Source organism: Streptomonospora sediminis, assembly GCF_054778995.1.
In genome coordinates this window covers 1-51,438 of sequence record NZ_BAAGYZ010000006.1, presented here as the reverse complement: position 1 = coordinate 51,438, position 51,438 = coordinate 1, and the positions used below count along the sequence as shown (strand labels likewise).

At 72.3% G+C, this 51,438-nt stretch carries 46 protein-coding genes and 1 pseudogene; 24 read left to right on the top strand and 23 right to left on the bottom strand.

Translation table 11 applies throughout. From position 1 onward, the window contains the following. From ACYVD5_RS02945 to ACYVD5_RS02935, 3 genes and pseudogenes are all read left to right on the top strand, one after another. A pseudogene (locus ACYVD5_RS02945) lies at positions 1-98 on the top strand (succinate--CoA ligase subunit alpha); the annotation flags it as partial. A 146-nt stretch (positions 99-244) separates the two neighbouring features. Next, the gene (locus ACYVD5_RS02940; RefSeq protein ID WP_460999306.1) at positions 245-1,792 is read left to right on the top strand and encodes an aldehyde dehydrogenase family protein; all 1,548 of its coding nucleotides are present in this window, start codon (positions 245-247) and stop codon (positions 1,790-1,792) included. A gap of 86 nt (positions 1,793-1,878) precedes the next feature. Beyond that, a complete protein-coding gene (locus tag ACYVD5_RS02935) occupies positions 1,879-2,460 on the top strand; it encodes an HhH-GPD-type base excision DNA repair protein (protein ID WP_460999305.1) in 582 nt (193 codons plus the stop codon). Positions 2,461-2,680: 220 nt separating this feature from the next. On the opposite strand, the gene fdhD is transcribed toward ACYVD5_RS02935, so the two are convergent. The 5 genes from fdhD to ACYVD5_RS02910 all read right to left on the bottom strand — a co-directional run bounded on the left by fdhD (position 2,681) and on the right by ACYVD5_RS02910 (position 10,133). Then, positions 2,681-3,541, bottom strand: coding sequence for a formate dehydrogenase accessory sulfurtransferase FdhD (gene fdhD, locus ACYVD5_RS02930; RefSeq protein ID WP_460999304.1), 861 nt, complete (start codon positions 3,539-3,541; stop codon positions 2,681-2,683). A gap of 153 nt (positions 3,542-3,694) precedes the next feature. Further along, positions 3,695-4,636, bottom strand: a complete 942-nt coding sequence (locus tag ACYVD5_RS02925; RefSeq protein ID WP_460999303.1) for a 2Fe-2S iron-sulfur cluster-binding protein — start codon at positions 4,634-4,636, stop codon at positions 3,695-3,697. After that, entirely contained in the window at positions 4,633-6,648 is a 2,016-nt protein-coding gene (locus ACYVD5_RS02920; RefSeq protein WP_460999307.1) for an NAD(P)H-dependent oxidoreductase subunit E, read from the bottom strand. The genes ACYVD5_RS02925 and ACYVD5_RS02920 overlap by 4 nt, the downstream gene beginning before the upstream one ends. Positions 6,649-6,933: 285 nt before the next feature. Continuing rightward, positions 6,934-8,907: a molybdopterin oxidoreductase family protein gene (locus tag ACYVD5_RS02915; RefSeq protein ID WP_460999302.1), complete on the bottom strand. Its 1,974-nt coding sequence runs from the start codon at positions 8,905-8,907 to the stop codon at positions 6,934-6,936. 197 nt (positions 8,908-9,104) lie between these two features. Next, entirely contained in the window at positions 9,105-10,133 is a 1,029-nt protein-coding gene (locus ACYVD5_RS02910) for a 2-dehydropantoate 2-reductase (protein ID WP_460999301.1), read from the bottom strand. Positions 10,134-10,461: 328 nt separating this feature from the next. On the opposite strand from ACYVD5_RS02910, the gene ACYVD5_RS02905 reads away from it, so the two are divergent. After that, a complete protein-coding gene (locus ACYVD5_RS02905) occupies positions 10,462-11,145 on the top strand; it encodes a GntR family transcriptional regulator (RefSeq protein WP_460999300.1) in 684 nt (227 codons plus the stop codon). A gap of 87 nt (positions 11,146-11,232) precedes the next feature. Here the strand turns inward: ACYVD5_RS02905 and ACYVD5_RS02900 are convergent, their stop codons facing one another. Both ACYVD5_RS02900 and ACYVD5_RS02895 read right to left on the bottom strand, forming a co-directional pair. Next, entirely contained in the window at positions 11,233-13,257 is a 2,025-nt protein-coding gene (locus ACYVD5_RS02900) for a CocE/NonD family hydrolase (protein WP_460999299.1), read from the bottom strand. A 15-nt stretch (positions 13,258-13,272) separates the two neighbouring features. Further along, positions 13,273-14,559, bottom strand: a complete 1,287-nt coding sequence (locus ACYVD5_RS02895) for an ATP-grasp domain-containing protein (protein WP_460999298.1) — start codon at positions 14,557-14,559, stop codon at positions 13,273-13,275. Between the two features lie 178 nt (positions 14,560-14,737). On the opposite strand from ACYVD5_RS02895, the gene ACYVD5_RS02890 reads away from it, so the two are divergent. Both ACYVD5_RS02890 and ACYVD5_RS02885 read left to right on the top strand, forming a co-directional pair. Further along, entirely contained in the window at positions 14,738-15,160 is a 423-nt protein-coding gene (locus ACYVD5_RS02890; protein ID WP_460999297.1) for a hypothetical protein, read from the top strand. Positions 15,161-15,663: 503 nt separating this feature from the next. Continuing rightward, positions 15,664-16,110 (top strand): hypothetical protein, encoded by a 447-nt coding sequence (locus ACYVD5_RS02885; RefSeq protein WP_460999296.1) that lies wholly within the window; start codon positions 15,664-15,666, stop codon positions 16,108-16,110. Between the two features lie 171 nt (positions 16,111-16,281). Here ACYVD5_RS02885 and ACYVD5_RS02880 read toward each other — a convergent pair whose 3' ends face one another. Beyond that, entirely contained in the window at positions 16,282-17,409 is a 1,128-nt protein-coding gene (locus tag ACYVD5_RS02880; protein ID WP_460999295.1) for a pyroglutamyl peptidase, read from the bottom strand. Between the two features lie 345 nt (positions 17,410-17,754). On the opposite strand from ACYVD5_RS02880, the gene amaB reads away from it, so the two are divergent. Continuing rightward, on the top strand, positions 17,755-19,296 hold the full coding sequence (amaB, locus tag ACYVD5_RS02875; RefSeq protein WP_460999294.1) for an L-piperidine-6-carboxylate dehydrogenase: 1,542 nt from the start codon (positions 17,755-17,757) through the stop codon (positions 19,294-19,296). Between the two features lie 294 nt (positions 19,297-19,590). Here the strand turns inward: amaB and ACYVD5_RS02870 are convergent, their stop codons facing one another. Then, on the bottom strand, positions 19,591-20,502 hold the full coding sequence (locus ACYVD5_RS02870; protein WP_460999293.1) for a hypothetical protein: 912 nt from the start codon (positions 20,500-20,502) through the stop codon (positions 19,591-19,593). 91 nt (positions 20,503-20,593) lie between these two features. On the opposite strand from ACYVD5_RS02870, the gene ACYVD5_RS02865 reads away from it, so the two are divergent. From ACYVD5_RS02865 to ACYVD5_RS02845, 5 genes are all read left to right on the top strand, one after another. Beyond that, complete coding sequence (locus ACYVD5_RS02865; RefSeq protein ID WP_460999292.1) at positions 20,594-23,044, top strand: lysylphosphatidylglycerol synthase domain-containing protein; 2,451 nt, start codon at positions 20,594-20,596, stop codon at positions 23,042-23,044. Positions 23,045-23,276: 232 nt separating this feature from the next. Continuing rightward, positions 23,277-23,723 carry a MarR family winged helix-turn-helix transcriptional regulator gene (locus ACYVD5_RS02860; protein WP_460999291.1) on the top strand — a complete coding sequence of 149 codons (447 nt, stop codon included), beginning with the start codon at positions 23,277-23,279 and terminating at the stop codon, positions 23,721-23,723. Positions 23,724-23,804: 81 nt separating this feature from the next. After that, positions 23,805-24,275, top strand: a complete 471-nt coding sequence (locus tag ACYVD5_RS02855; protein ID WP_460999290.1) for a MarR family winged helix-turn-helix transcriptional regulator — start codon at positions 23,805-23,807, stop codon at positions 24,273-24,275. A gap of 93 nt (positions 24,276-24,368) precedes the next feature. Beyond that, positions 24,369-24,791, top strand: a complete 423-nt coding sequence (locus ACYVD5_RS02850) for an organic hydroperoxide resistance protein (RefSeq protein ID WP_460999289.1) — start codon at positions 24,369-24,371, stop codon at positions 24,789-24,791. Between the two features lie 124 nt (positions 24,792-24,915). Beyond that, a complete protein-coding gene (locus tag ACYVD5_RS02845) occupies positions 24,916-25,458 on the top strand; it encodes a hypothetical protein (protein ID WP_460999288.1) in 543 nt (180 codons plus the stop codon). A 111-nt stretch (positions 25,459-25,569) separates the two neighbouring features. On the opposite strand, the gene ACYVD5_RS02840 is transcribed toward ACYVD5_RS02845, so the two are convergent. The 5 genes from ACYVD5_RS02840 to ACYVD5_RS02820 all read right to left on the bottom strand — a co-directional run bounded on the left by ACYVD5_RS02840 (position 25,570) and on the right by ACYVD5_RS02820 (position 30,998). Further along, entirely contained in the window at positions 25,570-26,511 is a 942-nt protein-coding gene (locus ACYVD5_RS02840; protein WP_460999287.1) for a DMT family transporter, read from the bottom strand. A gap of 342 nt (positions 26,512-26,853) precedes the next feature. After that, positions 26,854-27,867 (bottom strand): hemolysin family protein, encoded by a 1,014-nt coding sequence (locus tag ACYVD5_RS02835; RefSeq protein WP_460999286.1) that lies wholly within the window; start codon positions 27,865-27,867, stop codon positions 26,854-26,856. Then, complete coding sequence (locus ACYVD5_RS02830) at positions 27,864-29,252, bottom strand: hemolysin family protein (RefSeq protein WP_460999285.1); 1,389 nt, start codon at positions 29,250-29,252, stop codon at positions 27,864-27,866. Before ACYVD5_RS02830 ends, ACYVD5_RS02835 begins: the two co-directional genes overlap by 4 nt. Before the next feature lie 315 nt (positions 29,253-29,567). Further along, positions 29,568-30,152: a TrmH family RNA methyltransferase gene (locus ACYVD5_RS02825; RefSeq protein ID WP_460999284.1), complete on the bottom strand. Its 585-nt coding sequence runs from the start codon at positions 30,150-30,152 to the stop codon at positions 29,568-29,570. Positions 30,153-30,293: 141 nt separating this feature from the next. After that, positions 30,294-30,998: a class I SAM-dependent methyltransferase gene (locus ACYVD5_RS02820; protein ID WP_460999283.1), complete on the bottom strand. Its 705-nt coding sequence runs from the start codon at positions 30,996-30,998 to the stop codon at positions 30,294-30,296. 264 nt (positions 30,999-31,262) lie between these two features. On the opposite strand from ACYVD5_RS02820, the gene ACYVD5_RS02815 reads away from it, so the two are divergent. The 8 genes from ACYVD5_RS02815 (at position 31,263) to ACYVD5_RS02780 (ending at position 38,447) form a co-directional block, all read left to right on the top strand. Continuing rightward, positions 31,263-32,018 carry an SDR family oxidoreductase gene (locus ACYVD5_RS02815; protein ID WP_460999282.1) on the top strand — a complete coding sequence of 252 codons (756 nt, stop codon included), beginning with the start codon at positions 31,263-31,265 and terminating at the stop codon, positions 32,016-32,018. A gap of 208 nt (positions 32,019-32,226) precedes the next feature. Then, complete coding sequence (locus ACYVD5_RS02810) at positions 32,227-32,430, top strand: DUF1918 domain-containing protein (protein ID WP_460999281.1); 204 nt, start codon at positions 32,227-32,229, stop codon at positions 32,428-32,430. 34 nt (positions 32,431-32,464) lie between these two features. After that, positions 32,465-32,740: a DUF1876 domain-containing protein gene (locus tag ACYVD5_RS02805; protein WP_460999280.1), complete on the top strand. Its 276-nt coding sequence runs from the start codon at positions 32,465-32,467 to the stop codon at positions 32,738-32,740. A 529-nt stretch (positions 32,741-33,269) separates the two neighbouring features. After that, positions 33,270-33,614, top strand: a complete 345-nt coding sequence (locus ACYVD5_RS02800; protein WP_460999279.1) for a VOC family protein — start codon at positions 33,270-33,272, stop codon at positions 33,612-33,614. 376 nt (positions 33,615-33,990) lie between these two features. Next, the gene (locus ACYVD5_RS02795; RefSeq protein WP_460999278.1) at positions 33,991-35,253 is read left to right on the top strand and encodes an APC family permease; all 1,263 of its coding nucleotides are present in this window, start codon (positions 33,991-33,993) and stop codon (positions 35,251-35,253) included. Positions 35,254-35,621: 368 nt separating this feature from the next. Then, positions 35,622-36,221 (top strand): hypothetical protein, encoded by a 600-nt coding sequence (locus tag ACYVD5_RS02790; RefSeq protein ID WP_460999277.1) that lies wholly within the window; start codon positions 35,622-35,624, stop codon positions 36,219-36,221. Between the two features lie 148 nt (positions 36,222-36,369). Beyond that, entirely contained in the window at positions 36,370-37,356 is a 987-nt protein-coding gene (locus tag ACYVD5_RS02785) for a PrsW family glutamic-type intramembrane protease (protein ID WP_460999276.1), read from the top strand. 188 nt (positions 37,357-37,544) lie between these two features. Then, positions 37,545-38,447, top strand: coding sequence for a MerR family transcriptional regulator (locus tag ACYVD5_RS02780; protein ID WP_460999275.1), 903 nt, complete (start codon positions 37,545-37,547; stop codon positions 38,445-38,447). Between the two features lie 390 nt (positions 38,448-38,837). Here the strand turns inward: ACYVD5_RS02780 and ACYVD5_RS02775 are convergent, their stop codons facing one another. From ACYVD5_RS02775 to ACYVD5_RS02755, 5 genes are all read right to left on the bottom strand, one after another. Next, positions 38,838-39,746: an NUDIX hydrolase gene (locus ACYVD5_RS02775; RefSeq protein ID WP_460999274.1), complete on the bottom strand. Its 909-nt coding sequence runs from the start codon at positions 39,744-39,746 to the stop codon at positions 38,838-38,840. Continuing rightward, entirely contained in the window at positions 39,743-40,507 is a 765-nt protein-coding gene (locus ACYVD5_RS02770) for an HAD family hydrolase (RefSeq protein ID WP_460999273.1), read from the bottom strand. The genes ACYVD5_RS02775 and ACYVD5_RS02770 overlap by 4 nt, the downstream gene beginning before the upstream one ends. A 403-nt stretch (positions 40,508-40,910) precedes the next feature. Continuing rightward, positions 40,911-41,858 carry a VWA domain-containing protein gene (locus tag ACYVD5_RS02765; RefSeq protein ID WP_460999272.1) on the bottom strand — a complete coding sequence of 316 codons (948 nt, stop codon included), beginning with the start codon at positions 41,856-41,858 and terminating at the stop codon, positions 40,911-40,913. Between the two features lie 103 nt (positions 41,859-41,961). Continuing rightward, positions 41,962-42,945, bottom strand: coding sequence for a DUF58 domain-containing protein (locus ACYVD5_RS02760; RefSeq protein WP_460999271.1), 984 nt, complete (start codon positions 42,943-42,945; stop codon positions 41,962-41,964). Positions 42,946-42,954: 9 nt separating this feature from the next. Then, positions 42,955-44,031 carry an AAA family ATPase gene (locus tag ACYVD5_RS02755; RefSeq protein ID WP_460999270.1) on the bottom strand — a complete coding sequence of 359 codons (1,077 nt, stop codon included), beginning with the start codon at positions 44,029-44,031 and terminating at the stop codon, positions 42,955-42,957. 167 nt (positions 44,032-44,198) lie between these two features. Here ACYVD5_RS02755 and ACYVD5_RS02750 point away from each other — a divergent pair, with 167 nt between their 5' ends. Together ACYVD5_RS02750 and ACYVD5_RS02745 are read left to right on the top strand one after the other, a co-directional pair. Beyond that, on the top strand, positions 44,199-45,017 hold the full coding sequence (locus tag ACYVD5_RS02750) for a hypothetical protein (protein WP_460999269.1): 819 nt from the start codon (positions 44,199-44,201) through the stop codon (positions 45,015-45,017). A gap of 170 nt (positions 45,018-45,187) precedes the next feature. Further along, positions 45,188-45,493 carry a 4a-hydroxytetrahydrobiopterin dehydratase gene (locus tag ACYVD5_RS02745; RefSeq protein ID WP_460999268.1) on the top strand — a complete coding sequence of 102 codons (306 nt, stop codon included), beginning with the start codon at positions 45,188-45,190 and terminating at the stop codon, positions 45,491-45,493. Between the two features lie 38 nt (positions 45,494-45,531). On the opposite strand, the gene ACYVD5_RS02740 is transcribed toward ACYVD5_RS02745, so the two are convergent. Then, positions 45,532-47,157, bottom strand: a complete 1,626-nt coding sequence (locus ACYVD5_RS02740; RefSeq protein WP_460999267.1) for an AMP-binding protein — start codon at positions 47,155-47,157, stop codon at positions 45,532-45,534. 149 nt (positions 47,158-47,306) lie between these two features. Between ACYVD5_RS02740 and ACYVD5_RS02735 the strand changes: the two genes are divergently transcribed. Beyond that, complete coding sequence (locus ACYVD5_RS02735) at positions 47,307-48,332, top strand: acyltransferase domain-containing protein (protein WP_460999266.1); 1,026 nt, start codon at positions 47,307-47,309, stop codon at positions 48,330-48,332. A gap of 68 nt (positions 48,333-48,400) precedes the next feature. Here the strand turns inward: ACYVD5_RS02735 and ACYVD5_RS02730 are convergent, their stop codons facing one another. The 3 genes from ACYVD5_RS02730 to ACYVD5_RS02720 all read right to left on the bottom strand — a co-directional run bounded on the left by ACYVD5_RS02730 (position 48,401) and on the right by ACYVD5_RS02720 (position 50,631). Continuing rightward, positions 48,401-48,601 (bottom strand): hypothetical protein, encoded by a 201-nt coding sequence (locus tag ACYVD5_RS02730; RefSeq protein ID WP_460999265.1) that lies wholly within the window; start codon positions 48,599-48,601, stop codon positions 48,401-48,403. A gap of 316 nt (positions 48,602-48,917) precedes the next feature. Further along, complete coding sequence (locus ACYVD5_RS02725; protein ID WP_460999264.1) at positions 48,918-49,742, bottom strand: arginase family protein; 825 nt, start codon at positions 49,740-49,742, stop codon at positions 48,918-48,920. 133 nt (positions 49,743-49,875) lie between these two features. Then, positions 49,876-50,631, bottom strand: a complete 756-nt coding sequence (locus ACYVD5_RS02720) for a class I SAM-dependent methyltransferase (RefSeq protein ID WP_460999263.1) — start codon at positions 50,629-50,631, stop codon at positions 49,876-49,878. A 541-nt stretch (positions 50,632-51,172) separates the two neighbouring features. Here ACYVD5_RS02720 and ACYVD5_RS02715 point away from each other — a divergent pair. Continuing rightward, positions 51,173-51,438: acyltransferase family protein (locus tag ACYVD5_RS02715; RefSeq protein ID WP_460999262.1), on the top strand; the 266-nt coding region annotated here is incomplete at its 3' end.

Genomic DNA, 51,438 nt, shown 5'->3' with positions numbered 1-51,438 from the left:
GTACGGCCGCGGCGAAGAAGGAGGCGTTGGAGGCCGCCGGCGTCAAGGTCGGCAAAACCCCCTCGGAAACGGCCGGAATCGCCCGCTCGCTGTTCTAGCCGGATCACTGCTGATCATGCAGAATTACCCGGATTCAAAAACTGAGACGGGAATTTCTCCATGATCATCGCCGACTCACCTGAATGCACCAACGAGCAGTACCACTGAGCAGTACCCCAGCACCGCATTCGACCAGGGGAACGCTATGACCCTCATGCTCAAGCCCGGGACCGAATGGAACGCCCTCTACCAGCGCTGCCGTGCGATCGCCCCCGAGGCGTTCGCAGCCGACCGGGTGCACAACCACTGGGGCGGCCGGTGGCGCGCCGACGGCGAGCCGCGCCTGGCCGTCTCGCCCGTCGACGGCACCGAGATCGCCGGCCCGCCCATGGTCGGTGCCGACACCGCCGAGGCCGCCGTGCGCGCTGCGGCCGACCAGCACCGCACCTGGCGGGTCACCCCGCTGGCCGAACGCCGCGCCCGTGTGCGCGCCGCAGTCGAGGCTTGGCGCGAACACCGCGACACCCTCGCCCTGGCCCTGGTCTGGGAGATCGGCAAGTCCTGGCGGTTGGCCTGCCAGGACGTCGACCGCGCGATCTCCGGATCCGAGTGGTACCTGGAGCAGATCGAGGACATGATGGAGGGCCGGGCCCCGCTGGAGGGCCCGGTCAGCAACATCGCCAGCTGGAACTATCCGATGAGCGTGCTGGCCCACGCCATGTGCGTGCAGGCCCTGGCCGGCAACGCCGCCATCGCCAAGACCCCCACCGACGGCGGCCTGGTGTGCCTGACCCTGGCTGTGGCCCTGGCCGCCCGCGAAGGGCTGCCCTTCACCCTGGTCAGCGGCGGCGGGCGGAACCTGTCGCCGGTGCTGGTGCGCTCGCCGGAGATCGGCTGCGTGTCGTTTGTCGGCGGCCGCGACACCGGCGGCCAGGTCGCCACCGACCTCGCCGACCTCGGCAAACCGCACATCCTGGAGCAGGAAGGGCTCAACTGCTGGGGCGTGTGGGAGTACAGCGACTGGCAGACCTTCGCCGGCCAGGTCCGCAAGACCTTCGACTACGCCAAACAGCGCTGCACCGCCTACCCCCGCTTCGTCGTGCAGCGTTCCCTGTTCGACCGGTTCCTCGGCGCTTACTTGCCGGCCGTGGACGCGGTGCGGTTCGGTCATCCGCTGGCGGTGGCCGCACCCAAGGACCCGCTGCCCGACCTCGACTTCGGCCCGCTCATCAACGCCGCCAAGGCCAAGGACCTCACCGGCCAGGTGGCCGATGCCATCGCCGGCGGGGCGGTGCCGCTCTACCGCGGCTCGGTGGAGAACGCCCACCTGCTGCCGGGCCAGAACACCGACGCCTACGTGGCACCGGTGTCGCTGCTGGAGCCGCCGCGCTCCTCGCCGCTGTTCCACGCCGAACCCTTCGGCCCGGCCGACTCCATCGTGCTCGTCGACACCGAGGCCGAGCTGCTGGCGGCCATGAACGCCAGCAACGGCGCGCTCGTCTCCACGATCTCCACCGACGACCCCGACCTGGGTGCGCGGCTGGCCGGGGAGGTGCGCGCGTTCAAGGTCGGCATCAACCGGCCCCGCTCGCGCGGCGACCGCGACGAGATGTTCGGCGGTTGGGGAGCGTCCTGGCGCGGCGCCTTCGTGGGCGGCAGACTGCTGGTCCACGCGGTCACCCGCGGCCCGGCCGACGAGCGCGTGCCCGGCAACTTCCCCGACTACACGCTGGTACCCAAGGAACACGGCTGAGCGGTGCGCCGCCGCGGCGGCCGGGACACCGGCGTCCGGCGGCGCGGCGAGTGCCGCCGGGCACCGGGCCTGGGACAATGGCGGCCATGACGTCGTTGCACCTCGTCCAAGAACCCGAAGCCGACGCGCTGCTGGAATCGGAGCCGCTGGCGCTGCTGGTCGGCATGTTGCTGGATCAGCAAGTGGCGATGGAAGTTGCCTTCGCCGGGCCGAAGAAGATCGCCGACCGGATGGGAGGCCTCGACGCGCGCGCCATCGCCGGCGCCGACCCCGGGGAGTTCGCCGACCTGTGTGCCCAGCAGCCCGCCGTGCACCGGTTCCCCGGTTCGATGGCCGGGCGCATCCAGGCGCTGTGCGGCCACCTCGTCGAGCACTACGGCGGCGACGCGCGGTCGCTGTGGACCGCGGGCGGCCCCGACGGCCGCGAGGTGCTCAAGCGGCTCAAGGCCCTGCCCGGCTACGGCGACCAGAAGGCGCGCATCTTCCTGGCGCTGCTGGGCAAGCAATTCGGCCTGCAGGCCGCGGGCTGGCGCGAGGCCGCCGGGGCCTACGGCGAACCGGACGCGCGCCGCTCCATCGCCGATGTGGTCGACGAGCGGACACTGTCGGAGGTCCGCGCGTTCAAGAAGAGCGAAAAGGCGGCGAAAAAGGCCGGGAAACAGCAGTAGCCGGTCTGGCGTACGCCCGGGCCCGGCCGCAGGCCCTCAGCCATGCGCGGCGCAGGTTCGCCGCTTGGCACCGCCCGCTCGGCCGCCGGGCCGCCGCGGCCGGGAGACCGGGCGCCGGTTCGGCCGCCGGGGCCGGTGCGGGGAGAGTGTCGGGACCGGCCGGCGTCAGGGGGCTGATGCACGCCGGCCGGTCTCGCGCCTACCGGCCCGGTCGGCGGATTCACCCTGGGGCCGCCATCGGCGTCATCAACGCCGTCTCCAGGGTGATCCGGTGCCGGCCGGCGTAGACGTTCATCGAGGTGCCGCGCAGGAACCCGACCAGGCTCAGCCCCGACTCGGCCGCAAGTTCCACGGCCAGGGACGAGGGCGCGGAGACCGCCGCGAGCATGGGGATTCCCGCCATCAGCGCCTTCTGCGCGAGTTCGAACGAGGCCCGGCCCGAGACCATCAGCGCGCTGCCGCGCAGCGGCAGCCGGTCTTCGCGCAGGGCCCAGCCCACGAGCTTGTCCACCGCGTTGTGGCGGCCGACGTCCTCGCGCACCGCGAGCAGCTCCCCCTCAGGAGTGAACAGGCCGGCGGCGTGCAGCCCACCGGTGCGGTCGAAGACCCGTTGGGCCTCGCGCAGCCGGTCGGGCATTGCCGAGAGCACGGGCACGCCGAAGCGCACACCGTCCTCGGCGACCGACCAGTGGGCGACGGTGCGTACCGCCTCCAGGCTGGCCTTGCCGCACACCCCGCAGGAGGAGGTGGTGTAAAAGTTGCGTTCCAGCGACGCCTCGGGCGCCGGGACGTCCGGGGCCAGTGCGACGTCGAGCACGTTGTAGGTGTTGGAACCGTCGTCGGTGGCCCCGGCGCAGTAGCGGATGGTCGCGAGCTGGTCGGCCGCGGTGATGACACCCTCGCTCACCAGGAACCCCGCCGCCAGGTCGAAGTCGTGGCCCGGCGTGCGCATCGTGACGGTGAGCGGTCGGCCGTTCACCCGGATCTCCAGCGGTTCCTCGGCGACCAGGGTGTCGGCGCGCTCGCCGGCGGCGCCGTCCCGGATCCGCAGGATCCGCTCGCGGACCGTGACCCGTCCCATCAGCCTGCCCCTTTCGGAAAAAGCCCTCCGGTTGCCGTGTGCCCGGCGCGGTAGGCGGGCGGGAACCGGACGGGGAAACCCTTCCCAATCCGGCCCCGTTTCAGTCGTGGCGGCGGTCCCGAAAGGCCGCTCCCGCTGCGCCGGCCGCTCCGGTCAGTCGCGCCGCCGCTGCTGCACGTGCTGGAAGCCGAACCGCCCCTTGATGCACAGGTTGCCGTGCGTCACGGGGTTGTCGTGCGGCGAGGTGACCTTGACGATCTCGTTGTCCTGGACGTGCAGGGTGACGTTGCAGCCCACCCCGCAGTAGGTGCAGATGGTGGTGGTCTGGTCCTGGCGGTCCTCATCCCAGGTGCCCTCGTTGCGCATGTCGTACTCGGTGCGGAACGACAGCGCGCCGGTCGGGCACACCTCGATGCAGTTCCCGCAGTAGACGCAGGCGGAGTCGGGCAGCGCGAAATCGTGTTCGGTGGAGACCCGGGCGTCGAAGCCGCGCCCGGCGATCCCGATCGCGAACGTGTTCTGCCACTGCTCGCCGCAGGCGTCCACGCACTTGTAGCACATGATGCATTTGCCGTAGTCGCGCACGTAGAGGTCGTTGTCGACCTTGGTGGGCTGCTCGACGGTCTCGGCGACCGCGCCGTCGCCGACCTCGTGCTCGCCGGCGCGGCGGGAGTCGCGCTCGCCCAGCGGAGCGGGCTCCGACCGTGGACCGAACCGTTCCGGGCGGGCGTCGTAGCGCTCGTTCCACTCCGGAATATCGGGCGTGGTGGACAGGTCCACCGACGATCCCAGCAGCTCCAGCACCATCTTGCGGCTGTGGCGGACCCGTTCGGAGTCGGTGGCGACCGACATCGACTCCTCCACCTTGCGCGAGCAGGCCGGGACGAGCGTGCGCGATCCCTCGACCTCGACCACGCACACCCGGCAGGCGTTGCGGGGGGTAAGGGTGTCGCCGTAGCACAGGGTCGGCACGTCGGTGCCGACGGTTTCGCAGGCGTCCAGGATGGTCGCGCCCTCGGGCACGCGTACCTCTTGATCGTCGACGGTGATCCCGACCAGCCGGCGGGGCGCGTCAATGGCAACCGGTGTGCTCACCGGACCTCCTTCACGGTTGTCTCCTCCTGCGGGCCGAACACTCCCAGTCGGTCGATCGCCGACTCCACCGCGTTCCATGCGGTCTGGCCCAGACCGCAGATCGAGGCGTCGCGCATCGCCTCGCCCACCTCGCGCAGCAGCCCGAGGTCGGTGCGGCGGGGGCCCGTGCCCTGCGAGAGCCGCACCAGCGCCTCCTCCTGGCGGACGGTGCCCACCCGGCAGGGCACGCACTGGCCGCAGGACTCGTCGCGGAAGAAGGCCGCGATACGCACTAGGATCGCGGCCAGGTCGACGGTGTCGTCGAGCGCCAGCACGACGCCCGAACCCAGCGTGGCGCCGGCCTCGCGGGCACCCTCGAAGGTGAGGGGGATGTCGAGTTCGTCGCCGCGCACGAACCCGCCGGCGGCCCCGCCCAGCAGGACGGCGCGCAGTTGCCGCGCGGTGCCGTCGGGAGCGGTGCCGGTTCCGCCGCACATCGCGATCAGGTCGCGCAGGCTGGCGCCGAAGGGGACCTCGTAGACGCCGGGGCGCGCGACCGACCCCGAGACGCAGAACAGTTTGGGACCGGTGGAGCGGCCGGTGCCGATGGCCGCGTATCCGGGGCCGCCCATCAGCATGATCGGTAGCACGTTGACCAGGGTCTCGACGTTGTTGATGGCGGTGGGCTTGCCGAAGACCCCGCGTTCGACCGGGAAGGGCGGCTTGCTGCGCGGCTCGCCGCGCAGCCCCTCGATCGAGTTGAAGATCGCGGTCTCCTCGCCGCAGATGTAGGCGCCGGCGCCGCGCCGGATCTCGATGTCGAAGTCGAACCCTGAGCCGAGGATGTCGGTACCCAGCAGGTTGCGGCCGTGCGCCAGCTCGATGGCGTTCTCCAGCAGCGCCAGCGCCCGCGGGTACTCGCCGCGGATGTAGATGTAGCCCTTGGCGGCGTTGTTGGCGTAGCCGGCGATGGTCATCGCCTCGATCACCGCGAACGGGTCGCCCTCCATGAGCACCCGGTCCTTGAACGTGCCGGGTTCGCTTTCGTCCGCGTTGCAGATGACATAGCGCGGGGTCTCGGGGCGTTTGGCGGTGCCGTCCCATTTGCGCCCGGTGGGAAAGGCTGCGCCGCCGCGTCCGACCAGGCCGGAGTCGGTGACCTCGCGGATGACCCCGCTGGGGCCCAGGCGCAGGGCCTCGCGCAGTGCCGCGTAGCCGCCGTAGGCGCGGTAGTCGTCGAGGCTGGCGGGGTCGACCACGCCGATGCGGCGCAGCAGGACCAGGTCGGGGTCGCCGGCCTGGGGAACGGCCGCCGCGGCCGCCGGTTCGGGTGCGGGGCCGGGCAGGGTCTCGGTGGAGAAGGTGGCGCGGCGCCGGGGGCGTTTTCCGTTGGCCGAAGGGCCGTGGCCGTTGGCCGCGGCGGCTTGGGGGAGGGGGGCCGCGGCGCCGTCCGCGGCAGGCTCGGCGGTGGTCGCGGCCGGGTCGGGAGCGAGGTCGGCCGCGTCGGCCGGGGCGGCGACGCTGTAGCGGGGCGGGTCGCCGGCCTCCAGTGACAGGGCGGCCGGGGCTCGTTCGCACAGGCCCAGGCACGGGCTTTCGTGCCAGGTGAGCCGTTCGCCCTCGCTGCCCGGCGGGCCGGCGCGTTCGGTCAGTGCCGCGCAGACCTGTGCCGAGCCCTTGGCGGCGCAGGCGATGTCGGTGCAGACGTGCACCACCCGGCGCGGACGCTCCTTGAGCGAGAACATGGCGTAGAAGGACGCGACGCCGTAGGCCTCGGCCGGTGGAATGGTGAGTCGGCGGCAGATGTAGTCGAGCGCGGCGGGGCTGATCCAGCCCACGCGGTCGTTGACGGCGTGCAGGGCCGGCAGGAGCAGGTCGCGCCTACCGCGGGCGGTGTGGCCGCCTGCGGCGAAGCGCAGGTCGCCGGCCTGGCGCGTGCCGCCGTCCCACCCCGACTCCGGCGGGCCCAGGACGGCGTCCACGGCCGCGCGCTCGGTGTCTTCCGGCACAGCATCCAGGAAGTGCAGGTCCACGTCCCCGGTCACCTCGAATCATGTAAGCCAGGTCACAGACTTTGTATACGGGCTACAGTATGCCTGTGGTGCTGGCGGGGGCAACCCCCGCCGCGCCCGGGTTCGCCCCGGCGGCGCGGCGGTCGCAGAACAGATACGCAACGTAATCGGCGCAGCCGTGCGCAGCGGCGGCCGCCCCGTCGTGCGGGCGGCCGCCGGCGCCCCGGGTACCGGGTGGCGAACAGGGCACCCGGGAGGCGGCCGGGACGCGGCGGCCCCGGCCGCGGACCGCGGCGGTCACGGAGTTCAGGGCGCTGCCGGCTGCGGCGTGCGGCCGGCCGCCCCATCGGCACCCACGGCGCTTTCGGCGATCCGCTCGACGCGCACGGCCGCCGCCTTGTACTCGGCGGTTCCCGCGACGGGGTCGGTGGCGTCGATGGTCAGCAGCTGGGTGTCGGTCTGGTCGGGGAAGTGGAACGTCATGAACACCAGCCCCGCGCGCATCTGCGGTGCGACCGAGGCCGGTACCAGCACCGATCCCCGGCGCGAGGTGACCCGCACGGTCTCGCCGTCGGCGATGCCCAGCCGCCGGGCGTCCTCGGGCGAGATGTCCAGCAGCTCACCGCGGCGCATGGGCGAGGAGAACCCGCTGGTCTGCACACCGGTGTTGTAGTCGTCCAGTCGGCGGCCCGTGGTCAGGCGCAGCGGGTAGTCGTCGTCGAGCAGGTCGACCGGCGGCGAGTGCCCCACGATGCCGAAGGGGGCCGGTTCGCCGCGTTCGGCGGGGTCGGCCGACCACAGCCGGGAGTGCAGGAACGTCGGCTCCAGTGTGTCCTCGGAAAAACAGGGCCACTGGATGCCCTGCAGCTCCTCCAGCCGCTGGTAGCTCATGCCGCGGTGGATGGGCGAGAGGCTGCGCAGCTCGTCCCAGATCTCCTCGGCGCTGGGCCGCTGCCAGGCGTGGCCCAGGCGCTCGGCGAGATCACACATGATGGCGATGTCGTCGCGCGCCCCCGGAGGCGGGTCCAGCGCCTTGCGCACCAGTTGGACGCGGCGCTCGCTGTTGGTGAAGGTGCCGTCGGACTCGCACCACGAGGCGCTGGCCGGAAGTACGACGTCGGCCAGTTCGGCGGTTTTGGTCAGGAAGATGTCCTGCACCACCAGGTGGTCCAGCCGCTGGAGCCGGCGGGTGGTGGTGAAGGTCTCGGGCTCGGACTGCACCGGGTTCTCGCCGATGATGTAGAGCGAGTTGAGCTCGCCCTCGTCCATCGCCTCGAACATCTGGGTCAGGGTCCGGCCCTTGCGGGGCTGGATGGGGGAGTTCCACACCGCTTCGAAGCGCGAGCGGACCTCGGCGTCGAGGATGTCCTGGAACCCGGCCAGCCGGTCGGGGATGGCGCCCATGTCGCCGCCGCCCTGCACGTTGTTCTGCCCGCGCAGCGGCTGCAGTCCGGAGCCGTAGCGGCCCACGTGCCCGGTGAGCAGCGAGAGGTTGATCAGCGCCTTGACGTTGTCGGTGGCGTTGTGGTGTTCGGTGATGCCCAGGGTCCAGCAGAGCTGGGCGCGCTCAGCGGTGGCGTAGGTGTGGGCCAGCTCGCGGATGGCCTCGGCGGGCACGCCGGTTTCGGCCTCGGCCGCGGCCAGGGTCCAGGGCTCGACCAGTGCGCGGTACTCCTCGAAGCCGCTGGTGCCGCGCCGGATGAAGGTCTCGTTGGCCAGGCCGGCGTGGATGATCTCGCGCCCGATCGCGTGGGCCAGCGGGATGTCGGTGCCGACGTTGAGCCCCAGCCAGCGGTCGGCCCACTGCGCCGAGGATGTGCGGCGGGGGTCGACGACGAACAGCCGCGCCCCTTTGCGCACGCCCTTGAGCACGTGCTGGAAGAAGATCGGGTGGGCCGCGCGCGGATTGCCGCCCCACACGATGATCAGATCGGTGTCTTCGGCCTCGACGTAGGAGGAGGTTCCCCCGCCCGACCCGAAGGCGGCGGAGAGCCCGGCTACGCTGGGTGCATGGCAGGTGCGGTTGCAGGAGTCGACGTTGTTGGTGCCCATCACGACGCGGGTGAACTTCTGGGCCATGAAGTTCATCTCGTTGGTGGCGCGGGCGCAGGAGAGCATTCCGAAGGAGTCGGGGCCGTGCCGGTCGACACTGGCGCGGAATCCGGCGGCGGCGCGGTCGAGGGCCTCGTCCCAGGAGGCGGGGCGCAGTTCGCCGTCCTCGCGCACGAGCGGGCGGGTAAGGCGTTCGTAGCTGATGGGCTGGCGGTCGTCCGATCGCATCTTCTCAGGCCTCGCTTGGGTCTCGTGGCCGCTGCGCTTGCGCGCAGAGAAAAGGTAATGGAAACGCGGATAGCGGCGATATTGTCTACAGTATGCTCCGGTCGACTGCGGCGGGCAAGGGGCGGCGCGCCGGAGTGGCGGGTGCGCTGGAGTGCGGTGGCACGCCCCGGCGGTCCGGGCCGGGATGGTCCGGGTCCTCAGGCCGCGGGGGCCGGTGCGGCCGCCATCGCCCAAGCGGCGTTGCGCGCCGCGCTGCCGTCGGCCAGCCGGGCGTTGAGCAGCTTGGCCACCGAGTCGACGGTGCGCAGGGTGGGCACCGGCGCGCCGACCAGGCCGGCCAGCTCCACTACGGCGGTGAGGATGACGTCCAGCTCCATGGGCCTGCCGCGCTCGACGTCGTGCAGGGTGGAGGTGCGGTGGTCGCCCGCCCGTTCGGCGCCGGCCAGGCGGCGCTCGACCGAGATCTGCGGGTGCACGCCCAGGCGCTGGGCCACCTCCAGGGTCTCGCTCATCATCGCCCGCGCCAGTTCGCGCGAGGAGCGGTCGCGGCAGATCTGGGCCATGGTCGAGCGGGTCAGTGCGCTGAGGGGGTTGAACGTGATGTTGCCCATCAGCTTGATCCAGATGTCCTCGCGCAGCTCCGGCTCGACCGGGCACTTCAGCCCGCCCGCGACCATGGCGTCGCTGAAGTCGCGGCAGCGCTGGGACAGGCTGCCGTCGGGCTCGCCGATGGAGAACCGGGTGCCCTCCAGGTGGCGGATGACGCCCGGCCCTTCGATCTCGGTGGCCGCATAGACCACGCAGCCGATGGCGCGTTCGACCGGGATCGCCCGGCTGACCGCGCCCTGGGGGTCGACCGTGTGCACCCGGTGGCCGGCCAGCGGTCCCGTGACCCCGTGGAAGTACCACCAGGGGATGCCGTTCTGCGCGGCGACCACCGCGGTGTTCGGCCCCATCAGCGGGCGCAGGATCGGCCCGCAGGCGGCGTAGTGCTGGGCTTTGAGTCCCAGAAAGACGATGTCGACCGGTCCGATCTCGCGGGGGTCGCTGGTGGCGTGCGGCCGCGCGGTGAAGTCGCCCCGGTCGCTGAGGACGCGGACGCCGTTGGACCGCAGTGCCTCCAGGTGGGGCCCGCGGGCGATCAGGTGGACGTCGGCTCCCGCGCGGTGCAGGGCCGCTCCCGCGTAGGCGCCGATCGCGCCGGCGCCGAGGATGGCGATTCTCATACTGTGCTCCGTTCTCTCGCCCGAACGAATTTGTATACAGTATTCTGAGCGCGTGCCAGAGGCGTAGGGGTCTCGGCGGAAAAGGAACGGGCGAATGCGGGTGAACAGCAAGTTCCCGCGTTCTTCTCTGTACCGGATTCCGCCCGCAGAGGGGGCAGGGGCCTCTGCGGCCACCGCATCGCCAGGTGCGCTCCGCGCGATCGCGGGTCTGCGAGCCGCCCGCAGGCCCGCGGCCGCCGCCCTGAGCGCAGGCTTGCGGGATTTCGTAGACTGTCTACATCATGCAGTCCAGTAAGCCTGAAATTGTGCGACGGGCGGGAGCGGCGCAATGACCACACAGCCGTTGAAGGCCGCGCTGAGCGGGCGGGTGCAGCGGCCCGTCCCCCTGCGCGAGGCGGTCTATGAGACCCTCCTCAACCTCATCATCACCCGGGAGTTCCCACCCGGCCGGCACCTCGTCGAGAGCGAGCTCGCCGAACAGCTCGGCGTCTCGCGCCAGCCGGTGCGCGAAGCGCTGCAGCGGCTGAGCAACGAGGCCTGGGTCGACCTGCGGCCCGGCTACGGAGCCTTCGTACACACCCCCACCGAGAGCGAGGCCGACCAACTGCTCGCAGTGCGGGCCGTGCTCGAAACCGAGGCCGCCAAGCTGGCCGCCGCCACCGCCTCCGCGGCACAGGTCGGCGAACTGCGCGAGCTGTGGCGCGCCGGGGTCGCCGCGGTCGAGGACGCCGACGTCGACTCCGTCGTCACCGCCAACGCCGACTTCCACCGCGGCGTCATCGAGGCCTCCGGCAACCGGGTCCTGGCCGAGCTGGCCGCACAGGTCGACCGCAGAGTGCGCTGGTACTACGCACCCATCGCGCGCTCACGCGGCATGGCCTCCTGGGACGAGCACGCCGGCATCATCGACGCTATCGCCGCGGGCGAACCCGATCAGGCCGCCCGCCTGATGAACGACCACACCGAACGCACCCGGCTCACCTACCACGACAAGATCGACTCCGGCGGCTGAGACCCGGCCGCTCGCGCGCGCCGGGCGGCCGCGGCCCGGCGCGCGCGAGCGTGCGCGCAGGGCCGCAGCCCGACCGGGCCGGGCATGCTAAACGTGGTCGCGCGGGATCACCGTGTTCCACGTGCGCGCGGTTACCCGGTCGCCGCCCTCGTAGGCGTCCAGCATGGCGTTGATGTGGAAGGCCTCGGGCGTGGCGGTCAGCTCGGTCCTGGTGACCGTCTCCACGTCCCACCCGCCGCGCTTGAACCGCATATGCCACTCGGTGGTGCCCTTCGGCGAGGTGAAATCGTCGCCGCGCACGGTGTAGACCTCGTCGGCTCGCCGGGTGACCTCCAGGTCGATGTCGTCGAAGCGGACCGTGCCCAGATCCTTGACAACCCGCAGCGACGACTCGTAGGTGACCAGGTCTCGTTCCACCGTCCACTGCTGGTCGCCCAGCGCCACGTGCGTGCTCTGCAGCGGGGGTGTCCCTTCGGCCTCGTCGAAGGGCTGCAGTGCGACCTCGTCGGCGCTGTCGCTGGGGCGGACCGGCAACACCAGCGTGCTGTTGCCCTCCAGCACCACCGTGAGCAGTACCGGCTCCGGCGGCGGCCAGGCCAGCGGCCAATAGGAGGTCGACACCGATATCCGCAGCCGGTGCCCCGGCGGGAACGCCTGGGCCACACCGTTCAGCGCCACGGCGGCCCGGTAGCGCCGCCCCGGCTCCAGCTCCCGGGCCTCGGCGTGGTCGGCGGAATGGGTCAGGTTGAGCAGCCCGTAGGTCACCCGGGTGGCCCGCCCGTCGGGGGCCACATCGGACAGGCGCACACACACCATCGCCACCGGCCGGTTGACGGTGAACTCCAGGTTGGCCACCGGTGAGCCGAGGATCTCCAGCCGCTCGGTGAGCACGTCGCTGTCGAAAACCAGCGACCCGCCGTCGTCCTCGCGCTGGTCGTAGGGCAGGTCCGGCGGCGCGTTGTAGGAACACCACTTGCCGGCGTACTGGCCCACGGTCAGCGGCGACTCCACTGAGGCGGTGTCGTATCCGGCCTCGTCTCCGGGCTCGGCGATGCGGTCGGGCAGCAGCGCGTGGGTCTGGCGGCGGATCCGCGGCGAAGGCCAGCGGGGCTCGCCCACCCACCGGCCGGGGCGCTCCTCGTAGGCGGTCGAGGGCGGCACGCTCTCCTGCATCCAGGTGCGCACCATCGGCTCGTCCATCACATTGTTGTCGGCGCCCTTGAGCCAGCGGTCCCACCAGCGCACGCACTGCTGCAGGAAACCGATGGCCGGACCCGGCACACCCAAGTGGGGGTACTTGTGCGACCACGGGCCGATCAGCCCCAGCCGCGGCACCTCCAACCCTTCCATCAGCCGGAACACCGCGTTGGAGTAGCCGTCGGCCCATCCGCTGACGGCCATCACCGGCACGCGGATCGCGGAGATGTCCTCGCACACCGAACCGTGCCGCCAGTAGTCGTCGCGCAGCTGGTGGCGCAGCCAGGTATCCAGCCACAGCCCGCTGCCGTCCAGCCGCTCCTGCCACATCGTGCGCCAGCGCTCGCCGACCACGGCCGGATCGGGCGGGCACGACGTGTAGGCGAACATCGTGGAGGCCCACGAGAGGTTGTCGCCCAGCAGGCACCCGCCCATGTAGTGCACGTCGTCGGCGTAGCGGTCGTCGGTCGAGCACACGGTCACGATCGCGCCCAGGCTCTCCGGCCGGCGCGCGGCGACCTGGAGCGCGTTGAACCCGCCCCAGGAGATGCCCATCATCCCCGTTGTGCCCGAGCACCAGGGCCGGGCCGCCAGCCAGGCCAGCACCTCCTCGGCGTCGCGCAGCTCCTGCTCCAGGTACTCGTCCTGCAGCACGCCCTCGGAGTCGCCGCTGCCGCGCAGGTCCACCCGCGCGCAGGCATAGCCGTGCCCGGCCAGGTAGGGGTGGATGGTGGAGTCGCGCAGCGCGGTGAGGTCGCGCTTGCGGTAGGGGATGAACTCCAGGATCGCCGGTACCGGCTCCTCGGCGGTTTCGGGCCGCCAGATCCGGGCGGCCAGCCGCGTGCCGTCGGACATGGGGATCTCGACCGCCCGGTCCTCGGCGACCTTGTGGGGCAGTGCCGTGACGTGGTGCATGCGGCTTCTCCCTTCTCACTGGGCCCCTGCGGCCTCGGGCTCCTCGACTTCGAACGGCAGCCGGGCCAGACACAGTTCGTAGGCGCGTTGGAGGCCCTCGGTCTCCTGGGCGCCCGTGTAGACCACGGCCAGCACGTAGCTGTAGCTGTCCTGGCCCTCCAGGTCCGATAGCCGGTCTCCCTGGTTGGCGAGGATCTCCGCCGTAGTGCCGGGGATATCGCGCGCCATGGCGGCGACGTCGTCCTCGTCAGGGGCAATGCGTACGATGCCGTCGGTGAAGCGGCGCAGGAACCACTTGGCCGCCACGGGGTGTTCGCCGCCGCCGTGCTCCATCGCGGGCTCGCGGCCGAGTGCCAGTTCGATGGCGTAGGCGTGGTTGGGGCGGCCGTCGACGTAGGCCATCAGTTCGGCGTGGGACTGGGAATGGCGGGGATTGACCTCCAAGAGCCGGATCCGGTCGGTCTCGGGGTCCCAGAAGTACTCGATGTTGAAGGCGGTGCAGTCCAGCCCCATCTGGACGACGACGCGGTCGGATATCTCGCGCACCCGATCCACGATGGAGCCGGGAAGGTCGGAGGGGTACTGGTAGCGGAGGAAGCTGGCGGTATCGGGATAATTGAGGGAGTCGATCACGCCGTAGGAGTAAGGGGTGCCTCGGTAGACGTAGCCCTCGACGGTCAGTTGGCGGCCGGTGACCTCCTCCTCGGCCAGGCAGGCCGTGCCGCCGGCGTGGGCGACCGCGTCGGGCAGCCGAACCTGTTCCAGTACCCACTCGAACGGTACGCCCAGTTTGCCGGCGCCGTCCCGGATGCTCGCCAGCGCTCCGCGGAACCCTTCGTCGTCCTCCACGCGGAAGGCGAGGTCGGAGGAGAATCCCTTGACCGGTTTCAACCACATCGGGTAAGCCACCTGCTCAGGCGGCTGCTCGGAATCGAAAGGCACCTCGGCGAAACCGGGCAGTTCGTCGATCACCTTGGCCTGCTCCAAGCGGCTCCAGTACTTGTGTTCGCACTTGACGACCGCCTCCAGCGGCGCGGAGGGCAGTCCCCGCTCCGCGCACAGGATCGGTACCAGGGTGCTCACCGGAAAATCCCAATAACCAATGATCGCGTCGACCGATCCGTCGAAAGCGTCCAGCTCAGCGCGGGCCTCGGCGAGCACCGCACTCAGGTCCAAGTCGGGCTCGTGCAGGCGTTCCAGACTGAGCAGCGGGTGGAACCGGTACTCGGACACCCCGGGGATGGCCTCAAAGGTTCGGCGGTTGTGCTCGTCCATGCCGAGCACAAAGACGTTCTCGCTCATCTCACACCCCTTTCACGGCCTCGGCGGTGCGCCTACCCGCCCAGCGCGCGGATGCGATGTGCGGTCGCCGCCGATCGGCGCCCCGGTGCTCGGCGCCGGGCGGCGCGGCCCGCTCCGGCCTGCCGTGGCGGCATCGGCGGCGCCCGGCTCGGGCGCGGGGCCGTCCTAAGCTAGGCATATGGCGCACCGACACCCAAGCAAGCTCAACGCCGAGCACGTGACCCACCCCGGTGCCCGGCGCCTACTCAAGGCCGAATTGGCCAACTGCGCCGACTGCCGCGCCAACGGCGACGCCGTCGCGCTGGCCGACCCCGGGGTCCTGGAGTCGCTGCTGCACGGATTCGTGCTCAAGCGGGCCGAGCAGTGGCGCAACCGCCACTCCCGCTACCCAGTCACGCTCTACGATCTGGCGCCGCCCGACGAGGTGGCGTTCCTGCACATCCCCACTCGCGAGGTCGTGCGCCTGTGCGTGGTCGAGGGGCGCGCAGGCGACCGCGTCGATACCGCGGGAGCACTCGCCGAGCTGGGCAACCTCACCGAGGGCGACAGCGCGCGGGTGCTGGGCGACATCATCGACGGCATCCTCGAAGACGAGGGCTGAGCCCCGCGCTCCTGCTGCCTGCGGCGGCTCCACCGCCGGTGCCCCCAGCGGCGCGCGGGCGCGGCAGCGGCGGGATCGCGAAAAAGTGCCCCAACTGGATTTCGGTTGTATCACGATCCCGGTGTGGAAGTTAAGGCGGTCAGCGCCGCCCGTACCTGGTCACGGGCGGCTGCTCTGCGCCGTCGCAGGCGCGCGCAGCGCAATGCGGAGCCCCCGACCGGCGGCTCGACCGCGTGCTGCGGTGCCCTGGCGGATGGGTCCAGGGGTGCGGCATCGTATGCTGCCCTGACGGACTCCGAGACCCGGAGCGCCCTGGCCGGGGTTTCGGTATGTCCAAAGGCGGTCGCTCTTACAAGTCCGCATCGGGCGGGATCCACTGCTGATCCACCGTGTACCGATGGAACCGCGACGGCCTTTAGCGCATCAGAACGGCAGCATCATCGAGACACCCAAGCGGCGCTGACCAGCGCGCGCTCAAGGGCATTTCCGGGGAGGAAACAGACATGAGTTACGGTCCGTCAGGGGGCCAGCCGCCATACGGCAGTGGAGGATGGGGAGCACCACCGCCCCAGCCGCCGACGGGCCCGCCCCCGCCGCCGCCCTCTGGCCCCCCGCCCGGCAATGGTTCCTACGGCCCTCCGCCGCCCCCGCCCGGCCCGCCCGGGCCTCCCGGCGGCGGTGGCTATGAGGAGCCGGCCAGCAAGGGCAGCGCCATCGGCGCCATCATCGCCAACGTGATCGGCCTGTGCCTGTGCTTCGGCGGCACGCTGATCGGCCTCATCCTGGCGATCATCGGTCTGACCATGGCCGAGAGCAACCCCAAGGCCGCGCGCATCTGCACGATCATCGCCTGGGTCTACTTCGGCTTGGCGCTGGTCCTCGGCATCATCTGGTGGGTCGTCTACGGGATCGCCCTGTTCTCGGCGGACACTTCCTACTCGACTTACTAGAGGTCAGTAGTCCGGGACTGCCTCCCAGCGGGCACCGCAGCCCGAACCCACAGCTCAGCGCCCCGGCCCGGCTCCCAGCAGCCGAGCCGGGGCGTTCGTGTGCGCACCGCCGGAGATCGGGCGCCGCCCGCAGCAGCGGAGCGCGGCGGGCATGCGGCCACCAGAGCGCGATCAGCGCTCCAGCGACGCCCGGACGATCACGCGCAGCTGCTCGACGATGTCGGCGCGGTCGCGCTCGAAACCCGGGCCGCTCAGTGTGCCGGGGTCGGCTGAGTCGACCTCCAGCACCGGGGTCAGCACGTGCCCGGCCGGGATGTTGCGGCCGGTGGCATCGCGCAGCAGCGTGTTGCGGTAGGCGACCTCGTTGCACACGTAGTCGCCGCCCCCGCCCGCCAGTACCCGCGCGCCGGGAGTCGGACCGCCGGAGGCGGCCACCGGCTCGGTCGCGCCCGCCGGGACCTCGGTCACCCCGGTGTTGTCAAACACCTCGAAACGCCCGCCGCCGTGTTCCAGGATCGCCCCGCGCGGCAGCGAAGAGGCGGTCCACTCCGGCATCGGGTCGAGCGTGGGCGCCTGCCGCGGCGGCGGTACGGGCCCAGGCGCGCTCACCCGCTCGTTGTCGGGCTCGGATCCGCGCCGTCCGGCGTTGTAGAGCTGCAGGTCGAAACGGTTCGTGCTGCCCTGGCTGAGCGTGATCACCGCATCGGCGGCCACCGTGCCCGCACCGGGGGAGTAGTGCGGCGCCAGCGCCCGCTCCACCATGCCCCCGGTCAGGTCGCGCCACCGGGTCGGGAAGATCGCGGTGCGCACCGCGGCGCGGCGGCCTCCCACATCGAAGCCCGTCCCGTGCAGGCTCAGCGCTGCGGCGCCGGTCGGATTTGAGCGGCGCACGTCCTCGTCGAGGCCGCAGGGGTCGAACCCGGTGACGATCACCCGCAGCAGCTTGTCGTCGGGTGGGAAGACCAGGTCGTCGTGGCCGCGCGAGGCGCGCTCCAGCCGGTCGGCCAGTCCCGCTCGGACACCGGGGTCCACCGCAAAGGACGGCTTCCAGTCGCGCAGCCGCGCGCTCAGGGTCAACCGCGCCCAGTACAGGAAGCGGTCGTCGGCGACACCGTCGCTCTGGCGCACCGCCTCGGTCCACAGCCGCCGCCCGTGCGAAGCGACGACCCCCTCGGCCTCCTCCGCGCCCGCGGCCGAAGCGAGGTCGGCGGCGAACAGGGGAGCCGCGGCCGCAAAGCCGGAGCGGCGCAGGATGGCCTGCGGCGCCGCGAAGGCGGTGCGGGACTCTTCGACGGTCATGGCGTGGCCCTCATCTGTGTTGCGGCGTGCGGCCCCCGCCCGGGCGGGGGAGACGCCGCGCCTCCTCCCAGGTATAGCGCGGCCGGGTTCGTGCCGAAGCGGTCACCATAGGCCCCGCCCACGACACCGCCGTGCAGGTGTACATCCACCGGCGCCGCGGAGGCGGGTGCAGGCTCCGGCCGCCAGCCTCCCACAGACACCGCGCGCTCCGACGCGGCACCCGGGCGGGCCCCTGCGGCCTGCGGTTAGCGGCGCCCGGGCGCGGGAACATGTCCCCCTGCCCGCAACCGGACTCTCAACGAGTCCCCCTGCCCGCAACCGGACTCTCAACGAAGAGAGAGCGACATGGCTGCCCTACCCACCACCGAACACCTGCTGCAGCGCGCCACCGCCGCTCTGCACCGCTGCGGTGCCGAACCCTCCGGCGGGGCCGCCGGCTCCGGACACCCCGCCCGCACCCCCGTCACCGGCGAAGCGCTGCTCCAGCTCGCCCCCAGCGGCGCCGCAGAGGCCGACCAGGCCGTCGCCACCGCCGAGTCGGCGTTCCGCCGCACCTGGCGCGACACACCGGCGCCCGAGCGCGGCCACCTCGTGCGGCGGTTCGGCGAACTCCTGCGCGAACACAAGCAGGACCTCGCCGACATCGTCACCGTCGAAGCCGGCAAGATCGGCTCCGAGGCCGCCGGCGAGGTCCAGGAGATGATCGACATCTGCGACTTCGCCGTGGGCCTGTCCCGCCAGCTCTACGGCCGCACGATGGCCTCGGAACGGCCGGGCCACCGGCTGATGGAGACCTGGCACCCGCTGGGCGTCGTCGGCGTCATTACCGCCTTCAACTTCCCCGTCGCGGTGTGGTCCTGGAACACCGCGGTCGCCCTGGTGTGCGGAAACACCGTCGTATGGAAGCCCTCCGAGCTCACCCCGCTCACGGCGCTGGCCTGCCACGGGCTGCTGATGCGCGCCGCCGCCGATGTCGGCGCCCCCGCCGACGTCCACCAGGTCCTGCTGGGCGGGCGCGACCTCGGAGAACGGCTTGCCGACGACCCGCGGGTGGCCCTGCTCAGCGCTACCGGCTCGGTGCGCATGGGCCGCGAGGTCGCCCCGCGCGTCGCCGCCCGGCTGGGGCGCTACCTGATGGAGTTGGGCGGCAACAACGCCGCCATCGTCGCGCCCTCGGCCGATACCGACCTCGCCCTGCAGGGCGTCGTCTTCGGCGCGGCCGGCACGGCCGGACAGCGCTGCACCACCCAGCGGCGCCTCATCGTGCACGAGGACATCGCCGAGGAATTCACCGGGCGCGTTGCCGAAGCCTACGGAAAACTCCGCGAACGCATCGGCGACCCCTTTGCCGAGGACACCCTCGTCGGCCCGCTGATCGGCGAGCGCGCCCACCGGTCGATGGGCCAAGCGCTGCAGGCGGCCGCCGACCAGGGCGGCACGGTGCTCGCCGGCGGCGCGCGCCGCCTCGCCGACGAGGCGCCGTCGGCCTACTACGTGGAACCGGCGCTGGTGCGCATGCCAGGACAGAGCCCCATCGTGCGCGAGGAGACCTTCGCGCCGATCCTCTACGTGCTGACCTACCGCACCTTTGACGAGGCGCTGGAACTGCACAACGGTGTTCCCCAGGGCCTGTCCGGGTCCGTGTTCACCCGCGACCAGCGCGAGGCCGAGCGGTTCTGTTCGGCGGCGGGGTCCGACTGCGGAATCTCCAACGTCAACATCGGCACCTCCGGCGCCGAGATCGGCGGCGCCTTCGGCGGCGAGAAGGCCACCGGCGGCGGGCGCGAGTCCGGCTCCGACTCCTGGCGCGCCTACATGCGCCGCGCCACCAACACCCTCAACTACTCCGCGGATCTGCCCTTGGCCCAAGGGGTGAGCTTCCTCTAGGGCGGCCCCGGCGCCATGCCGCACCCGCTCGCGGCCCACCGGGCGGCGGGTCGGCGCGGGCGGCGCCCGGTTCGGTGGAAGAAGGGGGCCGACGCGGCAGGAGGTCCGGGTGCCGCGCCGACCGGACTACTGGACCGGGCCGACAGCGCACCGCGGCCGGCCCCGGCCCGGCCTGCGCTCCGTGCCCTGTCCGGCGGGCTGTCGGCCTGCTACCCGCATCCGCGCGCCCGCAACACATCCGATCCGGTGCGCGCCGCGGCCACCGGCCCGCCTGCCCGCCGGCCGCGGTGCGGCTCAACCTTCGGGTACGGCCTCGCCGCGCAGCCGGGCCTGCAGGCAGGCCGCGGTGTGTACCAGCACCCGGCACCGCGCGAACTCCACCGGGGTGAACGCTACGGCGCTGCGGTGTATCAGCAGCACACCGCCCCGCGGCGCGACCAGCGACATCACCGTGCCCCGCAGGTCCTCGGCAGCCAGCCCCGGCGGGGGAGCGTCCCGATGCTCGACGCTGTCGGCGCCCGAGACCGACGCAAGCACCGCCGGCAGATCCACCCGCCCCGCGATCAGCCCGGCCAGCAGCGACAGTGCGCGGGCGGTGGTGTCGCTGAGGTCGTGCACGTCGGCCGGCTCCACCACCGGGTGCCGCCCGCCCGCCCGCGACGCCGCCTCGCGCAGGTGGTCGGCGCCCACATCGGCGGGCGCCGTCACATACAGCTCGTCGATCGCCTCGTCCCCGCCGGGATGCACCTGCAGCAGTCTTATATCCACCCCGCGCCGCGCCATCTGCGCGGTCAGCGCGGCAAGCCCGCCGGGCACATCGTCCACGGCCACCCGCACCCGCCAGAGCCGCTCGCGGTCCCGCGGATCCCCGCCGAGCGGCCCCGGCTGCGCACCGCCGCAGCCGCCTCCCGGCGCCCGCGCCCCGCCGGCGGCCCCGTCGGCGCGGCCCCTTGCGCGCACCGCGCGGTGCGACCGCCACCGGTGCAGCGTGGAGGCCGCCATTAGCGCCGCGCCCGCCGCGGCCAGCATCCAGCCGCCGTGGTCGCTGTGCCCCAGCGACAGCACCAGCAGGTGCGCGGCTCCGGCCGCGAGCAGCAAACTGCCGACATCCACCATCTCCTGGCCGAGGAAACCCCGCGGAGCCGGCGCACCCAGCACGCCCTCCGCCCGCCGTCCCCGGCCCGCTCCCCAACGTGTTCGACCCATGCCGACAACGGTGCCCAACGCGCGTTGCGCCGGATCGACGCCCTGTGACAGTGCGGTAACGGATGGCCGTGACGCCCGCCACCCCACCCCCATGCGCCACGCCGCGGCGGGGGGTGAGACACCCGCCCCCGCAGGGTGGGGCAGGCTGAGAAGTGTGGAACCAGGAGGAACCGGTCCCCAACGGGGCGGCACAGAGCGGCCGGCCGCGCTTGGGCCCACGGCGCGCAGGCCCGTGGACCTGCTCGTGGCGGCGGTCGGCGCGCTGGTCATCGCGGCCGTACTGCTCATCGTCCGCCTGACCACCGACGCAGGCGAGGGCGCTTACCCCGACGAACTGCGCACCCTGCTGCCGCCCTCGGTGTTCGCCCTGGTCGCGGGCATCGCCAACCTTACCGTCATCGTGCTGATCGCCACCACCGCGGTCGAGCGGCTGCTGCGCCGCGAGTTGCGCCAAACCGTCCGGGCATTGGCTGCGGCGGCCTGCGGCTACGGACTGACCGGCGCGGTCAACGCCACCGTGCATGCGCTGACCCCCAGCGGCGGCCTGCCGGAGGCGCTGCTGGCCCCTGCGTCGGCGAGCCTGTTCACCTCCCCGCTGCACGCCTACCTCGCCGCCGCGATCGCCTACGTACGCGCGCTGCCGTTGGGCCACCTGCCGCGCGTGCGGGCGGCGATGTGGACCGGTATCGCGGTGACCTCGGTGTCGGTGCTGCTGGGCGGGGTCACCGCCGTGCTGTCTCTGCTGCTGACCGTCCTGCTCGGCTGGACCTGCGCGGCGGTGGCCGCCTACGCCGTCGGCGTGTCGCGGCCGGTGCCGGTCACCGGGCGCCTGGTGCGCGAGCTGCGCCGCTTCGGCTGGGAACCGCTCGGCGTGACCCCTGTGGGCGCCGACGCCGAAGGCCACCTGCGTTTCGCGGTGGACACCACCGACAGGCGCCTGGACGTGCTCCTGTTCCGTTCCGAGGACACCACCGGGGTGTGGAAGCGGTTGCTGGCCGCGGCCATGCTGCGCGGCCCCGCCGCACCCTCGGTGCTGCTGGGCGTGCAGCGGCGGGTCGAGCATGCCGCGCTGATGGACTTCACCGCCCGCACCGCCGGCGCCGCGGTCCCGCGCGTGCTGGCAGTGGGCGAGCTGGGCCTGGGCGCCGTCGCGCTGGTGGCCGAACACGTCCCGCTGCGCACCCTCGACGACACCGGCACCGCCGAGCTGACCGCCACCGCCCTCGACGAGATCTTCGCCGAACTGGCCCTGCTGCACCGCAACCGGATCACCCACGGCAACCTGCACGGCGCCACCGTTGGCCGCCGGCTCGACGGGCGGGTGGTTTTCACCGGGCTGGCCGGCGGCACCGTCGCTGCGCCGCCGCTCAAAGAGTCGCTGGACGTGGCCGCGCTGGTGACCGTGCTGGCACTGCGCGTGGGCGAGCAGCGGGCGGTGGACTCGGCGATCCGCGTGCTGGGCCGCGAGGCCGCCGCCGCAGCCCTGCCGTTCCTGCAGCCCGCCGGGATGCCGTTCGCGCTGCGCGGGCGGCTCCGCGGCCACCGCAGCCTGCTGGGCGACATCCGCGCACGGATCACCGGGGCCGTGCCCGAAGCGCCCGCCCGCCCCGCCCGGCTGGAGCGGATGCGCCCGCGCACCGTGGTCAGCGTGGCCGCCGCGACCGCGGTGGGCATCATCCTGGCCTACCAGCTCGCCGGGGTCGACTTCGGCACGATCTCCGGCGCCGACCTGGGCTGGGCGGCCGCCGCGTTCGCCGCGTCGACACTGTGCATGGTCGCCGCCGCAATGACACTGATGGGATTCGTGCCGATCAGACTGAACCTGTGGACCACGGTCCTGGTGCAGTACGCCGGCTCGTTCGTGCGCATCGCCGCCCCAGCGGGGCTGGGGACACTGGCCGTCAACACCCGCTACGTCACCCGGATGGGCGCCTCTGCCGGGCTGGCGGTCTCAGCGGTGGGACTCTCCCAGGCGGTGGGGCTGATTCTGCACGTGCCCCTGCTGCTGGTTTTCGCCTACCTCACCGGCACCGCCTACCTGGCCGATTTCTCGCCTTCGGCGACCGTCATCGGCGTCACCGCGGCGCTGGCGGTGTCGGTGGCGCTGGTGCTGCTGGTGCCCGCGCTGCGCCGCGCGGTGCTGGACCGCGCACGCCCCTACTTCCGGGGCACACTGCCCCAGCTACTGGACCTGCTGCAGCATCCCCGGCGGCTGGCGATGGGCGTGGGCGGCACTCTGCTGCTGACCGCGGCGTTCGTGATGTGCCTTGGGTTCTCGGTGGCCGCGTTCGGTGGCCGGGCCGACGTCGCCGCCCTTGTGGTCGTGTTCCTCGCCGGCAACGCGATCGGTTCGGCCGCGCCCACACCGGGCGGCCTCGGCGCGGTGGAGGCCGCCCTGCTGGGCGGGTTGACCGCGGTCGCCGGGGTTCCGGCGGCGGTGGGTCTGCCCGCCGTGCTGCTGTACCGGCTGCTGACCTTCTGGCTGCCGGTACTGCCGGGATGGGGCGCCTTCCACCTGCTGCAGCGGTGGAGGGCGATCTGATCGCGGCGGGCCGCGCCGAGCACGGCGATTCCCGCCCGGCGCGGCGCGGCTGTGCTGCCGTGCCGCGCGGAAACCGGCGTCCGGTGGAACGATGGGATCGGGCTCCCGCCCGCTGTACCTCCGGGTAACCTGCATCCGCCCGCGCAGTCGGCCATGCCGCGGTGCGGCGCGGGCGCCGGGTGCCGGGTGCCGGGGCGGGGCGTGACCGCGGGAAGGCGGAGGTGCGGAGAGTATGGCCAGGAACAAGCTCGCCGAGGAAGCATGGGAGGAACTCGCCCGCGCGCAGATCTTGCTGTTGCGCCGGTTCCAGGACGACTTCCGCGGGTCCGAGATCACCATGCGCGAGTACGACGTGCTTTTCACGGTCGCCCGCTGTCCCACGCGGTCGCGGTTGCGCGATCTGAGCGAGCACGTGCTGCTGACCCAGCCCAGCATCAGCCGGCTGGTCGAACGCATGGCCGGCAACGGCCTGGTCACCCGCGAAGGCGATCCCGCAGACCGGCGCGGCACCGTGGTGGAGCTGACCGATTACGGCCGCGAGGTGCTGCAGCGGGCCGGCCGCTCGCACGCGGCGGCCATCGACCGGTTCGTCGGGGATTCGCTGAGTACCGAAGAGCTGCGCAGCCTGCGCGACATCGCCCGCAAACTGCGGTGTGCGCAGGGCGGCGCGCCGGAGTGAGTTCACCGGCGGTTCAACGGGCGGTTCGGTTGTACACAATTCGATTGTGCTAAATTGACCTGCGGAGGGGGGATGCCGACCATGACCGGAACAGCCGAGTCCGACCCGCTCGCCCTGCAGAACCAGCTCTGCTTCGCCGTTTACACCGCCTCGCGCGCACTCACCGGGCTCTACCGCGAACTCCTCGCCACCCTCGACCTCACCTATCCCCAGTACCTGGCCATGCTGGTGCTGTGGGAACACGGCGATCTCACCGTCAAGGAACTCGGCCGCCGGCTCCGGCTCGACTCGGGCACCCTGTCGCCGCTGCTGCGCCGGCTTGAGGCGGGCGGCCTCCTCCACCGCAGCCGCACCGGCGGCGACGAGCGCGTCGTGCGCATCACTCTCACCGCAAAAGGCGCCGCCCTGCGCGAGCACGCCGCCGCCATCCCCGACCGGTTGCTCGATGCCACCGGGGTGACCCCGGCCCAGGCCGCGGAACTGCGCACAGCGCTCGGGCAGATCACCGACTCCGCCACCGCCGCAACCGCCGAACTCCGCAGTGCGCGGTGAACGGCCGGCGGCGCGCGGTGCGGGCACAGCGCCCGCGGCATCCCAGGCCGCGGGCGGCAACGCAGCCGAACCAGTCGAAAAGGAGACAGTGCGATGAAGGTCATGTACACCGCAGAAGCCCAGGTCGAGGGCGAAGGCCGCAACGGTGCCGGCCGCAGTGGCGACGGCCGCCTGGACGTCGACCTCTCGGTCCCCAAGGGCCTGGGCGGCGACGACGGCCCCGGTACCAACCCCGAGCAGCTCTTCGCCGTGGGCTACGCCGCCTGCTTCCACGGTGCCCTGAAGAAGGTCGCCCGCGAATCCAACGACTCCGTGGACGGCTCCAAGATCGACTCCAAGGTCAGCCTCGGCAGCGCCGAAGACGGCCTGACCCTGGCCGTCGAGCTGGAGGTCACCATCCCCGGCAAGTCCCAGGAGGAGGCGCAGAAGCTGGTCGAGGCCGCCCACCAGGTGTGCCCCTACTCCCGCGCCACCCGCGGCAACATCGACGTGCAGCTCACCGCCAAGACCGGCTGAGCACCGCTCCGCGCGCCGGACCGCGCCCGCCCGCTCGGCGGGCGCGGTCCGGCGCAACCGCCTGTGCGCCCCCGCAGCGCCGACGCCTACCGCGGCGATGCCGGACTTCGTTACGCTGGCGGCCATGTTGGACCCACTCATCGCGCGGGCCGGCCTGCCCGCCGACCCCTCTCTGGCCCAGGTGGTCGAAGCAGTCCACCGCATCCCATTCGGCCCCCCGACCGACCGCAGCGCCCAGCAGACCTTGGCGGAGTGGCGGGGGACCTGCTCCACCAAGCACGAGCTGCTGGCGGCCGCGCTGGAGCGGGGCTGGCCCGAGACCAAGCCGCGCCTGGTGCACCGCGTCTACCTGTGCACGCCCGAGGACGCGCGCACGCGCTTCGGCGAGGCGGCGGCCGCCGCCGTCCCCGCGGGCGGACTGTGGGACGTGCACCGCTTCCTGGTCGTCGAACTGGCCGGCGAGCGGATCGTCCTCGACGTCACCTACCCCTCCGAGCCCGGCTGGGACGGCGCCTCCTCGATGGAGGTGGCGGCCGGCGAGGGCAGCGACCACGAGGCCGGCCCCGACCCCGATCGCGAACTGCGGGTCCTGGAAGCCGCCCATTGCGACCCGCTCGCCCGCGAACCCTTCATCAACGCCCTGTCGGCGTCCCTCGCCGCCGCCTGAGCCGCGCCCGCCGCAAGCGGAGCTGACGCCGGTCCGCGCCGGTATCCGGCGGCGGGTGCGGCGCATCCGGTCCGTCCTGGCGGGTGCGGCCTGTCCAGCCTCCGGTGCGGTTCAGCCCGCGGTCGGCCGGGCGGCGGGGGTGTCCTCGGGGACGCGCACGCCCGAAGGCCGCGATCCCCTCCGGCGCAGTGCCATAGCGGTTACCGCGGCCAGCACCACGGCGCCGCCCGCCCACTGGCTCCAAGCCAGATCGCTGCCGAGCAGGCCCGCACCCACCGCAGCCGAGACCAGCGGGAAAGCCAGTTCGGCCACAGTGGCACGGCTGGCAGCGGTGCGGCGCAGCCCCCAGTAGTACAGAGTCAGGGCCAGTAGGCCGGGTATGAGCGCCAGCAGCACCAGCAGCGGCAGCTGCCCGGCCCCGATGGCCAGCGACGACCCCGACGACAGCGCGATCGCCAGCGCCACCGGCATCCCGATCGTGAACCGCAGTGCCGTGACGTGCATGAACGCCAACCGGGTGCCGGCCAGCCGGCCCAGCACCGTGCCGGCGGCCCACAGCAGTGCCGCACCCACGGCCAACGCCGCGCCCTGGGCGTCGCGCACGCTCACCGCCAGCGGATCCGGAAAGGCGAGCAGCCACGCGCCCGCCAGCGCCGGCAGAGCATAGATCGCAAAGCGGGGGGCCAGCCGCTCGCCCAGCAGCACCACCGCGAGCACGATCGCAAAGACCGGCTGCAGCTTCTGCAGCACCTGGGGGGTGATGGGGTCGCCCGCGGCAAAGGCCATCGTGAACAATGTGGTCGCCAGCGCCGATGACCCGCCGCCGACCACGACCACGGCCGCGATCACCGCCGGACCCGCGCCTGCGAGTGCGCGCAGGGCCGGCACCAGCCACGGCAGCAGCAGCACCGCGATGACGGCGTGCTCGTAGAACACAATGGTCGCGGCCGGCAGCACCTGCGCCAGCGGGTCGCGCATCAGCGCCGATGTGCCCCACATGGCGGCGGCCAGCGCCACCGCCCACATCCGGTCCGCACCGCGTTCCTGGTCCACGTCGCCGTCTCCGTTTCCGGTCGTCGCATTTGCTTGCCCGCGCTGCCCGCTCCGCCCACCGCGCCGGTCGCGGGAAGGCGGACGGCCGCGCCCGCCCCGGCCCGTGCTCCCGCCCGCCGCATGAGACAGAGGGCGCGACAAACCAGAACAGCCGCGCCGGCGCGCTGATTCCCGGCCCCCGCGCCGGATCCGGCCTGCCGGCGAGAGGTGTGCCACCCCGCTACCCGGCGCCGGGCCGGGCAGCGGGTCCCCGAAACAAACAGCGGCCGCCGCACCGGCGTGCGGTGCGGCGGCCCTATGGCACGCGGGCTTGCCGGGGGTTGCCCCGGTTGCCCGGAGCGGTCAAGCGGCGGAGTCGAGCAGCAGCAGCCGGTCCAGCATGTCCTGGAGTGTGACCAGCCCGGCCAGGCGGCCCTGCTCCTCGACCAGCGCAAGGTGGGTGCGGCTCTCGCGCATGATGCCCAGCGCCGCGTAGATGGGCGTGCCGCCCTCCAGCGTGAGAACCGGGCGCATCAGGTCGGCGGCGGTGGTCTGCGGAGGGCTGGTCAGTGCGTCGCGCACGTGCAGCACCCCCACCGGCTCGGCGCCGTCGCGCACCACCAGCCGCAGATGCCCGGACTCGCGCGAGACCCGTTTGACCTCCTCCAGGGAGGCCTCGGGGCCCACCGCGGCGAGGTCGTCGCCGGCAGTGGTGATCTCGCGCAGCGGGCGCGCGTTGACCTCCAGAGCGGTGGCCAACTGGTCGCGCCGCTCCTCGTCCAACGCCCCCGACTTGGCCGAGTGATCGACCAGTTCGCGCAGGTCCTCGGGGCCGTGGCCGCCGGCGACCTCGTCGACCGCCTGCACACCGACCCGGTGCAGTGTCCAGTTCGCCAGCCCGTTGAGCAGCACCAGCGCCGGACGGGTCAACCACATGAACGCGCGCATCGGCACCGCCAACAGGGTCGCCGACCGCTCCGGGTGGGAGATCGCCCAGGACTTGGGCGCCATCTCGCCCACGACCAAGTGGACGAACGTGACCGTGATCAGCGCCACCACGAACGCCACCGCCGTGGCGGCCGCCTCAGGCAGCCACCCGGCGAACAGCGGGTGCAGCAGGTGCTCGACCGCCGGTTTGGTGATGGCACCCAGCGCCAGCGTGCACAGCGTGATACCCAGTTGCGAGCCCGCCAGCAGCAGCGACAGGTCGCGGGCGCTCTTCAGCGCTGCGCGGGCCGAGACACTGTTCTCGGCGGCCTCCTCCAGCCGGTAGCGGCGCGCCGCCACCAGCGCGAACTCGATGGCCACGAAAAACGCGCTCAGTCCGATGATGCCGACCGTGATCGCCAGCGCCAGCAGCGGATTCATGTCGCTCATGCGTTCACCTCGCTGTTGTGCGCGGCGGCGTCGGCCGGAGTCTCGCGCAGCTCCAAGCGCACGGTTTCGGGCACGTGCCGGTCGACCGTGCGCACACCCAGGTCGATGGCGCGCAGCGGCTCGCCGTCGGTGGCGCCGACGTGGCGGGGGAGTTCCACGCTCACGCTGTCGCCGGGCTCGGGCAACCGCCGCAGCTCGGCGATCACCAGACCGCCGATGGTCTCGAAGTCGCCCTCGGGCAGGTCGTGGCCGATGAGCCGCTCGACCTCGTCGACGTGCAGCGCGCCGGGCACCAGCCAACTGCCGTCCTCGCCCACGCGCGCCTCGCCGGCGTCCTCGGGGTCGTGCTCGTCGGCGATCTCGCCCACCAGTTCCTCGGCGATGTCCTCGGTGGTGATGACCCCGGCGAGCCCGCCGTACTCGTCGACGACGCAGGCGAACTCGTCGCCGGACTCGCGCAGGCGGCCGAGCACACCCGGCAGCGGCAGCGAACCGGGCACCAGCACGGCCGGGCGCGCCACGTCGGACACCGGGACCGTGTCCAGCGCGCGATCGCCCAGCGCGAGCACGTCGCGCAGGCAGATGACGCCGACGATGTCGTCGACGCCGTCGCCCAGCACCGGGAAGCGGGAATGGCCCGAGGCCATCAGCTCGACGACCCGGCTCACCGGCTCGCCGACCTCGACGGTGGAGACCTGCGGCCGCGGGATCATCGCGTGTTCGGCGGTGCGGTCGTGGAAGTCCAGCGTGCGGTCCAGCAGGGTGGACAGCTCAGCGGGGAGGTCGCCGCTCTCGCGCGATTCCTCGACGATGTATTCGAGGTCACGGGGCGTGGCGGCGTGCTGGACGTCCTCGACGGGCTGGATGTGCACCGCCCGCAGCAGCAGCACGGAGGCCTGGTCGAAAAGCCAGATCAGCCACCCGAACAGCTGCAGGTACACCCGGGTGGACAGCGCCAGCCAGCGGGCGACCGGTTCGGGGCGGGCGATGGCCAGGTTCTTGGGGAACAGCTCGCCGAAGACCATCTGCACCACGGTGGAGAACAGCAGCGCTATGACGATTCCCACGCCGATGCCGGTTCCGGCCGGAACCCCGGCCCAGCCCAGCAGCTCGCCGATGCCCTCGCCCATCATCGGTTCGGCGACGTAACCCACCAGCAGGCCGGTAACGGTGATGCCGAGCTGGGCGCCGGAAAGCATGAACGAGGTGCGGCCGGTGATACCGAGTGCGCGCCGCGCTCCGGGGTCGCCCTGGGCGGCGCGGGCTTTCAGGCGGGAGCGGTCGACCGCCATGTAGCCGAACTCCTGGGCGACGAAGTAGCCCGTCGCCGCGGTGATCACGAAGATCACCAGCGCTCCGAGGAAAATGTTGAGGATGACGCTCATGTCGCACGCACCGCCTCGGAGCGACGGTCTCCGGTGCGCACGCTACTTGGTGAAGGCGGCTCGTCGGAATCAAGGGAACAGCATCCGTTCAGGACGCTGCCGGTACTTCGGGACGGGTCCACGTGTCCTCTCTCGTCTCGTGTCTACGGGTGGATACGATCGCGGATCTGGAAAAATTCCCCTGCAGCGGCACCCTGAACCGGGCCTTTACCCGCAGAGGGGACGGAATTCGCAACCCGGTCGCTGCGGTGCCTGCGGCGCCGGCCCACCGCGGCGGCGGCCGGGTCCGGGCGGGCCGGGGTATCGGCACGGGGGTCAGCGCGAGCGGGCGGCCTCGGCATCGGTTGTGTCGCCGGCGGTGGCGGGGTCGGGCAGGTCGCGCCACTCGCGGCCCCGGGTCTCGGCGATGGCGATGGCGGCGGCGACGGCCACGTTCAGCGAGCCGACCCGGCCGATCTGCGGAATGTAGGTGGTGATATCGGCGCCGGCGAGCAGGGTCGGCGAGCAGCCGTGGTCCTCGGCGCCCACGGCCAGGCAGATGTCGCCTTCCAGCGGTGCCTCGTGCAGCGGGGCGGCCCCGCGCGCGAGTTCGATGGCGGCGACGCGGTAACCTGCCGCGTGGGCGGCGGAAACGGCATCGGCCCCGTTGGGCACTTTCTCCAAGTGCAGCTTCTGCTCGGTGCCCAGGGCGGTCTTGCCTACCTGGGGATGGGTCGGGTCGGCGGAGTTTCCGGCGAGCCAGACGGTTTCGACTCCGAACGTGGCGCAAGTGCGCAGGATCGAGCCGAGATTGAACGGTTGGGTCACGGACTCGGCGATGAGGGAGATCCGGGCCTCGGTGCGCCTGCGCCAGTGGCGGTTCAGTCGCTTGACGTCAGTGGGGCGCAACTGCGTGCTCACCTGCGGTGCGTTCCTCGTATCCGGGACGGTGCTGCGTTTTCGGTCGGTCGTCTCCCACGATAGCGGTATCGGCGCCCGGAGTGGAGGGGGCGTGCTGAACCGTGATCGGCGGGCTGCTGCAGGCCGGGCGGGGGAGGCGCCTTAAGGTGCCTGGACGCGCAGGATGCGGTATCCGGCGCGCGAGGCGGCCCGTTCGGTCGCCAGCCCGGCCTCCTGTTCCAGCCAGCGGTGCAGCGAGTCGGCGCCCAGGTTTCGCTGTACGACCAGGTGGGCCTGCCCGCCGGGGGCCAGCCGGCCCAGCCAGGTACGCAGCAGGGCGTGCAGCGCGGGCTTGCCGACGCGGATGGGCGGGTTGGACCAGATTGCGTCGAACGGGCCGGCGGCCGCTCCGGCCTGCGCCGGGTCGTCGCCGACGGGGGAGCCGTCCGCCGCCACCAATTGGAAATCTACATTGTCAAGGTGGTTGTTTGCAGCGTTGCTCCGGGCCAACTCCACTGCGCGGCTGTTGACGTCCACACCCAGCACTTGCGCCTCCGGTGCCCGCGCGGCCATCGCCAAGGCGACGGGGCCGTAACCGCACCCCAGGTCCAGCAGCCGGCCCCGGGCGGGGGGAGCGGGCACCGACTCCAGTAGGACTCGGGTGCCCAGGTCGACGCGGTCGGCGGAGAACACGCCGCGGTCGGTATCCAGGCGCAGATGCACATCGGGCAGCACCAGGTCGACCGATGCGGGGCGGCTGCGCGCGGCCGGATCGGCGTCGAAGTAGTGCTGGGCGCGGCCGGCCGGCTGGTGTTCGCCGCCGGGGCCGCTGCCCTGTTCGCGCCGGTCCACGGCGTCGTCTCCCATCGCCACGTGCCCCGCTGGGGGCTGCCATCGGTTGGGGCCCGCAGCGGCGGGCGCCCCCTCCCGGGGCGGTCCTCGGCCGCGCGTCGGCGGGCCCTGCGCACCACCGGCGCACGTTACCAGGCGGGTACCGGCGCCGCGGCCGGCCGGCGAGAACGGCCCGGGCCGACTTGGCGTTCGTCACAATCCGACCGGTCGGTAGTGTTGTCCCGCCAAGTCACGGACGACAGGTCACGGACGGACGAACAGACGAAGGGACGCGGGCTCGTGGGACGTTTTGCCGGGAAGGTCGCCATCATCACCGGAGCCAGCCGCGGGATCGGGCTGGCCGCCGCACAGCGCATCGTGGACGAGGGTGGCAGGGTCGTCATCACCGGACGCAACGCCGAACCGCTGGAGAAGGCCGCGGCCGCACTCGGCGGAGCGCGCACCGCGGTGGGTGTCGCCGGCAAGGCACACGACGCCGAGCACCGCGACGCGGTCGTCGAGCGCGCCCTCGCCGAGTTCGGCCGCATCGACGTCCTGGTCAACAACACCGGAACCAACCCGGTGTTCGACGCGATCGTCAACGTCGAGCCCGCCGCAATGGCCAAGATCTTCGAGGTCAACGTCATAGCCGCGGCGTCATGGGTCAGCGCCGTGCACCGCGCCTGGATGGCCGAGCACGGCGGCGCGGTGGTCAACGTCGCTTCGCTGGCCGGCCGGCACCCCTCGCCCGGTATCGGCATCTACGGAGCGAGCAAGGCCGCGCTGATCAACCTCACCGAGCAGTTGGCCTACGAGCTGGCGCCGGTGCGCATCCGCGTCAACGCCGTCGCCCCGGCCGTGGTCCGCACGAAGTTCGCCGCCGCGCTGTTCGAGGACGAGGAGAGGACCGTGGCGGGCTACCCCCTGGGGCGCCTGGGCGAGCCCGAGGACGTCGCCGCCGCGATCGCCTATCTGGCCTCCGACGACGCCTCCTGGGTCACCGGCCAGACCCACACGCTGGACGGCGGGCGCACGCTCAGCGCCGGAGTGGAGTGAGCCGGGGGCCGGCCCCGGCCGGACCGGCAGGCCCTGCCGGACCCGGCTTCCGGCGCCGCCCCGCGCCGGATGGCCCGGCCGTTCCCACCTGCGGATACGTGCCGTCCACAGGGGTACGCGCGGCATTGAAAACCACGGTGAGCAGGCGCAAGATGGTGGGTAGTCCGTAAGTGAGGACACATGGTCGCTCCGTGCTGAGGGAGTACCGATGAGAGCCCGAATCGGAGACCACATCGTCGTTGAGGGCCCTCGCGACGACATGCACCGGCGCACCGGAGTCGTCACCGAGGTCCGCGGCAGGCAGGGCGCACCGCCCTACCAGGTCCGCTGGATCGACGAAGACTCCGCAACCGAGTCGCTGATCTATCCCGGGCCCGACGCCCACATCGAGGAGAACCAGGCCGAGACTTGACCGCTCGGCAGACACGCGCTGGAGGTGCGTTTCGATGCACACCATGAAGCGGTGGAACATCGACATCGTGCTGTCAGAGGAGTCCGAAGAGGACCATTGCCGCACTTGGGCCGAGGCCGGCCTCGACTCCACCGAGTGCGCGGGCCTGCGCGGCCACGGAATGGCGCGCAAGCACCCCACCGACTCCGACGTTCCCGAGATCGGCGACGAACTCGCGGTATCGCGGGCGCTGGCCGACCTTTCCCGCCAGCTCCGCCAGGTCGCTGCCGAGGACATCAACGAGCAGACCGGCACACCCTGGCGGCCGTAACCGCGATCCACCCGGCCCCGGCCGCAGGCCCCGCAACCGCGCCTGCCGCAAGGCGGCGCGGGGCTGCGTTGGTGTGGTGGCGTGCTTGGCCTTGCGCGGGCATGTCCCGTCGTGCGCGGCGTGACCGCGGCTGTCGTTGGGGTGCCGGGAAAGCCGGGCTGCCGCGTTGCCGGTTGCCGGGCTTCCGTATTCGGCGGCTCCGCGGAGCCGCGAGTCCGTCCGGTCCTGTCCAGGCCGGTCCTTTGTGGTGAACGTGTCGCCGGGCGCGCCGAGCCTGCAGAGATGCCGAGATTTCAAAGCTGAGACGGGCATTTCTGCATGATCATCGCCGCCCCTATCCGGGAAACCAGGCACAACGGACACGTGCGCGCCCGCCCGAGGTCGCTCCCGCCCTTGGTGCCGTTTTTCGCCGCAGACCGCCCGCCGCCCGGCAGGCCACAAGGCCGCCCAACGCCGCCGTTGCCGCCGGCCAGGTCGAGGCCGCCGCCCCCTGCACCCCCAACGATCATCTGGTCTAGGCTCGCGGGCCATGTATGCGAGCTTGCAGCAGGTCGTCATGGACTGTCTCGAACCGAAGACCCTGGTCCGTTTCTGGGCACGATTGCTGGGCGGTGATCCGGTCGATCGGGCCCGCGACTGGTCGCACGTCGACCCGCCCGGGTTCCCGCGGCTCGCCTTCCAGCCGGTGCCCGAGAACAGGGCCGCGAAGAACCGGCTCCACCTCGACATCGCCGTCGGCGACGTCGAGGCCGCCGCCACCGCTGCAGTCGGCCTGGGTGCGGCCAGGGTCGGCGAGGCGGTCACCGACGACCAGGGGTCATTCCAGGCCATGACCGATCCCGAAGGCAACGAGTTCTGCTTCGTCGGTTCCTGACCGCGTCGCGGCCCCCGGCCGCGCCGCGGTCAGCGGGGGCGCAGCGCCGCCCGGCGCCGGGCCGTCCAGCGGGTGCGCGGCGCGGGTGCCGCTGCCGCGCTCAGCTCCCGGTGTGCGGGTACGGTCCGGCCGGTACCCGCACACCGGGCGTAGTGATTTGCCGCTCACCGGTTGTGGGGGCGGGCGCGGTTGCGCGCGGCGGCCATCCGCTGCGCGGCAACCGGCTGCGTTCCTGGGCTTCCGGGGCCGCGGTGCATCCGCTCGGCGCACTGGACGCACAGTCGGCACGCGGATACCCCGCGCGGCCGATTGTGGTCGCGCGGCGCCGTGTAAATGTTCACTGAGGCGTGACCATCCTGGGGCAGACTCTGCGACTATGACCACCTCTTCTGGATCGCAGGCCAAGCCTTCGAGAGTGCTGGGCACCGCCGACGCGGTCACCGTCGGCGCGGCGGCGATGATCGGCGCTGGGGTCTTCGCGGTGTTCGCGCCGGCCGCTGAGGAGGCCAGTGCGTGGCTGTGGGTGTCGCTGCTGATCGCCGCGTTGATCGCTTACTGCAACGCCACCTCCTCGGCGAGACTGGCGGCGCGCCACCCCGAGTCCGGAGGTACCTACGTCTACGGCCGCGAGCGGCTCGGCGACCTGTGGGGCTACGTGGCCGGCTGGTCCTTCACCGTGGGCAAAACGGCCTCCTGCGCGGTTATGGCGCTGACGTTCGGGGCCTACGTATCCCCCGAATGGAGCCGGCCGCTCGCGGTGGCCGCGGTCGTGGGCCTGACAGCGCTGAACTACTTCGGGCTGCGCAAGTCGACGGGGTTGGCGCGGCTGCTGCTGGCGGCGGTGCTGGCCGTGCTGGTGGCCGTGGTCGCCGTCGGGCTCGGCGGCAGCGAGGCCAACCCGGCGCAGCTGGCCGTGTCGGGGCAGTGGCCCGGCTTTTTCGGGCTGCTGGGCGCAGCCGGAATGCTGTTCTTCGCCTTCGCCGGTTACGCGCGCATCGCCACACTCGGCGGCGAGGTCCGCGACCCGGCCACCACCATTCCGCGGGCGATCGGTATCTCCCTGGCGGGCGTGTTCGCGGTCTACCTGCTGGTGGGCGCCGCGGCCCTGACAGTGCTGGGCCGCGAAGGCCTCGCCGAGAGCACGGCGCCGCTGACCGACACGGTCGTGGCCGCCGGCTGGCCGCAGTTGGTGCCGTTGGTGGCGGTGGGTGCAGCCCTGGCCAGTCTCGGCGCCCTGTTGGCGCTCATTCTGGGCGTTTCGCGGACCGTGGCCGCGATGGCCGGCGACGGCCACCTGCCGCGCTATTTCGCGGCCGTGCACGAGCGCTTCGGCGGCCCGCACCGTGCCGAGATCGCGGTGGGTGCGGCGGTGTGCCTGGTCGTGCTGGTCGCAGACCTGCGCGGCGCCATCGGGTTCTCGGCCTTCGGGGTGCTGGCCTACTACGCGATCACCAACGCCTCGGCGCTGCGGCTGGGACCGCAGGAGAACCGCCCGCCGCTGCTGGTGCCGGTGGTGGGGCTGGCCGGGTGCGTGGTGCTGGCTTTCAGCCTGCCGCTGAGCTCGGTCGTGGCCGGAACCGCCGTGATCGCCTGCGGGGCCGGCGTGTGGGTGGTGCGCAACGTGCTGCTGCAGCGCTGAGCGCACATCCCCCTGGTTACCAGCGTCTGCGCGGCGCGCACCGTCCGCTGCCGCCCGTGCCGCCGGAACCGTCCGCGCTGTCGGCACTGCATGTGCCGCCGGTTCGGCCGTGCTGTGCTGGATGCGCCAAGCCGAACCGATCGGCTTCGGCGGTGGCTGCCTACCGGTGGGCGGATCGTCCTCGACCGGGTCGGTGCCGTCCTGCCGGGCCACGAAGCCGCACACCCGGGCGGCGCAGGCGCAGCCGGTGCGGGTGTTGGGCCTTTCCTGCTGACACGGTCAACGCTTCACCATGGTCGGCGCGGCCCTTTTGGGGTTTACGCGTCATCAGTGTCGTCTGAACCGGAGTGTTCGGACGAGGAGGTTCCATGGTGGTTGCGCAGGAGACGGATTCCGCCCGGGCCGCACCGCGCTGGGCCGCGATCGGTGCCGCGGTTGCGTTGATCGTCCTGGTAACCGCAGGGTGGTCGCTGGTCAACACGCTGATACCCGACGGGAGTCCGGTGTCTCCCGGGGAGGAGTTGGCCTTAGGCGGAGACGGTGGGACCCGTGCAGTGCTCGTCCTGCCCGATGACGGCTGGGTGATGGACGTGGCGGCCTCTCACCCGGGGCGGTCCTACCGGCTCGAACGCGGCTCCCTGCGGCTCGATGTCGAAGGGCCCGGGGAAGCGGAGACCGACCGCGCCGGTATGGCCGAGCGGTGGGAGGGCGCCTGCGATGTCCTCCTTTCCCAGGACCTTTCCACCGAGGTGGGCGAGCCCGGGCCGGTCGCCTCCGCCGACGGCACCGAGGGGCGGGCGGCCGGCGTGAGCCGCTCCCGCGGATCGGGGGCCATGGTCTTGCTGCCCGCGCCGAGCAGCGGCTACGCGGTGCGGATGGTTCTCCAGGGCGCGGACGGCGGCGCCGGCGCGACCGCGGAGGATCTCGCGCGCATGATCACTTTCTCCGAGGGAGGAGAACATGGGTAGGGCTCACCAGGAACCCGGGCTTTCCGGCACCGCTGCGAGCCGGACACCGCCGCGGAAGCGGGATTGGGGAGGGGCGACTCCTGGGCCGGGTCGGGGGAGGAGGCGGCCGGCCGGGCCGGAGCGGGCCGCGCTCCTTGTGATCGCCGCTGTGTGCCTGTTCGCCTTCGGTTCGCCGGCGCTGCGTTTGGTCGGTGTCGCCGTGGCCTTCCCTGCGGTGTGGGTGGCAGCGTCCCTCATCAGCGGCGCCGTGCTGGTGTTCGGATACTGGCTGCTGCGCCGTATCCGGCCGGTGCGGGCTCCTGGGACCGCGGCTTCGTTGGCCGCCGCGGCGTGGGGGCTGTTCGCCGCGACCGGGCTTGCCCTGTTCGCCAACGCCGCGCTGGATTCGATCCTCGCCAAGACGGTGGGTCCGCAGGCGGCGGAGGTATGGGGCGCAGCCATTTCGGGCCCGGTCGACGAGGAACTCCTCAAACTCGCGGGCATCGTCCTCATTGCTGTCGCGTTCCCCTGCGCCGTTCGGGGGCCCGTGGACGGTTTCGTCATCGGAGCCCTGGTGGGGCTGGGGTTCCAGATGATGGAGAACGTCTTTATGGCCGTGCAGGAGGTGACCGGGCACGGCGGCCTCGGCGGGGTCGAAGCGGTGGTGCAGTCGGCGGTCATGCGCGTCCTGCTCACGGGGCTGGGCACCCACTGGGCGCTGTCGGCCGCTGCAGGGACCGCCGTGGGCCTGATCGCGGCGGCGGCCTGGCGGCCGCGGGCCCGCACCGTGTCGGCCGCCCTGCTGCTGGTGGTGCTCGCCCTCGCGATGCACTCGTTCATGAACCTGCCGGTTCTCCACGAAGCGGGCGGAGCCGTGTTCAAGGCACTGGTGAACTTCGCCGTTGTGATGACGCTCTACTTCGCTGTCCGCCGCGTCCATCTGAGACGTTTCCGCGACGCGCTGGAGGCGCTGGGTGAGGAGAACGGGCTGGGCCGCGGTTCCTCCCTGGCGCCGGCCACCCGGAGCGGACGGCGCGGAGCTCTGCGGCAAGCCGCTGCGGCTGACCGCGCCGCCCTGGGCAACGAACAGGACCGCCTGGTGGCAGCGGCGGAGGCGCGGGCATTCGAACGCGCGGCCCGGCCCGGCGGGCGGTAAACGTTCCGCCGCGGGATGGCTGCCGTCGCGCGGATGCCCCAGCAGCAAACGGCCGCCCTACGGTCATCGCGGGGGAAGGGCGCATTTGCCGGTGTTGGCGCGGGGCGGAGTGTGCGGGGTTGCATCTTCCGTAGCGGCATGTGGTCGTGTGGACTTACGTCCTGGTCCATGAAGAAAGGTCCCTGCTCATGCATTCGTCCTTCATGCCACCGCGCCAGGTCAAGATCGGTGACGCGGCGGCCTTCGTCGGCAGTACGCCACGGGCGATTCGCCATTACCACGGGATCGGCCTGCTCCCCGAGCCTGAGCGGGGCGCCGATGACCGCCGCCGCTACGGGTATGAGGACATGATCCGCCTGCTGTGGATTCGCAGGATGGCCGACGCCGGGATCGCCCTGGAAGACATCCGTGACGCCCTTTCCACCGGCACGGCTTCCGCCGGTGCCGACGGCGGAGACGGTGTCGCGGGCGCCCTGGAGCGGTTGGAGGAAACCCTCGCCGAGCAGGAGGCGGAATTGCGGCGGCAACGGACCGCTGTGCAGCGGATGCGCACCGAAGGCAGCCGGATGGGCCTGCTCTCCGAATTCGTCACCGAACGCCTCAAGGACCTGCCCGAGGGCTCCCTGCGTCAGGCGGACCTCGATAGTCTGCTGGTCACCGAGCGGATCTTCGGCCCGCTCGGCGCGGCCATCCGCGCCACCCGCTTCATCGTCCTGGCCACACATCCCACTCTGCGGGAGGATTCCGACCGCATCGATGCCGCCGAGGAGGCACTCGACGACGGCGTCGCCATCGATGATCCACGGGTGGCCGAAGTGGCCGTCGAGCGGCACGCCTTCGAAAGCGCCCTGCAGGCCGCCATCGAGGATTCCGGCCTGGACAACGACGACGATGCACTCTTCGACGCCTGGGACAGTCGGCATCCTGCTACCGCCGATGACGAGGCCGGTCTCAGCTCTGGCAGGAGGGACGCCGACTCAATGAGCGCGTTCGAAGCCACCGGCAAGCTGCCCTACGACGTCTCCCCGGCCCGCCTGCGCTGTATGGAACTGGCCGAAGAGCTAGCCGCCCAAGACTCACCCGCTACCTGAAACACGGCCTGGTACTTGTGCCGAGGTCGGCTGAAATGGAATGCACTGCGGGCGGCAGGACCCCGGGATCGTTGCTGGCCGTCGCGACGACCGCCGCGCCTGCGGCTGCGAGCCGGGAGGCGACGGCGCCCCCGATTCGTTTGCTGCCACCGGTGGCAAGAACGCGGCGCCCGCGCAGGCCGCCCAACTCCTGGGCTGTCGCCATGATCGGTTCGGGCATGCCGTTCTCTGGTGTCCGACCGGTCCGGCCGCGGCGACTGGGCCGCGGCCGGACCGGCGCCTCGCATGGCGGTGAGTCCTTCAGCCCGCACGTGTCGCGCGCACCTGTCGCGCACACCTTCGGCACCGCCCCTGCCGCCCGGCCGCGGCCCGGTGGAGGGGCCGCCGTGTTTACAGCGCGGCCGAGCCGATCCGCGACAGCTCGGTGAAGGCCCAGCGGGCCGTGGCCGAGAGCGGTATGCCGGTCAGGTCCTCGGCGCCGAACCAGGCGCAGTCCTCGGTGGACCCGCCGACCTCCACCACCTGAAGCGGCCGGGGATCGGCCACGTGGGCGTGGAAGAACACCCACACCGCATACACGTCGGTCTGCGGGCTCTGGGGCCCGAGTTCGCGAGTGCGGCGGTGGTGGGTGATCGCGATGAGCTCGCCTACGCCGCAGTCCTGGTCGGTCTCCTCGGCGACCTCCCGGCGCAGCGCGGCGCGGGCCGTCTCGCCGTGGTCGACTCCGCCGCCGGGCGGGTGCCAGGTGCCGGCGCCGGGAAAGCCCGGGGCGATACGGGACAGCAGGATGCGTCCGGCGGGGTCGGTGACAACCCCGTAGCAGGAGAACCGGCGCAGTACCGGGCCGCCGGGAGCGGCGCCGGACCTTTCCCCGGCCGTGGCTTCCTCGCCCGCTTCCTGCTGCTGCCCGCCCGGTTCGTCCTCGGCCAGCTCCTCGGCACTCGGGCGCGCGGGCAGGGCCACCGCCGCGCGGACCGGGACGCTGCGCCCGGCCGGCGCAGACGGGGCGGCGGAGACCGGAGCGGTGTAGTACAGCCGGTCGATGTGCAGGTCGACCGGGCCGCCGGCCGTACCGGCCCCGGCGAGCTCGGTGCGGATCTCGCAGGGCTCCACCGGAACCTCCGCGGGCAGTCCGGCCGCGGCGCGGGCGACCGCAGCGGGATCGTCGCCGAATCGGACCCGGTCGCCGGGCAGGTGCTCACCGCCCGGCTCTTGGCCCTGCGGCAGCACCGCCCGGCCCGCGGCGTCGACCAGGACCAGGTGGGCGCTGGTGCGCCGCGCCTGCCGCGGGCCGGTCACGGGCCCGTGTCGGCCGTGCGGCCGCCCTGGGGCGCGGGAGCGGCGGTGTGGGCGCTGTGCACCAGGTGCAGTACTTCCTCCAGTCCGGTGACGGTGGCCACGTCGTGCTCGGCGGCCTCGTTGCGTTGGTGCCGGTCGATCAGCACGGGGTGCAGGCCGGCCGAGACCGCGCCGAGGGCGTCGGCGCGCACCTGGTCGCCGATGTGCCAGGCGCGTTCGGGCGGCGTGCCGATGCGCTGGCAGGCGAGTTCGAAGATGCGGGGGTCGGGTTTGCCCGCTCCGGCGGAGTCGGCGCAGACCACGGTGTGGAAGTAGCCGGTGAGCTCCAGTGCGGCGAGCTTGTCGTGCTGCAGCTGCTCGATGCCGTTGGTGATGACGCCCAGCCGCAGGCCGCGGCGGCCGAGCTCGCCCAGCACGCCTGCGACGTCGCGGAACGGGGCCCAGGCCGAGCGGTGGGCGGCGAGGTAGCGCTGGTAGAGGTCGTCGCAGTGCTCGTCGGCGAGGTTGGCGTGGCCGGCCTGGACCGCGAGGGCGCGTACCCGTTCGCGGCGCTGCTCCCACAGGGTGAGGCGGCCGTCGATGTAGGCCCCGAAGGAGATGTCGGTCTGGACGTCCCACAGCGTGCGTGCGGCGGGGAAGTCCGGGTGCCCGAGGCGTTCCATGATCGCGCGCAGGCCCGCCGAGCTGGCGGCGCGGTCGTCGAGCAGGGTGTCGTCGAGGTCGAAGAAGATCGCCTCGGGTGCGGGGGTTGTTGGCGGCATCGTTCCTTTTCCGTCGTCCCAGGGTGGGGGCAAACAGCACCACGATAGCGGGCGAACTGGGCAAACGCGGTGCCGGAGCCGTCTGCGGGCCCGGGCCGGCGCCGCGCAGGCGGGTGCGTTGGGCCGCACCTGTGCCCCTGGGACCGGGGCCGGTGCGGCTGCGGATCCGCCTTGGCCGGAAGCGGCCAGGCCCGCCGGGCCGTGCCGGCCGCCGGGCCTGTACCGGTGTTGTGCTGCGTTGAGCGCATCGGCGGTGGCGCGGCGGTGCTGGGTGCGGCGGCCGGATCGCGGCCTGCGGGACCGGGCCGGGCCCGGCCCGGTGCGGGGCGCGCAGGAGCGAGAAACCCCACTCCGGGGCCGGCTCCGGCGGGTGCCGGCCGGGGCCCGGCCGCCGGTGGCCGGCTCAGGGGACGCGCTGGCTCCACACCATCGATGCGGCGGCGCTGATGACGGCGAGGATGAGGGCGGCCAGCACGAACACGGTGACGATCTCGCGGTCGACGGTCTCGCTGCCCAGGGAGGAGCCGATGTCGTCGTAGACGTCGCTGAGTTCGGCTTCGGACTGGGCCTCGTAGAAGTAGCCGGAGGTGTTGGCCGCCAGCTGTTCCAGAGCGCCCTTGTCGATGTCGGCCTCGACGGGTTCGCCGTCGATCTCGATGATGGCGGCGCCGGTGCCGAAGGCGATGGTGGACACCGGTACGCCGATGTCGGAGGCGGCCCGGCTTGCCGCGGTGATGGGGCGTCCGCTGGTGTTTTCGCCGTCGGACAGCAGCACGATCGCCGAGGGCGGCGGTTTGCGGCCGGCCTCTTCGTCGAAGGAGCCGATGGACTCCAGTGAGGTGAACACGCCTTCGCCGATGGCGGTGCCCGGCGACATCCGCAGGTTCTCGATGGAGTCGGTGACGGCCTGGTGGTCCTGGGTGGGGGAGGAGACGACGCTGGCGGTCGAGGAGAAGACCACCAGGCCCACGTTGAAGCGGTCGGGCAGCGACTCGACGAACCCGCGGGCGGATTCCTTGGCGGCGGTGAGCCGGTTGGGGTCGACGTCGTTTGCCGCCATTGAGGGCGACACGTCGATGGCGACCATGATGGTGGCGCGTTCGCGCGGCACCTCGACCGGCATCGCGGGCCGGGCCATCGCCCCGATCAGCACCGCGATGGCGGCGAAGAACAGCGCTGCGCCGATGTGGCGGCGCCAGCCGGCGCGGCTGGGGGCGACCCGGTCCAGCAGTGCGAGATTGGTGAACCGCAACGTGTCCTGGCGGCGGCGGGACTGCAGCACGACGTAGGCGGCGACGAGCGCGGCCAGGGCGAGCAGCAGCCACAGCCATCCTGCGGATAGGAAGGTCACCCGGTCGTCCTTTCTGCGTGCCTGCCTGGTCGCGTTGCCGGACGGGTCCGGCAACGGTCGGTGCGGTGCCGGCGCCCGCCTGCGCGCGCCGGTTGCGAGTGCATCAGCGCGGTACGGCCGGGGTGTGGCGGGACAGCCGGTGGGCGGTGCGGCGCTGTTCGATGACGAACCTGGCCATGTCGGCGACCCAGTCGCGGTCGGTGCGCAGGGTCAGGTGGGGGATGCCGCAGCGGCGCAGCGCCGCCTGCACGGCGGCGCGCTGCTCGCGTGCGGCGCGGCCGTAGTCGCGCCGGACTCGCTGGGTGAGGCGGACCTCGCGGGTGCGCCCGGATTCGGGGTCCTGCATGGTGACCAATCCTATGTCGGGAAGGTCGAGTTCGCGGGGGTCGAGTACTTCGATCGCCAGCACCTGGTGGCGCGTCGCCAGGGTGCGCATGGCGCGCTCCCAGGGGGCGGGCGACTGCGCCGAGGCGGCCTCGGGAGGGGTGTCGAGGAAGTCGGAGACGATCACGCGCAGGCCGCGCCGGGTGCGGGTGCGGGCCAGGTCCTCCAGGGCGTCGGTGAGGGTGGCGCCGTGGGCGTCGGCGGTGCCGCCCTCGGGTGCGGCCGCCACCGTGGACAGCAGCGACATCAGCGCCGCCTTGCCCGAGCGGGCGGGCCAGCGGCGGATGTTGCCCCGGTGCAGGAAGTGGGCGCCGAAGCGGTCGCCGACCCGCTGGGTGAGCACGGTGACCGCGGCCAAGGCGCCGATGGCGATCTCGCGTTTGGGTTCGGCGACGGTGCCGAAGTCCATGCTGGCAGAGAGGTCCAGCAGGGTCCAGCTTTCGAGTTCGCGGTCGGCGACCAGGTCGCGGACGTGGGGCTGGGTGGTGCGGGCGGTGACCGACCAGTCCATCAGGCGCACGTCGTCCTCGCCGGGCTGGTACATCCGCGCTTCGGCGGGTTCGCTGCCGGGGCCGGCCCGCAGACCCAGGTGTTCGCCGTGCAGCAGTCCCTCCAGCCGGCGGACGATGCGCAGGTCGAGCCGGTGCAGGGCCTCGTGCATCCGCGGGTCGGTCCCGAGGGCGGCGGGGTGCTGCTGGGGCATGGGGCGGGCCTACTGCGCGGCCATGGCGGCGTGGTCGCCGCTGGGCGGGTCGTCCCAGATGACGCGGGGCGGCGGCACGGTGGCCAGCACGCGGTCGATGATCTGGGTGGTGGTGACACCGTCGGCGAGCGCGTCGAAGGTGAGCACCAGCCGGTGGGCCATGATGTCGCGCGCCAGCATCCGCACGTCCTCGGGCAGTACGTAGTCGCGTCCGCGGATGAGGGCCAGGGCGCGGGCCGCGGCCATCAGGCCCAGGCTGGCCCGCGGGCTGGCGCCGACCTCCAGCACCCGGCGCAGTTCGGGCACCCCGTAGTTCTCGGGTTCGCGGGTGGCCATGACCAGGCGCACGACGTAGTCGGCGATGAGCTGGTGGACGTGGACCCGTTCGGCGTCGAGTTGGAGTTCCTGGAGGGTGACCGGGTCGAGTACCTGGTGGGGTTCAGGCGGGCGCGAGCCCATCCGCCGCAGGATCTCCATCTCCTCGTGCGCGCCGGGGTGTTCGACCACGACCTTCATCAGGAACCGGTCGCGTTGGGCTTCGGGCAGCGGGTAGACGCCCTCGGATTCCACCGGGTTCTGGGTGGCGATGACGATGAAAGGGTCGGGCAGGGGGTGGGTGGTGCCGCCCAGCGAGACCTGCTTTTCGGCCATGACCTCCAGCAGCGAGGACTGCACCTTGGCAGGCGCCCGGTTGATTTCGTCGGCCAGCACGAAGTTGGCGAAGACCGGTCCGAGTTCGACGTCGAACTGCTCGGTGGAGGGGTGGTAGATGCGGGTGCCCACGATGTCGGAGGGGACCAGGTCGGGGGTGAACTGCACCCGCGCGAACGAGCCGCCGGTGACTTTGGCCAAGGTGGAGACGGCCAGTGTCTTGGCGATGCCGGGCACGCCCTCAAGCAGGCAGTGGCCGCGGGCGATGAGCGCGACCATGCTGCGTTCGATCATCTGGTCCTGGCCGACGATGACGGTGGAGACCTCTTGCAGGGCGGCGCGCAGCAGGCGGGTGGGTCCGCCGGTGGATTCGCCGCCGCGGGCGCGCGGCCCGGCCTCCGGATCCTGGACGCCCGGAAGGTCGGATTCGGCCATGTTGCCAGCCTTTCCAGGGGCGGTGGAGGCGCCGCTGCTCCGCCGCCGGGTACGTTGATGGTCACGCATCGGCGATGCTACCCGCTCGGGCCGTGAGGAACCGGTCGTTCCGGGCATCGGCGGCGATGCGACCACGGCCGCACTGAGGGCGAGAGGAGGCCCCCGGGGTGCCCCTGCACGACGCGGACCCGCGCCAGCTCGGACCGTTCCGGCTCAGCGACCGGGCCGGTTCCGGTGCCGAAGGCGTTGTCTATCTCGCCCGCGACTCCCGCGGGCGGCAGGTCAGCGTGGCCATGCTCAGCGAGGGCGCCTCCGCCGACCCCGCTGCACGCGACCGCTTCACCGCCGCGGTGCGCAGCGGCACGGGAGTGGCGGATCCGCCGAAGGTCCTGGCCTTCAGCCTGTCCGGCCGCACCGCGTCGTGGGTGGCCGTGCGCGGTGGCGGTGCCCGGGGGGCCGAGGCCTACCTGGAGCCGGTGGCCATTGCGGGCGCGGGCTCGGGCAGTGCCGCCGGTGCGCCCTCGTACGCGCCCCACTGGACCGGGCGCGGTGCTACCGCGCCTGCGTCGGCGTCGTGGGCGCCGGCGGCCTGGCCGTGGGCGCCTGCCGGTGTCCGGCGCCGCGCGGGCGCCAAGGCGGGCACCAGTTGGCCGGTGGTGATCACGCTGCTGGTGGCGCTGCTGCTGTTCGCCGTGCTGGTGGTGATGATCTTCCTGCTGCTGCAGAGCTACTCGGTGCAGGCCGGCCGCCCTCCCGCCCAGCAGCCCCAGTATTCGCCGGGTGGGAGCCCGCCGCCGAACTCGTCGCCGAGCCCGGACGAGACCGGCGAGCCGACCCCGGGCCAGGAGGGCACCTCCCGGCCCACCGCGCAACCCACATCCCAGCCCACGTCCGGGCCCACGCCCAGCGGGGGCGTGCCAACGGTGGACCTGGACGAAGAGGACTACCCGCCCGGCGTCCCGCTGGATCCCGAGGACCAGGCCTGAACCCGGCGGCCGCAGATCGGCATTCAACGTAACAACCATTAGAAATCTACATCGTAAAGGTGCTCGTTTCAGGCCGCTTCCCCGTTCACCGCGATTGCCGCGGCCGCCAACGCGGTAGGACACCCCTCGCAACCGAACCATCGATCACCACACGCCCAAGGAGTGCACCCATGGCGCTACTCAGCGACGAGCAGATCGCCGACGGCCTGCAGCGGCTCGACGGCTGGGAGCGGGCCGGCGAGGACAACGCGATCCGGCGCACAGTGAAGATGCCGGACTTCCTGAGCGGCATCCACGTGGTCAACTCGGTCGCCCACGCAGCGGAGGAGGCCGGGCACCACCCCGACATCGACATCCGCTACAACCGGATCACCTTCCACCAGACCACCCATGCCTCCGGCGGGATCACCGAGGCCGATATGCAGCTGGCCGCGCGCATCGACGAGCTGGTGGCCGCCGCGCTGGCCGAGCACTGAGCGCAGGCCGCTCGGCAGGTGCGCGTGCCGGGCGGGCCTTACCGCCGCGGCGGGCCCAGGCGCGAACGCCGGATCTTGCCCGAGGGGCTCTTGGGCAGCTGGTCGGCGAAGGTGATGCGGCGCGGGTAGGCGTGCGTGGCGAAGCGGGTGCGCACGATGTCGCGCAGGTCTTCGGCGAGGCTGTCGTCGGCCGGCGTGTCCTCGCGCAGCACCACTGTGGCGGCCACAAGTTGCCCGTGCAGGTCGTCGGGGATTCCGTAGACCGCGGCCTCCTGCACCGCGGGGTGCTCCAGCAGCGCCGTTTCGACGTCGAACGGGCCGATCCGGTAGCCGGAGCTGAGGATGGCGTCGTCGTCGCGGTAGGAGAAGTACAGGTTGCCCTCGCGGTCGCGGGTGCCGGTGTCGCCGGTGAGGTACCAGCGGCCGTCGGGGGTGAAGCGCGCCGCTGTGGCGGTGGGCGCGTTGACGTAGCCGGTGAACCACATCAGGGGGCTGGCCTTGGTGTCGACCGCGATACGGCCGAACGCGCCGGGCGGTGCCTCTTCGTCGGCGACGGGTTCGAGCACGGTGGTGCTCCAACCGGGCAGTGCGGCGCCCAGCGAGTCGGTGCGGGGTTCGGCCGCCAGGTCGGGGTGGCCGGGGTGGCCCGCGCACATCCCCAGCTCGGTCTGGCCGTAGTGGTCGCGCACGGGGATGCCGAACACGTCGCGTGCCCACGCCAGCACGTCGGGGCCCAGCGGTTCGCCCGAGCTGGAGAGGCTGCGCACCGCGATCTCGGCGGGCAGGGTTTTCAGGATCGCGCGCAGGGACCGGTAGACGGTCGGCGAGGCCGCGAGGTTGGTGACCTGGTGGCTGGCGAGCACGTCCAGGACGAGTTCGGGGTCGAAGCCGGCGCGCAGGTGCAGGGTGCGGTGCCCGGCCAGCAGCGGTGAGATCAGGCCGTGGTAGAGGCCGTAGGCGCCGCCGGGGTCGGCGGTGTTCCAGTAGACGTCGTCGTCGGTGACGTCCAGGCCGTAGTGGTGGTAGGCGTGGAAGGCCGCCAGGGCGCGTACGGGCACGGGGATGCCCTTGGCCGGGCCGGCGCTGCCGGCGGTGTGCATGAGGGCGAAGGTGGCGCTGCCGCCGACCGCGGTTTCGGGGGCGGGTGCGCCGGCGCCGAGCCGGGTGAGGCTGTCGAGGGTGTGGTCGCCGGTGCGCAGTGGCGCGGTGGCGGTGGTGGCGATGTGCCGGTCGGCTTGTGCGGGCAGGTCGGGGCCGGGGTCGAGCTTGGGGCGCTGGTCGGCGTCGCAGATGAACAGCCGGGTGGCGGGGTGGGTGAGGCGGTGGGCGATCGCCGAGGGGGCGAATGCGGTCAGCAGGGGGACGTGGACGGCACCGAGGCGCCAGGTGGCCAGTGCGCTGACGGCGAGGTCGATGCCTTTGCCGAGCATGGTGGCGACGTGGTCGCCCTGTTGGATGCCGATGGCGGCCATGCCGGCGGCCAGGGCGCTGGAGCGGTCGGCGAGTTCGCCGTAGGTGAGGTCGCGGGTGGTGAGGTCGGGGCCGATCTCGGTGAGGGCGACGCGGTCGCGCGGGTGGCGGTCGCAGAGGAGTTCGGCCACTGATGCGGTGGGGGAGTCGTAGGTGGCGAGCCAGTCGCGTACCTGCTGCGCCGGGTCGGGCATCGGTGGTCGTCCCCTTGTCCGGTGGTGGGTGGTGTTCGGTGGTTCTCGTATCAGAGTATGTCCCCTGCTGTGACGTGACTCCCACTTGCGGGCCGGGTGGGTGCGGCGGGGGTGTGGTGCGGGCCGGGTGGGGGCGGCAGGATGGGGCCATGCAGGCTCATGAGGCGGTTCGGCGGCTGGGGTTGGGTGCGGAGGCGGGGGCGTGGTTCGCTGAGGCGGCCGGGGTGGCGCTGCCGGCGGGTGGGATGGAGTTGCCGCCGGTATCGGGTGCGCGCCGGGCGATGGCGCCGCTGGGGTTGGCGGTTGAGGACGAGGATGCGCTGGTGGCGTTGTGGCCGGATGGTTCGTGGCCTGCGGAGCTGGTGTGGTTGGTGGAGCGGATGTATGCGCGGTTGGCGGCCGATCTTGCCGGGGGGCTGCGGGGGTGGCGCGATTGGCCGGTGCTGGTGCACGAGGAGGATCCGCGGGTGCGGTGTTCGGTGCTGGTGGCGTTGGCCGCAGCGGTGCCGCTGGTGTGCGCCGAGCATGCCCGGTGGGGGGTTCCGGGTGCGGTGACCGCGGCGACGTTGGCCGATGTGGGGCGCCATGTCGCCCAGACCCGGGCCATGTTCGGGCGGTTGGGGTTGGAGACGGCGACGTGGGCGGCGTTGCATTTCCGCGCGGGCCTGTACGAGCTGGGGCGGTTGCAGTATGAGCCCGATCGGGTCGGTGCCGGGGGTGCGGTGAGTTGGTACGGGCGCGAGGAGGCCGCAGCGCTGGGGCCGGAGCTGGCTTGGGGTGCGCCGGTGCTGCGGTTGCACATTCCCGCTGCGGGGCCGTTGGATGCGGCGGCGGTGTCGGCGTCGTTGGCGCGTGCGCGGGGTTTCTTCGGCGGCTGTTTCGGGGTGGATTATCCGGTGGCGGCGTGTTCGTCGTGGCTGCTGGATCCGCAGTTGGCGGAGTACCTGCCGGAGTCGTCCAACATCCTCGGTTTTCAGCGGCGGTTCGAGCTGGTGGGGGAAGAGGGCGGTGGCGGGGTGTTGGGTGATGCCGACGTGTTCCGGTTCGTGTGCGGGTTGCCGGCGGTCGATACCGGTCGGGCGCCGCGGGGCACGCGGTTGGAGCGCGCGGTTGTGGACCATGTGCGGGCGGGTCGGCACTGGCGGGTGCGCACCGGGTGGCTGCGGTTGGCGTGATCCGGGCGGTTGCCCTTTTCCCGCGGGTCGGCGGGTCGGCGGGCTGGTGGGCCGGGGCGGTGGCGCGGTCAGCGGGGGGCGGGCGGGCCGTCGTCGTCGGGTTCGGAGCCGGTGCTCCAGCCGGTGCTGCTGACGCGGCCGGCGCCGGTGCATTCGCGGCAGCGCCGCGGTACGACCATTTCGCCGGTGAGGTCGCTGCCGGAGTAGCCGATGACCGAGACGCGCAACCCGCTGCCCTGGCACGCCTGGCACACGATCATGAGGTCCATCCCCGCAGGATAGACGCCGCGGGCGGGTGGCAGGGTCAGGGCGTGTTCGGTGGGTCGCTGCCCTACTGCGCGGCCGTATCGGGTAGGGATTCCCACTCTCGCGGCGTTCTCCGGCGTTCTCTGGGCCCCTGGCGGGCACAATGGCGAAGCCGCCCGTTAGGGACGGTCGAAAGGGGACCCACCTGGGCCCCCGCTGGGCCCCGCTGTGCAATTCTGCGGAGCTTGCGGAGCCCGCACAGTAGGGGAGGCGATTCTGCGGAGCTTGCGGAGCCCGCACAGTGAGGGATACTCCCTCCTCGGCCGTGCGAGAGCGGCACTAGTCGAGCAGGTCGAGGCCGCCGAGCAGGGCGGTGAGGCGGTCCTGGTCGTGTTCGATCACCGGGGCGTATTCGGTGATGGCGATGCCGACGATGGTGTGGTGGGCGGCGATTGCGGCGAGGGTGCGGGTGAGGGTGGTGGTGGCGGGGCCGCCGGGGGTGGGTAGCGACACTGCGGGGATTTCCAGGGGGTCGCAGACGTCGATGTCGAGGTGTACGTAGGCGGGGGAGCGTGCGGGCCGGCCGGCGGTGGGGCGTTCGGGGTCGGCGGCCAGGGCGGCCGGGGGCAGGGCGGTGATGGTGTTGGCGGCGATGTAGGCCTGTTCGGGCGGGTCGAGGTCGCGGACGCCGGCGAGTACCACTTGCTGCGGCGACAGGGCGGTGCGGGCGGGGCCGGTGAGGTCGGGGTGGCCTTCGCCGAGCAGGGTGCGCAGGGCCATGCCGTGGGCGAGGCCGCTGGGGGATTCGGTGGGGGTGTTGAGGTCGCCGTGGGCGTCGATCCAGTAGACGGTCATGGCGGGGTGGCGGGCGGCGAGGTGTTGTGCGGCGGCGAGGTCGCTGGTGCAGTCGCCGCCGAGGGTGAGGATGCGGGCGGGGTCGCGGCGGGTGAGGCGTTCGCGCATGCGCCGGGTGGTTTCGGCGAGGGTGTCGAGGTTGCGGATGCGGTCGCGGGTGCGGCGGGTGTCCTCGGAGACGGCGGTGTGCAGCCGTCCGGCGTGGGTGGGGACGATCCGGGCCAGTGCTCCGGCTCCCGCGGCGACGCGTACGTCGTCGCCGCCCTGCCAGAGCGGGACCACCAGATCGACATCTCGTTGCCACACCATGGGATCACCTTAGGGCCGGGCGGCGGCGGGCGCAGCGGGAACCGGGCAATGGAGGGGTCCGGCAGCGGCCAGGGCCGCCGGTAAACCGCAGGGCGGTTCGGGGGTTCCGGGTGCGCGGGGGAGGTGTCCGGGGTCAGTCGGCGGGTTTGCGTGCGGTGATGCGCAGGCGGCGGTAGTCGGCCCACCAGCTGCCGCTGTGGTGCAGTACCGGGCGCAGTCGTTCGCAGAGTTGGGCGGCGAAGCCGTCGGGGTCGGGGGAGCCGTCGAGCAGGTGGGTGCCGAACATCTGCAGCCAGGTGGTGAGGCCGTCTTCGCCGTCGAGGCGGGTGGGGCGGTCGAACAGCCAGGCGCCGGTGACGTGCAGGCCGGCGTTGGTGAGCACGGTGGAGTAGTCGTCGATGCCGGGGAAGTACCAGGTTTCGGCGGCTTGCGGCAGGCCGAGTTCGTTGCGCAGGGTGCGGGAGGCGCTGCGGATGGTGGCGACGTTGCCGGCGCCGCCCAGTTCGGCGACGAGTCGGCCGCCGGGGCGCAGGGCGTCGGCCATGGCGGTTGCGGCGGCGGGGGCGTCGGGGATCCAGTGCAGGACGGCGTTGCTGAGGATGGCGTCGAATCCGGGTTCGAGGCCGGGGTTGCGCAGGTCGGCGACGCGCAGGTCGAGGTGGGGGTGGCGTTGGCGTGCGCGGTCGATCATCTGCCGGCTGGAGTCGATGCCGACGGGTTGGGCTCCGGTTTGGGCGAGGGCGGCGGTGAGTTGGCCGGTGCCGCATCCGGCGTCGAGGATGCGTTCGCCGGGGCGGGGGGCGAGTTCGTCGAGGAGGTCGTTGCCGTAGTTGGTGACGAATGCGTGGCGGTCGTCGTAGAGGTGGGGGTCCCAGTGGGTTGCTGCCATGGTCGCAACCTAGCAATGTGTCTCAGTCTTCGATATCCGTTTCTTGTGATGTGAGACATATGTCGTTGGGCGGGCCGGTGTCCGATGGGCGGTGCCAGTGCGGCGGGCGGGTGCTGGGGCAGCGTCCCACGTCCGGGTGGCGGTGTCGCGGCGGCCCGGCGCCGATGCCGGTGTGTGTGCGGCTGTTGCGGGGTTCGGCGTTTCTCCGTTCTCCCGTGTCCTGTTCTTCGCGCCGCCGTTGCCCACTGGTGCTTTGGTTGCCTTCCCCTGTGCGGGCTGCGGCGGGCGTGCGTTGGCGGGGTGCTGTTGGTGGCCGCTGTGCAGGCCGGTTTCCGGCCGTCCGGTGCGATCGGGGTGCGCCGGACGGGGCGGCCGGTGCATGTGGGCTGAGAGTGTGCCTATAATTTTCTGAGAAAACTCCCAGAAAAGTGCGCTGGACGCCTTGTATGTAACGAAAAGGTTACGGCACCATGGGGGTTCTTTCGCCCGCCGCCCACCGGCCCCGTGCCGCCCGTCCCCAGTCCAGTACTCCCGTCACGAAATGCATTCCGTGGCCCTGCGAACACACCCCGCGCCCGATACTTCTCCCGTTGCGACCAGTGCCCGCTCCGCACGCCGGTTCCTGCCCGAGGTGCAGGGGCTGCGTGCCGTCGCGGTCGCGCTCGTGCTCGTCTACCACGTCGACCACGACCTGCTGCCCGGCGGCTACGTCGGCGTCGACGTCTTCTTCGTGATTTCGGGTTTTCTGATCACGTCGCTGCTGCTGCGCGAGGCGCGCGATACGGGGCGGGTGTCGCTGGGGCGGTT

Excerpts from the sequence above, each read along its gene's own strand:
- ACYVD5_RS02895 (WP_460999298.1), bottom strand. The coding sequence starts at position 14,559 with ATGAGCGAGAACGTCTTTGTGCTCGGCATGGACGAGCACAACCGCCGA.
- ACYVD5_RS02900 (WP_460999299.1), bottom strand. The coding sequence starts at position 13,257 with ATGCACCACGTCACGGCACTGCCCCACAAGGTCGCCGAGGACCGGGCG.
- ACYVD5_RS02760 (WP_460999271.1), bottom strand. The coding sequence starts at position 42,945 with ATGCCCCAGCAGCACCCCGCCGCCCTCGGGACCGACCCGCGGATGCAC.
- ACYVD5_RS02940 (WP_460999306.1), top strand. The coding sequence starts at position 245 with ATGACCCTCATGCTCAAGCCCGGGACCGAATGGAACGCCCTCTACCAG.
- ACYVD5_RS02725 (WP_460999264.1), bottom strand. The coding sequence starts at position 49,742 with ATGGTGTGGCAACGAGATGTCGATCTGGTGGTCCCGCTCTGGCAGGGC.
- fdhD (WP_460999304.1), bottom strand. The coding sequence starts at position 3,541 with ATGGGACGGGTCACGGTCCGCGAGCGGATCCTGCGGATCCGGGACGGC.
- ACYVD5_RS02805 (WP_460999280.1), top strand. The coding sequence starts at position 32,465 with ATGCACACCATGAAGCGGTGGAACATCGACATCGTGCTGTCAGAGGAG.
- ACYVD5_RS02740 (WP_460999267.1), bottom strand. The coding sequence starts at position 47,157 with ATGCCCGACCCGGCGCAGCAGGTACGCGACTGGCTCGCCACCTACGAC.
- ACYVD5_RS02720 (WP_460999263.1), bottom strand. The coding sequence starts at position 50,631 with ATGGCAGCAACCCACTGGGACCCCCACCTCTACGACGACCGCCACGCA.
- ACYVD5_RS02755 (WP_460999270.1), bottom strand. The coding sequence starts at position 44,031 with ATGGCCGAATCCGACCTTCCGGGCGTCCAGGATCCGGAGGCCGGGCCG.
- amaB (WP_460999294.1), top strand. The coding sequence starts at position 17,755 with ATGGCTGCCCTACCCACCACCGAACACCTGCTGCAGCGCGCCACCGCC.
- ACYVD5_RS02935 (WP_460999305.1), top strand. The coding sequence starts at position 1,879 with ATGACGTCGTTGCACCTCGTCCAAGAACCCGAAGCCGACGCGCTGCTG.
- ACYVD5_RS02820 (WP_460999283.1), bottom strand. The coding sequence starts at position 30,998 with ATGGGAGACGACGCCGTGGACCGGCGCGAACAGGGCAGCGGCCCCGGC.
- ACYVD5_RS02845 (WP_460999288.1), top strand. The coding sequence starts at position 24,916 with ATGTTGGACCCACTCATCGCGCGGGCCGGCCTGCCCGCCGACCCCTCT.
- ACYVD5_RS02830 (WP_460999285.1), bottom strand. The coding sequence starts at position 29,252 with ATGAGCGTCATCCTCAACATTTTCCTCGGAGCGCTGGTGATCTTCGTG.
- ACYVD5_RS02780 (WP_460999275.1), top strand. The coding sequence starts at position 37,545 with ATGCATTCGTCCTTCATGCCACCGCGCCAGGTCAAGATCGGTGACGCG.
- ACYVD5_RS02880 (WP_460999295.1), bottom strand. The coding sequence starts at position 17,409 with ATGACCGTCGAAGAGTCCCGCACCGCCTTCGCGGCGCCGCAGGCCATC.
- ACYVD5_RS02865 (WP_460999292.1), top strand. The coding sequence starts at position 20,594 with ATGCGCCACGCCGCGGCGGGGGGTGAGACACCCGCCCCCGCAGGGTGG.
- ACYVD5_RS02735 (WP_460999266.1), top strand. The coding sequence starts at position 47,307 with ATGCAGGCTCATGAGGCGGTTCGGCGGCTGGGGTTGGGTGCGGAGGCG.
- ACYVD5_RS02915 (WP_460999302.1), bottom strand. The coding sequence starts at position 8,907 with ATGCGATCGGACGACCGCCAGCCCATCAGCTACGAACGCCTTACCCGC.
- ACYVD5_RS02745 (WP_460999268.1), top strand. The coding sequence starts at position 45,188 with ATGGCGCTACTCAGCGACGAGCAGATCGCCGACGGCCTGCAGCGGCTC.
- ACYVD5_RS02810 (WP_460999281.1), top strand. The coding sequence starts at position 32,227 with ATGAGAGCCCGAATCGGAGACCACATCGTCGTTGAGGGCCCTCGCGAC.
- ACYVD5_RS02800 (WP_460999279.1), top strand. The coding sequence starts at position 33,270 with ATGTATGCGAGCTTGCAGCAGGTCGTCATGGACTGTCTCGAACCGAAG.
- ACYVD5_RS02910 (WP_460999301.1), bottom strand. The coding sequence starts at position 10,133 with ATGAGAATCGCCATCCTCGGCGCCGGCGCGATCGGCGCCTACGCGGGA.
- ACYVD5_RS02835 (WP_460999286.1), bottom strand. The coding sequence starts at position 27,867 with ATGAGCGACATGAATCCGCTGCTGGCGCTGGCGATCACGGTCGGCATC.
- ACYVD5_RS02795 (WP_460999278.1), top strand. The coding sequence starts at position 33,991 with ATGACCACCTCTTCTGGATCGCAGGCCAAGCCTTCGAGAGTGCTGGGC.
- ACYVD5_RS02790 (WP_460999277.1), top strand. The coding sequence starts at position 35,622 with ATGGTGGTTGCGCAGGAGACGGATTCCGCCCGGGCCGCACCGCGCTGG.
- ACYVD5_RS02770 (WP_460999273.1), bottom strand. The coding sequence starts at position 40,507 with ATGCCGCCAACAACCCCCGCACCCGAGGCGATCTTCTTCGACCTCGAC.
- ACYVD5_RS02855 (WP_460999290.1), top strand. The coding sequence starts at position 23,805 with ATGACCGGAACAGCCGAGTCCGACCCGCTCGCCCTGCAGAACCAGCTC.
- ACYVD5_RS02860 (WP_460999291.1), top strand. The coding sequence starts at position 23,277 with ATGGCCAGGAACAAGCTCGCCGAGGAAGCATGGGAGGAACTCGCCCGC.
- ACYVD5_RS02850 (WP_460999289.1), top strand. The coding sequence starts at position 24,369 with ATGAAGGTCATGTACACCGCAGAAGCCCAGGTCGAGGGCGAAGGCCGC.
- ACYVD5_RS02870 (WP_460999293.1), bottom strand. The coding sequence starts at position 20,502 with ATGGGTCGAACACGTTGGGGAGCGGGCCGGGGACGGCGGGCGGAGGGC.
- ACYVD5_RS02905 (WP_460999300.1), top strand. The coding sequence starts at position 10,462 with ATGACCACACAGCCGTTGAAGGCCGCGCTGAGCGGGCGGGTGCAGCGG.
- ACYVD5_RS02885 (WP_460999296.1), top strand. The coding sequence starts at position 15,664 with ATGAGTTACGGTCCGTCAGGGGGCCAGCCGCCATACGGCAGTGGAGGA.
- ACYVD5_RS02730 (WP_460999265.1), bottom strand. The coding sequence starts at position 48,601 with ATGGACCTCATGATCGTGTGCCAGGCGTGCCAGGGCAGCGGGTTGCGC.
- ACYVD5_RS02890 (WP_460999297.1), top strand. The coding sequence starts at position 14,738 with ATGGCGCACCGACACCCAAGCAAGCTCAACGCCGAGCACGTGACCCAC.